This is a genomic window from Kitasatospora sp. NPDC004615, from assembly GCF_042873545.1.
Taxonomy (GTDB): Bacteria; Actinomycetota; Actinomycetes; order Streptomycetales; family Streptomycetaceae; genus Kitasatospora.
The window spans coordinates 1041657-1093108 of the sequence record NZ_JBIALQ010000001.1 but is presented as its reverse complement, the minus strand read 5'-3'; the positions used below and the strand labels follow the sequence as shown (position 1 = coordinate 1093108).

Genomic DNA, 51452 nt, shown 5'->3' with positions numbered 1-51452 from the left:
ACGCTAGACCCTGGCGGGTCGGGGGCGGAACGCCGGACCCGGCGCCGGTCGTCCCGTCGGGCGGCGCAAGCCCGCCTTCGGTACGACGTGACGTCAAACCTCGGTTCCGGCGAATGGGGTGGCGGCGGGTCCCGCGAGGCGCGGCCCGCGCGGTTCGAACGCGGGCCGCGGAATGTCAGTTGGCGGCGGGTTCCTCGCGGCGTGGCCCTGCGCAGGGACGGACGCCGACTGTCGGTCGGCCGGGGCCTGCTTCGCTCGGCCCCCGGCGTGTCGGCAGAGGCTGCTCGCAGCCGCCCGGCCACCGCCGGCCCCGGCCCGAGCGGTTCGAACGTGGGCCGCGGAATGTCAGTTGGCGGCGGGTTCCTCGCGGCGTGGCCCTGCGCAGGGACGGACGCCGATCGTCGGTCGGCCGGGGCCTGCTTCGCTCGGCCCCCGGCGTGTCGGCAGAGGCTGCTCGCAGCCGCCCGGCCACCGCCGGCCCCGGCCCGCGTGACGTCGAACGGCGGGCCCCCGGCGGGTCACGCGGGCGCCGGGCTGCTGGACGTCAGGTGCGCGAACACCACGGTGTTGGAGTCGTAGCCGTTCTTGTGGTCGTAGTGGCCGCCACAGGTGATGATCCGCAGCTCGGCCCGGCCGGTCGCCGCGTAGACCTCGTCGGACGGGAAGGCGGTCTTCGGGTAGGAACGCACCTGGTCGATGGTGAAGGTGACGACCTTCCGGTCCGCCCGGGTGACGGCGACGGCCAGGCCGGGGCGCAGCAGTCCGAGCCGGTAGAGCACGCCCGGGCCGTGCTTGTCGTCCACGTGGCCGACCACCACGGCGGTGCCGTCCTCGCCGGGCGCGGCGCCGTCCCGGTACCAGCCGACCAGGTTCGCCCGCTCGGCGGGCGGGGTCTCCAGCGCGCCCTTGGCGTCCAGGCCGAGGTCGGTGAACGTGGCGTCCACGGAGATCGACGGGATGCGAAGGCGGCGCGGCGCGGACGGGTCCAGCGCGGGGGAGTCCGGTGCGGACGCGCCGTCGTGCGACGGGTCGGCCGCGGCCCCGGCGGGCAGGGGCGGCTGGGCGCCGGACAGGCCGTCGCGCACCAGCATGGTGCCGAACAGCAACGCCACGGCCGTGGCGCCGACCACCAGCGGGTCGGCGCCACGGACCGGGCGGCGGCGGGGAGTCCGCCGACGTGCCGTCAACGGCGGGAGCGGCGCAGCCGGCGGGCCGCCAGCCATCCGGCTCCGAGGAGCAGCGAGCCGCCGACGGCGATCTCCGCCGGGTTCAGGTCCTGCGAGGCGCCGCCGACACCGGCCGCGATCCCGCCCTTGGGCATGTCGCCCTGGTGCTTGGGCATGTCGCCCTGCTGCTTGGGCATGTCGCCCTGCTGCTTGGGCGGCGTGGCCGGGTGCGCACCCGGCTGGTTGCCCTGCTGGCTGTCGGTCTGACCGCCCTGCTGGTTACCCGGCTGGTTGCCCTGCTGACTGCCGGTCTGACCGCCCTGCTGGTTGCCGTGCTGACTGCCAGTCTGACCGCTCTGCTGGTTACCCTGCTGACTGCCGGTCTGACCGCCCTGCTGGTTGCCCTGCTGGTTGCCGGGCTGGCTGGCGGGATCGTTGAGCGGCGGGGAGGACGGTTCGCCGGACGCGCAGTCGACCGTGAACGTCTTCTGCTTGGCCGGCCCGGTCTGGCCGACGAAGCTCCAGGAGAGCTTGTAATTGCCGTCCGGCACCGAGAGGTTGGTGGTGTGGCCGGTGCCGCCGGCCAGCACGATCGTGCCGGACAGCGTCCTGGTGCCGGCCGGCTGCTGCTGGTCGATCTCCCAGGAGATCAGCTGCACGGTGTCGAAGTTGAAGGCGTCCAGGTAGAACTTGCAGACCTTCGACTCGTCCCGGGGATCGTTGAACGGAACGCCGGTACTGTGGATCTTCACGTCGCCGTTGTCGCCGGGCGCGGCGAACGCCGGCACCGCGGGCGCGGCCAGCGGCAGCGCGGCGGCACCGGCGAGGACACCGGCACGCAGGGCGAGCAGGCGCCGCCCGGCCAGGGTTGAGGCCATGGAGCACTCCAGAGGGTGGACGGGGGTTTTGCCGGCACCGCGCCGACACCCCACGAGGGTCACCGGGCCTTCCGCGCCCCGCCGCGACAACACTCCGGTCCGGTACGACGTTTCGCACCAACGGTCGAGCGCCCCCACTCCGACGGACCGTCAGGCCGCCTGCCGGCCCGGCTCGCGGCGGCGGGAGCGGCGGGGGCGCAGGCGTTCGCCGCGGGCCAGGCGGCGGATGCCCGCGAAGCGGGTGAAGCGCGCACGGGTCGCGACCGAGGCCCGGTCGAGCTCCTCCATCAGGCGGCGGGAGCGGTGCTCCAGGTCCAGCTCGTCCAGGATCCGGTCCACCTCGGCGAGCAGGGAGCCGTGCAACTGCCAGGCCTGCGGGTCCTCCTGGACGCGGTGCAGCAGCAGTTGGGCGACGTTCTCCCGGCAGGCCCAGGCGGCGGCCAGTTCGGCGGTCAGCCGCTGCTCGGCCTCCTCCGCGTTCCGGCTGACCTGGGTGGTGACCAGCACCGCGAAGCTCACCAGCGCCCCGCCGATGTGCGCGAACAGCTCCTCCATCGCCACCGCGACGTCCGGCGGGAACAGCCGCTCGCCGGCCGCGCGGCGCTTGGCCAGGTCGGTCAGCGAACGGGCGATCACCCGGATCACCACCACGCAGATCTCCAGCGTGTCCAGGCCGGTGCGCAGCACCAGCCGCGACAGCAGGCCCTCGCTGATCCGCGGGTTCAGCCGCAGACTGTCCTCGGCCTGCCGCAGCGCGCCGTCCACCTCGGCGATCGCCTGGTCCAGCGCCCGCGCCTCGTGCAGCCGCGCGGCGGCCCGCTCCACCGGCACCGGGCGGCCCAGCTCCTCCGCGAGGTCCAGCAGCAGGTGACGGGCCCGGCGGGCCAGGTCCTCGATCTTCTCCCCGGCCGTGTCCACCCACACCGGCGGCGCGAACACCACGTTGAACAGCAGCCCGACGGCCGCGCCGATCAGCGTCTCCAGCACCCGGTCCCACGCCTGCGTGGTGACCTGCGAGACGCCCAGGATCAGCATCGCGCTGATCGCCACCTCCTGGACGAACTCGTCCACCCGCACGAACCGCCCCACCGTCAGCGACGCCAGGATGATCAGCCCCAGGCTCCACCACGACAGGCCCACCACGGTGGAGAAACCGATCGCGATCAGCACCCCGACCACCACCGAATTGACCCGCCGCACACTGGTCTTCAGCGTCGAGTACACCGTCACCTGCACCACCAGCAGCGCCGTCAGCGGCGCCGTCAACGGCACCGGCTCCCGGCTCAGCCAGGTCGCCACCACGTACGCCAGCGTCGCCGCCACCGTGGCCCGCACCGTCTGCACGACGAACGGATCCCTGGCACCGCGACGCACCACCGCCGCCACTGACTCCGGAACAACACGCATGCGGCCCTTCTATCCCATCGGCCGCCGCGCACACGCGAACACTCCGTCAGCGTGTGAGCGGCGGTCACAGGACCAACGCCTGTCTGGTTGCGCATCCGGCCGCTGCCCAGGATGGCCGCATCGGACCTCTCTACCCCCTGCGCGCGGCCGACGGCGTCCGCGGTCCGAGGACGCGCCGCGCGCCGCCGACAAGGTGGTGGTCGCCGTGAGCGACGTGTCCGATCTTCCCCAGACCGCGACGACGGTGGCCGCGCCGGCCTTCCGGCGATGGCGGTACGCCGGCGTGTTCGCGCTGCTGTTCCTGTTCGGGACGGAGACCTTCCTGGTCTCCCCGCTGCTGCCGACCATCGCCGGCTCGATCCACGTCAGCGAGGCCGCCGCCGCGTCCACCGTCACCGCGTACGTCCTGGTCTACGCCGTCTGCGCGCCGTTCCTCGGCCTGGCCAGCGACCGGTTCGGACGACGGCGCACCCTGCTGGCCGGCACCGCGCTGTTCCTCCTCTCCAACGCCGCCGCCGCACTCTCCACCGACCTCACCCTGCTGGTGCTCTCCCGCGCCCTCGCCGGACTCGCCGCCGCGGCCGCCGGACCCGCGATCTGGGCCCACATCGCCGAAACCGCCCCCGACGCGGTGCGCGGCCGCGCCCTCGGCCTCGGCATGGCCCTGTTCTCCACCGGCCAGGTCATCGGCGTCCCCCTCGGCGGACTGCTGGCCGGCGCGGCCGGCTGGCGCGCCGCGTTCTGGGCCCTCGCCGCGGGCACGGCCGCCGCCGTCCCGCTGCTGCTCCGCCAGGTCGCGCCACGAGCGGCTGCTGCGGGCACTGGCACGATCCTCGCGGTGCTGGCGGCCTGGCGCGACCCCGCCCTGCGCCGCGCCCTGCTCGTCAACACCGCCTTCAACGCCGCCAACCTCGGCGCCTACACCTTCCTCGGCGCCGTCCTCGGCGAACGCTTCGACCTCTCCGTCCAGGCCCTCGGCCTGGTCGGCATCCTGGTCGGCGCCGGCAGCGTGGCCGGCTCCCTGCTCGGCGGCCGCCTCGGCGACAAGGCCCGCGCGGCGGGCCGCACCGACCTGCCGCTGCTCCCGCTCTGGGCCCTGCTGCTCGCCGCCGGCATCGCGCTTGCTGTCGCCGGGCCGGGGCTGGTGCTTTCGCTGCTGGGCGTGCTGCTGTGGTTCGTCGCCTCCGGCGGCTTCGTGACGGACCAGCAGACCCTGGCAGGCACCGTCGCCCCGGCCCACCGGGCGACGTCCAGCGCCTGGCTGACCTCCACGATGTACGCGGGCACGGGCGTGGGGGCCTGGGCGATCGGCGCCTTCGGCAGCGTCGCGCACGGGTCGGTGATCGTGGGCGTCGCGCTGGCGCTGCTCGCGGCGGGCGGGGCCTGGCTGGTGACGCGGAGCCTGCGGCCGAGGGGGTGAGCGCGAGGGCTGCTGACCGGGGCTCACTTCGGGAGCACGTCCAGGGCGATCCCGAAGTGGGTGCGGTAGGCGGTGCGGGCCTCGTCGTCGGTGAGGAGCTGTTCGGTGCGTTGCCCGGTGGGGGCGGTGGTGATCAGGCGGTTGCCGCTGAGGGTGGTGCGGCCGTCGTCGGCGGTGATGACCGAGCAGGTCGGTGTGCGGGTGAAGTGGGACTGGGGCGAGGTGCTCTGCCACCAGCACGTCGGACCGAAGTCGGCGAGTTCGTAGGGGCGCGGGTCGAGGCGGTACTGCGGTTTGCCGTCCAGGAGGACGTCCAGGTCGCCGTACGGGCCGTTCGGGGTGAGGAGGAACGTTCCGTAGGCGTCGGGTTGTTCGGTGCGTGCGTCGAGGCGGAGCGGGGCGCGGCTGAAGCGGCCGAAGCCGATGTCGACCAGCCACGGTTCGTCGAGGTCCACGCGCAGTGCGAGGTGGTCGAAGGGCGGGCCGGGCTGTTCGCCGTCGTGGACGCGGCCGGCCAGCAGGCTCACCCGGTAACCGAGGGAGGTGAGCAACTCGGCGAAGGCGCCGTTGAGTTCGTAGCAGAATCCGCCCCGGCGGCGGTCCACGATCTTCGTCAGCAGGGCGCGGGGGTCGAGGGTGACGGGTTCGCCGAGGTGGATGCTCAGGTTTTCGAACGGGACGGTGCGCAGGTGTGCGAGCTGGAGCCGGGCGAGTGCCTCGGGGGAGGGGGCGCCGGGGTCGGGGAGAGCGATGCGGTCGAGGTAGGCGGACCGTTCGGCGGAGGTGAGGCCGGTGTACGGCTGTTCGGGCTGCGGCGCGTGATCCATTCGACCATTCCATCCGGGGGCGGGGACGTGCGGCCATCGGCTCTTGGTCCTACGACCTGCGCCGGTGCCCGTGTTCCCGTGCCCGCCTTGCTACGCGGTTGCCCGGAGCGGACGCTCGATCAGGTCCGTCATCCGCGCAAAGTCGGTCGATGTCCGCGGCGTGAACAGCAGTACCAGCGCCGACGGGTCGTCCACCGGGTGGAAGGAGCTCAGTGTCAGGCGGACGGCGCCGCTCGCGGGGGGTGAGACCACCACCTCGCGGGCGGTGAGTTCGGCGACGGTGTGGCATCCCCACCAGTGGCGCAGGTCGGGGGCGTCGGCTTCGAGGCGGCGGTAGAGCTGGTCGGTGCGGGGGTCGGCGATCGCGGGGCCGGCCTGGGCGCGGAAGTGCTGGAAGACGTTCATGGCGAGGGGTTCCCAGTCGTGCAGGACGCTGCGCAGGTGGCGGTCGGCGGCCATCAGCCACATCAGGTTGCGGCGGTCGGCGTCGACCTTCTCGGGGGAGCCCCACAGGGCCGTCCAGGCCGCGTTCCAGGCGAGCAGGTCGAAGTGCCGGTCGAGCAGCGCGGCGGGGCTGGCGGGCCAGGAGTCGAGGACGGGGCGGACCGCGTCGGCGAGCCGTTCGGCGGCGAGTTCGGTGGGGGCGGGCTCGTGGTAGCCGGCCAGTCGCATCGCGTGGCGCAGGCCCGCCGCGTCCAGGCGCAGCGCGCGGGCCACCGCCTCCAGGACCTGCCGGGAGGCGGTGACGCGGCCCTGTTCGAGCCAGGTGTACCAGGCGAGGCCGACGCCGGACAGCGAGGCGACCTCTTCGCGGCGCAGCCCGGGGGTGCGGCGCCGCGCGGTGGCGGTGAGTCCGACGTCGGCGGGCTGGAGGCGTTCGCGGTGGGCGCGCAGGAAGGCGCCGAGCTCCTGACTGACGGCGGGGGTGGACACGGGTGGCTCCTCGTCGCGGGTGGTTCCGGGGTCGTCGGGGCACCCACATTAGGTGCGTGACGGGCGGTTTCCGGTTCCTGAAACAAACTCCTCATGTGCCGTCAACTCCCAGAGGCGGACCGGCATGTGGCTGACATGCCCGTGTGCGTTCTGGCGGCGCCAGGCGGCGGCCCCGACGGCCCGGTAGAAGTCGGCGCGGCGCTCCGCGGGCAGTACCCGGGCGTAGTAGTCGCCGAAGGTCGCGGCGTGGAAGTGCTCGTACTGCGCGGCGGAGTCGACGGTGACGACGGCGTCGCGTTCGGCGTGGCCGGCGACGCGCAGGTGCGGGGCGAGGACGGTGTGCAGGTCGTCGACGGTGCGGGTGCGGGTGGCGATCGGCAGGATGCCGTGCGCGGCGAGCAGCGCGGGGACGTCGGCGGCGGGGGTGCCGAGTGCGGTGAGTGCTTCGCGGACCAACTCGTCCTCGCCGCCCAGGCCGTGGGCGTCGCGGGCCGGGTGGTAGGTGGTGAGCAGGAAGCGTCCGCCGGGGGCGAGGTGGGCGGCGGCCCAGGCGAAGGTCCGGTCCTCGTCCGGGTACAGCCAGTGCAGCACCGAGGTCTGGGTGATCACCTGGGCGCGGTACGGGAGTTGCTCGGGTGCGGTGAGGTCGGCGGTGTGCAGGACGGCCCGACTTCCGTACGGGGCGAGGCGTTCGGTGGCTTCGGCGATCCGGTGTTCGGAGCGTTCCAGGCCGACGGCGAGGCGGAGCGAGGGGAAGCGTTCCAGGGCGGTGGCGAGCAGTTGGCCGATGCCGCTGCCCAGGTCGATCAGTGTCTCGGGGGTGCCGGTGACGCGGTCCAACACCCAGTCGCGGTCCTGGACTTGGCGCAGTCGGCTGGCGTCGGCGTACCCGGCGAGGGTGCGGGCCTGGATCTCGACGGCGGACGGGCTCACGCGCGGGCCTCCTGGGCATCGGTGGTGGGGTCGCTGAGCAGGGCGAGCAGCCGGGCCCTGGTCGCGGACTGGTCGTAGCGGTGGAAGACGGTGATGCGGTTGCGGGCGAGGTCGCCGCGGTGGACGTACTCGTACAGGTCCTGGCGCTGGCCGAAGCCGTCCCCGGTGAGCTCCCAAGCCAGCCTGAACAGGCGGGACTTGTCCTCGACGCCGATGTCCCGTCCGCGCATGTAGCGGTCCAGGTGCGGGCGCAGCCGCGGGTTGGCCAGGTCGCCGGGGGAGGGCTGCATGAGCAGGCCGGAGGCGCCGATCTTGCGGACGATCTCGACGGCGTGGCCCGCGACTTCGGCGGACCAGACCCGGGAGGCGAAGGTGTCGCCGGGGGCGAACAGGCCGGCGTCGGTGAGCGCGCTGCGGTTCTCGGCGGCGTCGAGGAAGTACTCGGTGAGTTCGGCGTACCCGGCGAGGCGGCCCAAGTCCTCCTGGATGTTGCGGAATTGGCTGACGCCGATCGACTCGGCGAGCAGCGTGGCGGTGGCGAGCAGGGTGCGCAGGCGCTCCCGGTAGCGGATGTGGCCGACGTACGCGCTCCAGGCGTTGATCCGGGCCAGGCCGCGGCGGGCCAGGTCGGCGTCGCGGAGCAGGAACACCCGGTCCCACGGCACCAGGACGTCGTCGAAGAACAGCATCGCGTCCTGCTCGTCGTAGCGGGCGCCGAGCGGGTGGCCGTGCCCCCACGGGGCGGTGCCGAGCGGTTCGCGGGCCAGGGTGATCAGGCCGGGGGTGTTCAGCGGCAGCGCGAACCACACCACGAACTGCTCGGCGCGGCCCTGGGTGAAGGACGCCGACAGGTACACCAGCACCTCGTGCGCGAGCGGTGCGAGCGTGGTGAGCTGCTTTGCTCCGCGCACCACGATGCCCTGCTCGTTCTCCGACAGGACGCGCAGCGCCAGGTCGGGATCGTCCAGCGGGCTGGCCGACCGGTCGATCTGCGGGTCGCCGAGCGCGTGCGAGAGCACCAGGTCGTTCTGTGCGCAATGCCGGTACCAGGCCTCGGCGTTGGCCCCGAACCGGGGGTCGGCGGCGGCCAGTTGGTGGCGGAAGTCGTGCACGCCGACGGCGATCGAGGCCATGAAGGCGGGGGAGCGGCCCTGCTGGCCGAGCGCCTCGGCGTGCCAGAACTCGGCGCTGCGGCGCTGGACGCGCAACTCCTCGAGACTGGTGGGCGGTTGGTAGGCGCGGGCCAGCCGCAGGCCGGTGTCCGGGTCCTTGAAGGTGAGCAACTCGCGGTGCTCGGGCCGGTGTTGCAGGTCGAGCAGGCGGGCCAGTTCTTCGGCGGCCGGTCGGAACGCCGGGTGGGTGGCCGGATTGGCGACGCGCTGCCCGTCCAGGTACAGTTCGCGGCCGTCGTCGAGTTCGGCCAGGTAGCGGGCGCCGGTGAGCAGGCCGCGCGGCTCCGGGGGTGACTGGGTCATGCGTCAACTCCTTGCGCTGGAAGGTCATTTCGGGGAAGTTCTGGGCCGAGCTGCCGGTAGCGGGCGGCGTGGTGCAGCAGCGGGCGGTCGGTGCCTTCGCCGACCGCGAGGGCCTCGCCGATCAGCAACAGGTGGTCACCGACCGGGAGTTCGGCGTGCAGCCGGGCGTCGAACCAGGCGGGCGCGCCGGCCGGGACGGGGGCGTCGACCGGGTCGGCGAGGACGGTCAGGTCGGTGAAGTGCCCGACCGCCCGGCCCGCGCCCGGGGTGGCGAACCGGCGTGCCAGCGCGGCCTGTTGCTCGCCCAGCACGGTGACGGCGAAGCGCCCGGCCGCGCGCACCGCGGCCGTCAGCGGGCTGCGGTGGGAGACGGCGACGCCGATCAGCGGCGGGTCGAGCGAGAGGGTGCTGAAGGAGGAGACGGTCTTCGCGTACTCGACGCCCGCCCAGCGGACGGTGAGCACGGCGACGCCGGTCGGCCAGTGCCGGGCGGCCGAACGGAACGCGGCCTCCGTGAGCGCCGCGCGGGCCGGCGCGCTCACCGCAGGCCGACCCGGTAGGCGCGCAGCCATTCGTCGACCTGCACCAGGTGGTCCAGGCCGCCGACCGGGTTCGGCGCGGTCCGCGGGCTCGGCAGCGGCCGGCTCTCGGCGAGGTGGCGGCGCACCAGCGCGCGGTCCACCAGGTCGAACACCGGCGCGCCCGGGTCGGCCAGCAGTTCGTGGGCGCGGGCGGTCAGCACCTCGGTGTAGCGCACCGCCGGGGTGGACGGGTAGCCGGACTTCGGACGGTCCGCCACCTGCGGCGGCAGCAGGTCGCGCACCGCGTCCCGCAGCAGGCCCTTGGGGTGGCCGCCGGGAGACTTCAACTCCCATGGCACGTTCCACAGATACTCCACCAGCCGGTGGTCGCAGAACGGCACCCGCACCTCCAGGCCGACCGACATCGACACCCGGTCCACCCGGTCCAGCAGCGGCGGCAGCCAGCGGGTCAGCGCCAGGTGGAAGGTCTCCCGCACCTTCGCCGCCGCCGGGTCCTCCCCGTCCAGCCGGGGCACCGAGGCGAGGCTGCCCCGGTACGCGGCCTCGGTGTACTCGGCCGGCCGGACCTCGGCGCGCACCTCCGGGCGCAGCAGCGCGGCCGGGGTGGTGCGGCCGTGCAGCCACGGGAAGGTGCCGGAGGCGAGCGCCAGGGCGTCGTGGAAGTACGGGTAGCCGCCGAAGACTTCGTCCGCGGCCTCGCCGGACAGTGCGACCGTGGAGCGGCGGCGCACCTCGCGGAACAGCAGGTGCAGCGAGGCGTCCATCTCGCCCCAGCCGGGCCGGTCGCGGGCCCGCAGTACCGCGTCGCGGGCGTCCAGCAGGTCGTCGTCGGGGATCAGCACGCTGGTGTGCACGGTGCCGATGTGCGCGGCGGCGGCCTGCACGAACGGGGCGTCCTGGCCGGTGCGCCAGGCGTCGGGGGCGCGGTCGGCGCTGCCGGGGAAGTCCACCGAGAAGCTGGTGATCTTGTCGTGCCCGTCGCGCTCCCGGGCGGCCGCCGCGAGTGCGGTGATCGCCGAGGAGTCGACGCCGCCGGACAGCAGCGTGCACAGCGGGACGTCGCTGACCAGTTGCCGCTCCACCGCGTCCGCGAGCAGCGCCCGCACGGTGGCCCGGGTGGTCCGCTCGTCGTCCCCGTGCGGGGCCGACTCCAGATGCCAGTAAGGGAGTTCGCTGACTCGCTGGCGGTTGGCCAGCACCAGGTGTCCGGGCCGGACCTCCTGCAACCCCCGGAACAGCCCGTGCCCCGGGCTGGGTGCGGCCGGCAGCGCGAACAGCTCCGCGATGCCGGACGCGTCCAACTCGGCGGGCAGCAAAGGGTTCGCGAGCACCGCCTTCGGCTCGGAGCCGAACAGTACGCCGTTCGCGTGCCGGTGCCAGTACAGTGGCTTGATGCCCAAGTGGTCGCGCACCAGTAGGAGTTCCTCGCGCAGGGCGTCCCACAGCGCGTACCCGAAGATCCCGTTGAACCGGGCTGGCGCCCGGTGCCCCCACTGGAGGTGCGCGCGGAGCACCACTTCGGTGTCGGAGCGGGTCCGGAACACGTGCCCGTGCGCCTCCAACTCGGCGCGCAACTCACGGTGGTTGTACAGCTCGCCGTTGTACGCCAGCACCGCGCGGACCGGCTCGCCGTCCGCGAACGGCTGCAGCCCGCCCGCCAGGTCGATCACCGCCAGCCGGGTGTGGCCCAGCGCCGCGTGCCGCGACAGCCACACCCCGTCCGCGTCCGGACCCCGGCAGGCCAGGGTCTCCGTCATCCGGCGGACCGTCCCGGCGCGCAGCCGCAGATCCTCCGCCCAGTCCAGCCAGCCCGTCACTCCGCACATCAGGACGCCCCCGTCGTCTCGTCGGCCTCTTCTTCGGCGCGCGCCTCCCAGTGGCAACCGTGGCCGGTCGGCCCCGAGAGCAGGCGGTGCGCCGGGCGGAAGCCCTTGGCGCGGACGTTCGCCGACAGCGCGTGCGTGCAGTACGTGCACGGCGAGGCGAGCGTGATCGTCACCCCGCTGCGGCGGGCCTGCTCGCGGTAGTCCCAGATCGCGCAGTGCGTGATGGTCAGCGCGGCCTGCCGCGGTCCGGGCGGCGCGGCGTCGTCGAACTCGTAGTCGGAGCCGTACAGTTCGGCCTGCCGGGCGATCCGGTGGATCGGATCCGCCGCGCCCCGGCCGTGGTCCGGCTCGACGGTGCGGTGCACCTCCGCGTTGGACGCCGCCCACGCCGCGAGCACCTGCTCGCCGTAGTGCCGCACCAGGAAACGCTCCATCAGCGCCTGCCCGCGGAAGAACAACCGCTGCCACTGCGCGGACGGCGCGTCCCCGTCCGGCAGATCGGCGAAGATCTCGCCCTGCAACGCGAACCACTCCGCGAGCTGCGGCTGATCGCCGAGACTCACCAGGTACCTGGTCAGCCCCGCCTCCGCCTCGTGCAGCCTGCGCCGCCAGAGCGCGGAGCGCTCGGCATCCGGCATCGACCGGTACGGCGAGCGCCAACTCTCCGCCCTCGCCTGCTCCTTGTCCTTGTCCGTGCCCGGCAGGAGTGCGACCCTGTCCGGCCCCGTTCTGCGCTCGGGTACGACGCCCATCGGTGCTCTCCCTCCGACCTCGCGAGGCTCTGTCCTGCGAGCCACGCTAGGCAGCACCGACCGGGCCCCAGAAGCCCCGAACGGATCCCCCGGGGGCGACCTTCGTCGCCCTCCGCGCGGTGCTCAGCCGGGCAGCAGCGGGACGATCCTGGCTGCCGCGGCGTACGGTCGGGCGCCCCGGGGGCGGTGCTTGCGGTCGGCGTAGTTCGCGAGCAACTTCCGTACGGCGTGCTGGAGTTCGTCGGCCTCGGCGGGCGTCAGGTGCAGGACGGCGGTGAACGGTTCGGCGGCTTCCTCCGGCGTGTGGACGGGGTGCGGTGCGGGGGTGGCGTCGGTCTCCCAGCGCAGGCGCCACGGCCGGGCGCGGCCACCCTGCGGGACTTCCTCGACCAGGCCGTAGCGGGCCAACTGCCGCAGGTGGAACGAGCACAGCCCCGAGCTGAGCCCGAGCCGCGCTGCTGCCTCGGTGGAGGTCACGGTGCCGGCCTCGGCCAGCAGGTCCAGCAGGGCGATTCGGACGGGGTGGTCGGGCAGGGGCCTGCGGACGCCGGGCGGCAAGGGGCTGGAGGTTTCGCTGATCTCATCGGTCACTTTGCAAAGCGTGCTACTTTGCAAAGCGAATGACAAGCCGTCAGGTAGTGAGTGACAGAGAGGCTTTCCACACATGGCCGACACCCCACAGGACCGCCGGGTCCGCGTCCAGGGCGAACCCGTCGACACCTACCCGTCGCTCGCCCCCGAGACCGAACGCGGCGCGGTCCGCCGGATCACCGTGGTCGGCGAGCCCGTTCTGCACCGCCGTTGCCGCCCCGTCACCGACTTCGGCACCCCTGAACTCGCCCGCCTCGTCGACGACATGTTCGCCACCAACCACATCGCCGAGGGCGCCGGCCCGGCCGCGAACCAGGTCGACGTCGACCTCCAGCTGTTCGTCTGGGACATCACCGACGACTGGGGCGTGCGCCACGTCGGCCACCTCGCCAATCCCGTCCTGGAGGACCCCCCCGCCACCCACCGCCGCCTGCTCGAAGAACCCGAGGGCTGCCTCTCCGTTCCCGGCCCCCACCGCGAACTCGCCCGCCCCGACCACACCATCGCCCACGGCTTCGACCTCCACGGCCGCCCTCTCACCATCGAAGGCCACGGCTACTTCGCTCGCTGCCTCCAGCACGAGACCGACCACCTCCACGGCCGCCTCTACCTTGACCGCCTTCCAGCCCGCGCCCGCAAGTCCGCCCTCCGGGAGATGGCCGACCGCCAGGCGGAGGTCTTTTCACGGCGTGAGGCGAACGCGGCCCGGCTTGGAAAATAGGTGTCCATGGGGGAGTTGGGGCCGTGGCTCGGCCGGATGTCGAGTCGTGGGAGCGTGCCGGTGCGGCCACGGCCGCGAGTTGAGCTACCCACGGTCCCTGCACCGCCTCGCGGCCAGGGGCGGATTTCCGATGGTGTGCGCCCGCGCAGGCTTCATGGTCCCGGACGCCCGGCGCTCGACCCTGGACGCGGTCCTCGCCTTCTCGGCCGCCGGTCGGTTCAGTCCGCGCCGATGACGCTGTCGCGGACCTCGCGCCAGCGCAGCGAGTCCCGGATGCCATCCGCGAGGGTGAACCGCGGGCTCCAGCCGAGGAGTTCGCGCGCCCGGCTGCTGCGCGTGTAGGCGCCGGCGGCGTCCCCCGGTCGGGGGCCGGTCTCCTGGACGGGTACTGTTTCGCCGGTGACCTGCTCATAGGCGGCAATGAGTTCGCGGACGGTGGTGCCCGTGCCGGTTCCCAGGTTGATGACCTGGTACGGGAGTTCGGCGGTCACGGTGTCGAAGCGGTCGAGGGCGGAGCAGTGCGCCTCGGCGAGATCGCGGACGTGGACGTAGTCCCGGATGCCGGAGCCGTCACGGGTGGGCCAGTCGGTGCCGGTGAGGGGGAACTTCTCGCCCGCCGCCTGGACGTCGAGCAACTTGCCCAGCGCGTGGGTGGGCCGGCGGATCTGCAGGCCGGTGCGGAGCTCGGGGTCCGCGCCGATCGGGTTGAAGTACCGCAGCGAGACGACACGGAGGGGCCCGGCAGCGGCGATGTCCGCGAGGAAGGTCTCGACCAGTTGCTTGGTACGGGCGTACGGGCTGAGCGTCTCCAGCGGCGAATCCTCGTCCACCGCCCAGTCGTTGGCCGGGTCGGCCCGGTAGAGGGAGGCGGAGGACGAGAACAGCAGCCGTTCGCAACCGTTGCGGGTGAGGTGCTCGGCGAACGCGATGGTCTTGGCGACGTTCTCGCGGTAGTAGCCGAGCGGATCGGCGACCGAGTCCGGAACCACGATCAGCGCGGCGCAGTGGACGACGGCCCGGATGTCGGGGTGCTCGGCGAAGACCCGGTCGAGCAGGGCGCCGTCGGCGATGTCGCCCTCGTAGAACGGGAATTCGGCGGCGAACTCGCGGCGCCCGGTGACGAGATTGTCGAGGACGACCGGGGTGTGGCCGCCGTCTGCGAGGGCGTTGGCGACGGTGGAGCCGATGAAGCCGGCACCGCCGGCGATCAGGTACTTCACGGGTCCTCGCTGAGGTTCGGGGCCGCCGGCCGTGGCCGGAGGGCGTCGACTGTAGCCCTTCAGCCGTAGGACGCACACTCACCGTCCTACGGTTGCGGCACCCCGTGTTCCAGGTAGGCCGTTGCGCCCTGTGCCCGGGCGGCGACGGCGGCGTGCACGCGGCGGGCGAGCCGGGGGATCAGCAGCGCGTCGAGGTGGGCCGGGGGGTGGAACTCGTAGGTGCTGACCTCGAGTTGGTCCACCCTGATGGCGTCGCGCTCGGCGTCGGGGAGGATCCCGCCGTCGAAGACGAACAGCAACTTGTCGCCCTCGGCCGGGTGCGGCGCCCAGTCGGCGACCAGCAGCCGGCCGATCGGCGGGGCGATCCCCAGCTCCTCCGCCACCTCCCGGGCCGCGCCCGCGCTCGGCGTCTCGCCGGCCCGCAGGTAGCCGCCCGGGATCTCCCAGCCGTCCTTGTACGTGGGCTTCACCAGCAGGAGTTGGCCGACGGGATCGAAGAACAGCACCCCGGCGGCGGTGCGCGGCCGGGCAACGACCTCTTGGGGCTCGGAGTCGGTCATGGTGACGACCGTAGTCGTCCGGGCGGGGTGACGCGGTTCGCACGGCCAGGGGCGGCCGACGGGGCACGCGCCGGTGGGCGTCTTCAGCCGAAGTTCCGGATCGCCACGCTGCAGGCCAGGCCACACATCACGCTCACGGCGGATGCGAGGAAGCGCCAGGGCGCCCAGCGCATCCGGGGTGGCAGAGCACACGCCGGACCAGCACGAACAGGCTGTCCCGATGTCCGGCCCGTCACGAGCGGGTACCGGAACGCCCCCGGGCCCGGAAGCCTCCGCAACGGCTTCCGGGCCCGGCGTTCCCCGGGCGGGGCGGTGGCTCAGGCAGCCGCCGCCGTCCGTCGCCTGCGGCCCACCACGGCCGACGCCACCAGCACGATCGCTGCGGCGACCAGCGAGAAGTACATCTGCTTCCGCCCGTCGGCGTCCGTGAACATGTACACCACCACGAACCCGATCATGCCGATGGCGGCCCAGGTCAGGTACGGGTACAGCCACATCCGCACGGTCAGGCGCTCGGGGGTCTCGCGCTCGATGATCCGCCGCATCCGCAGCTGCGAGAAACAGATCACCAGCCAGACGAAGAGCGCCACCGCACCGGAGGAGTTCAGCAGGAAGGCGAAGACGGTGTTGGGGGAGGTGTAGTTGAAGAAGACGGCGACGAAGCCGAAGACCACCGAGGAGAGGATCGCGACCCGCGGCACCCCGCGCTTGGTCACCGAGGCGAACGCCCGGGGTGCGTCCCCGCGCCGGCCGAGCGAGAAGGCCATCCGGGAGGCGGTGTACATCCCGGAGTTGAGGCAGGACAGCACGGCGGTCAGCACGATCACGTCCATCACCTGGGCGGCGCCCGGGATCCCTATGTGCTCCAGCACGGCCACGTACGGGCTGCCCTTGATCGAGGCGGAGTCCCACGGAAGCAGGGTCACCACCAGCAGGATCGAGCCCAGGTAGAAGATCCCGATCCGCCAGATCACGCTGTTGGTCGCCTTGCGGACCGCCTTCTGCGGGTCCTCCGACTCGCCGGCCGCCAGGGTGACGATCTCGCTGCCCATGAAGGCGAAGACGACTGTGAGCATGCCGGTGAACACCGCCCCCACGCCGTGCGGCAGGAAGCCGCCGTGGCCGGTCAGGTTCGTCATCCCGACCGCGTGGGTGCCGGGCAGCAGCCCGAACGCGGCCAGCGTGCCGATCACCAGGAAGGCGGCGATCGCCACCACCTTGATCCCGGCGAACCAGAACTCGAACTCGCCGTAGGAGGCGACCGAGAACAGGTTGGTCGCGGTCAGTACCACCATCACGATCAGTGCGAACGCCCACTGCGGCACACCTGGCATCCAGTTGTTGAGGATCTTCGCGCCGGCGGTGGCCTCCACGGCGAGCACCACGACCCAGAAGAACCAGTACAGCCAGCCGATGCTGAACCCGGCCCACCGGCCGAGCGCCCGGTCCGCGTAGGCCGAGAACGAGCCGCTCTGCGGGTCGGCCGCCGCCATCTCGCCGAGCATCCGCATCACCAGGACGACCAGCGCGCCGGCGAGCGTGTACGAGAGCAGGATGCCGGGGCCGGTGGTCGCGATGCCCGCGCCGGAGCCGACGAACAGGCCGGCGCCGATCACGCCGCCGATCGCGATCATCGACAGGTGGCGGTTCTTGAGTCCCGCCTTCAGGTGACCGTCGGCCGGGGGTGGGGTGGAGCCGCCGCCGGGGGGCGAGACAGCGGGGGTGGTGGTTTCCACATTCATCAAGGGCGCCTGTGCCTTTCCAGCGCGGCCTGCCCCTCGGCACGTACGCCGGAGGGTGGGGGGGGACGGATCCGCGCATTGCGGTGCAACCTAACTTCTCCCTCCGCAAATATGAACAACGTTCCGGTAAATGTTTGATTGCCGGACATAAAGGACAAGGTCAGCGTGGGTGGAATGGGGTCCGGAAAAGCTCAGATCTGACGCAGCGAAAGACGCCCGGGAGATGTCGGAGCCCGGCGCGGGGAGTCGTCAACGGGCCGTACATGCCGGCGGCGCGATGATCGCCTCCGTGGTGCTCGGCCTCATCGCCGCCCTCGCCCTGCCGGCCCTGGCACACTGGTACCTGTGGCGGCGCCCGGTGTGCGACGTCTCCGCACCGGACGGCTGGTGTCGCCGGGCCGGTACGGTGCTCGCCGTCCTGCTGCCCCTGCTCGCGGTCGGCGCCCTGGTCGGCGGGTGCGTGCTGCCGCTGGCCGTCGAGCGGTGGCTGGCCTGGCCCGGCTACCTCTGGCGCGCGGTGCTGGGGCCGCCGGCCGTGGTCGGAGGTGTAGCGACGGTAGTGCGTACGCGCGTGGTGCCGGATCGTCGTGCCCGGGCGGGGAGCCCGCGGCGTTCGGAGGAGGTGTCGTCGTAGCTCCTGGGGGTGTAGGCGGGCAGGTCCACCGCGCGGGCGTTCTGGCACGAGCCGTTCGTGTCGAACAGGGAGGCGGTGTACCCGGTCATGTTGTAGACGCTCCGCGCGGGGATGCCGCTGCTGGTGCAGAATCCGAGATTCCAGTCGGAGTTCTGTACGACGTCACCGGTGAAGTCCGCGCCCGAGTAGAAGCACACCCCCCCTTCTCGCAGACCGGGGACACCCGGAACGACTTCACGTCGGATCCGATGCTCGCCGCCGAGAAGCCGGGCGGGTGGATGGCGACGGGGGCTCCGGAGCAGTCCTCGTTCCCGTAGGTTTCGAACAGGAACCTGGTGTTGTCGTAGAGCGACTCGACCCTCGACCTGGTCTCGTCGGGCCAGGTGACTTTTCCGCCCTTGGCGCACCCGCCCGGCTTGGGATCGGCCGCCCGGAACGTGCCCGAGTAGTCCGGCTCGGACCAGAAGCAGAACTTGTCCTTGGGGCAGTCCTCCTCGGCGGCGTGGGCCGGCGCGGTGAGCCCCGGCAGGACGGAAATTTAGAGTGCGGCGGCCACCGCCGCCAGGCGTCCGGCAACTGACATGCTCATGAGCATCCTTGGGGTGAGCAAAGGGATGGTGGACGAACGAGCAGACGGTAACGGCCGTCCCGGGCCTGCGGCGCGGACGACGGACCGGAACGACCCGATCGAATGAAGCCCTGCGTTCCGTCGCAGGTCGGGGGCAGATCAGGGTCGGGATCAGGGGGGTTCCCGGAGGTGCTGGGGGTGGACGGGGGTCTAGCGTCTGGGCGGTGGAGAACGACATGGTGGCGGGGGAGCAAGTGGTGCGGCTGGCCGGGGTGCGGCGGGCGTACCGGCGGGGGGAGGGGGTGGTGCGGGCGCTGGATGGGGTGGATGCCGGGTTCGCGGCGGGGAGTTTTACGGCGGTGATGGGGCCGTCGGGGTCGGGGAAGTCGACGCTGCTGCTGTGTGCGGCCGGGCTGGAGCCGGTGGACGCGGGGGAGGTGCTGCTGGACGGCGCGCCCGTGCATCGGATGTCGGAGCGGGCGCTGACCGAACTGCGGCGGGAGCAACTCGGGTTCGTGTTTCAGTCGTTCAACTTGGTACCTGTTCTGACGGCCCGTCAGAATGTGGAGCTGCCACCGCGGTTGGCCGGGCGGCCCATTGATTCGGCGGAGATCGACCGGCGGCTGGCGGAGGTCGGGCTCGCGGAGCGGGGCGACCATCGTCCCGCCGAGTTGTCGGGCGGTCAGCAGCAACGGGTGGCGATCGCACGGGCTTTGGCCGCCGGGCCGAAGGTGATCTTCGCGGACGAGCCGACCGGCGCCCTGGACTCGCGTTCGGCGCGGGCGGTGCTGGCGTTGCTGCGCGAGGTGGTGGAGCGGCACCGTCGGACGGTGGTCATGGTGACGCACGACCCGGTGGCCGCCTCGTACGCCCAGCGGGTGCTGTTTCTCGCGGACGGCCGGGTGGTCGGCGAGCTGCACGAGCCGACGGCGGAGGCCGTCGCGCTGCGGATGGCCGCGCTGGAGCCGGAGGAGCAGGCGTGTTGAGGCTCGCGGCAGCCACGTTGAAGGGGCGCTGGACGAGCTTCCTCGGCGCGTTCGTCGCGCTCGCGCTCGGTACGACGATGATCGGGACCATGGCGCTGGTCCTCACCGCGACCTTCGGCACCCCGCACCCCGGGCCGCAGCGTTTCCGGGACGCGGGGACGGTCGTCGCCCCCGCCGGGTTCGCGGGGCGTCCGATGAAGGCTCCGGCGGTCCTTCCGCCTGAGCTGGTCGGGCAGTTGGCCGGTGCCGTCGCCGACCGCAGCTTCCCGGTCCGATTCGACGGCGACGCCACCGGACACCCCTGGTCCTCGGCCGCGTACGCCGACTACCACCTGCGCGCCGGACGCCCGCCGCAGGCGGCCGACGAGGCGGTGCTGACCGGCGCGGACGCACAACTGATCGGCCGGAAGGTGGAGTTGGGAGTCGGACGCTACCGGGTGGTGGGCGTCACCGAGGGGCGCTGGTTCGAGCGGGCCGCGTTCTTCACCGACGCCGAGGCGCAACGACTGTCGCCGGGCATCAACGCGCTGGTCTCGGACATGACGCCCGATCAACTGCGGGCCACGGTCGGCGAACGGGCCGTCGTGCTGGCCGGCCAGGACCGGACCGGGCTCGACCCCGACGACACCGGGGGCGCGCAGGCGCTGGCCAACGCGCAGGCGATGGCGGGCAGCACCACCGGACTGGCCGTCTGCGTGGCCGTGTTCGTGGTCGTCGCGACCTTCGCGTTCGCCACGGAGCAGCGCCGCCGCGAACTCGCCCTGCTGCGCCTGGTCGGCGCCGCGCCCCGGCAGGTGCGGCGGCTGGTGCTCGGCGAGGCCGCCCTGATCGGCACGGCCGCCGCGCTGCTCGGCTGCGCGCTCGCGCCGCTCGCCGTCGGCCCGTTGCGCGGATGGATGCTGCGGCACGAGGTCGCCCCGTCCTGGTTCACCGTGCCCGTGCACCCGCTGCCGCTGCTGGTCGCGTTCGTACTGGGAGTGGTTGCCGCGCTGGCCGGTTCGGCGGCGACGCTGCTGCGGGTGTCGGTGATCCGCCCCGCCGAGGCGCTGCGGGAGAGCGCGGTGGAGCGGCGCGGCCGGGTCCCGGTGCGGCTGCTGCTGGGCGGTGCGCTGCTGGTCGGGGCGGTGGTTGCGGGCGCGGCCGTCGCCCGTTCCGAGCCGTACCTGGCGGCCAGCGTCCGCAAGTACCAGGCCGTCCCGGTGCTGTACGTCGGTGCGTTCGCACTGCTCGCGCCGGTGCTTCTGCCGCCGCTGGTGCGGCTGTTGACCTGGCCGATGCGGCGTTCCACGAAGGCGGGCCCGATGCTGGTGCGCGAGAACGTGCTGACCGAACGGCGGCGCACCGCCGCGACGGTGGGGCCGATCGTGATCGCGGTCGGGCTGGTCGGCACCCTGCTGACGGTGCAGCAGTCCGCGGACGCCGCAGTCCTGGCCCGCCAGCGCCAGGAGGTGCGGGCGACGGACGTGGTGCTGGCGCCGCCCGGCGCGACGGGTCTGGCCGACCGGCTGGCCGCCGTGCCCGGTGTCCGGGTCACGCCCGTGACCTCGCTGAACGTCAAGATAGGGACGCCGACGGGCGAGCAGCTCGACTCGTTGCGGGTGCAGGCCGTCCCGGCGGCGGCGTTCGGCCGGACGTTCACGCCGCCGGTGCGGGACGGGTCGGTGGCGGCGCTGCCGGACGACTTCCTGGTGATCGACGAGCACGCGGCCGAGTCCGACGGCATTGCCGTGGGCGACCGCCTGGTTGCCCTGCTGCCGACGGGCGCCCGCGTTCCGGTGGTGGTCGCGGCGGTGGTGGCGCGCGGGCTCGGTGGCGACGACGCATACCTGTCGGCGTCGGTGACCGGGGCAGTGGCGCCCACCCTGCTGTATCTGGACGGGCTGAGCGAGTCCCAACTCCCGGCGGTCGAGCGGGCGTTGGCGGGGACGGGTGCGCGGTTGACCACCCGGCAGGCCGTATTGGCGGCCGCGCACGCGAAGGCCGCCGAACAGGCCGACAACGCGGCCGTGGTGGTCCTCGGCATCGCACTGGCGTACTCGCTGATCTCGGTCGCCGGCACGCTCGCGATGGCCGTGGCCGGACGCCACCGCGAGTTCTCCCTGCTCGGACTCGCGGGGGCGGTGCGCCGCCAGATCGTGGCGGTGGTGGCCGTCGAGGCGGCGATCGCCGTCCTGGCCGGTACCTTGCTTGCGGCGGCCGCCACCGCGCTCACCGCCGTGACCCAACACGCCGCGCTGACCGCCCTGTTGGCCGACCCGTCAATCGCCGTCGCCTGGCCCGAACTGCTGGCCACCGCCGCCCTCTGCGCAGCCGTCACCCTCACCACCGCGGCTGGCTGCACAGTCCGCGCCACCCGCCCGCGGGCAGCGGCGGACACCCGTGTGCAGTAGCCGGGGAGATACGGGGGTGCCAGTCGCGTCGAGGCGGCCCCGTCGCTACACGTCGCCGAGGAAGCCGGGGTCCGGCAGGCCCACCTGCTGCGCGAACTCTCCCGCAACGCCGAGGAGTTCGCGCATCGGGACCGGCTTCCGGCTGGTGGCCGCGAGATCCTCGTGAGCCTGCTCCGACCACAGGAACGGGTAGACCGCGATCCCCTCGTCGGCCGCGAGCGCTGCTGTCTCCTCGCGCCAACCCGGCCACCGCAGGCCGTCGTAGAACGTCTCCCACTGCCCGGACAGCAACCAGCCGAGCCAGGCCGAGTGGCCCACGTCCAGGGACTCCCATTCCAGCGAGTCGGGCGCGAAGTACGTCACTTGGCCGGGTGTGCCGGGGCGGCCCTCGGCGGCCGGGTCGTGGCCGTTCAGGGCGAAGACGCCGCCGAGGACGTCGTGGGCGAGGACCAGGCCGGTCCCCGGGTGCCAGGCGGGATCGAACGTGGCGGGGAACCGGTTGACCCGGCCCAGGCTCGCGGGCCCGCCGCCTCCGAAGACGCGGAGCCAGCCGTCGTCCAGCAGCAGGCCGCCGGTGTGCAGGGTCAGTGCGCCGAGGGTGGAGCGTGCGGTGACCTGGAGTTGCAGCAGACAGCGGCGGGCCTCCTGCTCATCGGCGGGCAGGACCCGGACGGAAGGGGCGTCGTCGAGGGCCTTCCGCAGCTCGGGCCAGGCGGGGTCGTCCACATCGATCAGTTCGTCGAGTTCGCGCATCCGTGGATAATCTCAGCCCCGGCCGGAGCAACCCGGCCGGGGCCTCGTAGGTCGGGCCGACCGGTTCGACGAGTGGAGAGGTGCCGAGTGAGGCGTGAGGAGTGGCACCTCGACTGGGCGGACGCCTCGACGTTGTGGGGGATCGAGTGGCCCGAGGACGTCGATGCCGGGTTCGAGCGGCCGTGACCGACGGCGGTACTGAGGCGGTGCCGCCAGAGGTCAACTCGGTTGCCCAGGCGCGCTGTTGGGCTCAGCCGGTGAGGCCGTGCCGGACGGCGTAGAGCGCGGCGCGGAGGCGGTCGGACTGGCCGGTTTTTCGCATGGCGTGGGTGAGGTGTTTCTTGACGGTGGCTTCGGCGAGGGTGAGGCGGCGGGCGATCTCGGCGTTGCTGAGGCCGAGGGCGAGTTGGGTGAGGACCTGGCGTTCGCGGTCGGTCAGGCCGGCCTGGTCGAGGGGGCGTTCGGCGGGGGCGGGGTGCGGGCGCAGGGGAGTGGGGGCGGGGAGGAAGAGGGTCGCGCCCGCGGCGGCGAGGTGGACGGCGTCGATGATCCGGTCGGGCGGCAGGTCGAGGGGGAAGCAGCCGCTGCCGCCGGCCATCAGGATGCGGCTGGCCTCGGTGGTGGTCGCGGCGCGGCGCAGCAGCAGGACGCGGGCGTCGGGTGCGCCCTCGGGCCGGCGCAGTGCGGCGACGGCGGCGAGGTCGGCGTCCAGGCCGGGCCCTCGTCCGAGCAGGATCAGGTCGGGCCGGGCCCGGTGGACGGCGGCGACCGCGTGCGCGGCGTCGGTCGCGGTGCCGATCACGGCGAGTTCCGGGTCGGGCGCGAGGAGGCTGCGCAGTCCGGCGCTGACCACCGGGTGGCGTTCGATCAGGAAGATCCGGGTGGCGGCCGGCCGGTGGGCGCCGCCGGACGGGCAGAGCGGGTGGCCGCAGGCGCAGGCGGGAGCCGCGTCGGTGAGTAGTTGATGGCCCGCCAGCAGGTCGAGCGGGTTCTCGATCTCGGTGTGCAGGGCGTCCAGCGACCGGGTGCCGCGCCGGGTGGGCGGGCGCAGGGTGCGGGTGGAGCCGCGGGTCAGCGCGGGCACGGCACCTCCCGGCGGCGGGAGGGCGTGACGGGGTACGGGTGCATGGCGGATCGGTCCCCTCGAAGGTGGCGGGCCGGGGCGCGGGGCCCCGGCACGGGACGTGGGGATCGGCGACGGCGGCCGGACGACGGCGTACGGCGCGGATCCCGGCGGAGGACGGGCGGCGCCCAGGGCCCGGTCAGGGCCCGGTCAGGCCAGGGGGCGGCGCGCCGTGCCGGGGCGACACGTCTCGTCGAAGCACCTGCGGTGCCACGAGCCGCCGATCCCCCAGAGGGTGAAGTCGGTCCGCCGATATGCCATGCCGGAAATCGTATGTACGCCGCGAACGGGCGGTCAAGGACGATCCGCAGCCCCAGGGGCGACCCCAGCGCGATACCCCGTCCCGCCGGTCCTATGACCACCGGTACCGGCATGAACGCCTGGCTGGCTGCCCACGCGCACTGTTCGCAACCCTCGTGGACAACCCGACGGGCCGCGCCGCAAGCACCAGGACAGCCTCTGGTGCCTCGCGCCCCGTCGCCGAACCGGAGGAACCGCAGCCCGATGCCCGCCACCGTCGCCTTTGACCCGAGCACCCCGTGAGCGGATTCCTGCTGCGCCGGCTGCTGCTCGCCGTGCCCACCCTGCTGGGGGTGAGCGCCGTCGTGTTCGCCACCGTCGCTCTCGTCCCCGGCGACCCCGTCACCGCGTTCCTCGGCCCCGGCGCACCCGCCGAGGCCCGGCAGGCGCTGGCGGAGCGGATCGGACTCGACCGGCCCCTGCCCGTCCGCTACCTCGACTGGCTCGGCCACGCCCTCACCGGCGACCTCGGCACCTCGACGTCCACCCAACGCCCCGTCACCGCACTGCTGTTGCCCGCCCTCGGCCAGACCCTCACCCTCACCGCCGCCGCCTTCGCCCTCGTCCTCGCCGGCGGCGTCCTGCTCGGCACCCTTGGCGCGCTGCGCCCGCGCGGCCCGTGGGGACGCCTGTGCAGCGCCGCCTCCACGCTCGCCGTCTCCGCCCCCCAGTACTCGGTGGCGCTGCTGCTGATCGCGGTGTTCGCCGTCCACTGGCAACTGCTCCCGGCCGGCGGCACCCACGACGCATTCGGCTCCGGCGGCGGGCCCGGCGACCTGCTCCGCCACCTGCTGCTGCCCGCGACCGCCGCCGCCCTCGTCCCGCTCGGCCTCACCGCACGCGTCCACCGCGCCGCGCTCTCCGCCGTCCTCGACGGCGACCTCGCCGACGGCCTGCGCGCCCGCGGCCTCGGCCGCGCCGCCGTACTGCGCCACTGCGCGCACAACGCCTCGCCCGCGCTGCTGACCATCGGCGGCCTGCAACTGGCCTACCTGCTGGAGGGAGTGGTCTTCGTGGAGACCCTGTTCACCTGGCCCGGCCTCGGCCGCCTGCTCTACGACGCGCTCACGGCCCGCGACCTGCCGCTGATCCAGGGCGGGGTGCTGATCGTCGGCGCGGCCTTCGTCGGCATCAACCTGCTGGTGGACGCCGCGCACGCCGCGATCGATCCCCGGGTGCGGGGCTGATGACATGACGACAAATCGACTTCCTGTTGTTGCGTTGGGCGTAGGCGTGCTGCTGCCTGTCCTGCTGGCCGTCGCCGCGCCGCTGCTCGCGCCCGCCGATCCCGCCGCCGGGCAGCTCGCCGACCGGCTGCTCGACCCCGGCAGCGCAGGGCACCTGTTGGGTACGGACGCGCAAGGGCGGGACCTGCTGAGCCGGCTGCTGTGGGCGGCTCGGCCCTCGCTGACGGCCGGACTGCTGCCCGTCGCGGTGGCCGGGGTGGCCGGTGCGCTGCTCGGCATCGCCGCCGGGCTCGGCGGGCGGGTGACCGAGCAGGCCCTGTTGCGCACGCTGGACGTGCTGTACGCGTTCCCCGGCGTGCTGCTGGCGATCGCCGTCGCGTCGCTGCTCACACCCGGCTTGAGCGCGACGGTGCTGGCGCTGTCGGTGGTGCTGACACCGGCTGTCGCGCGGGTCGCGTTCACCGAGACGCGGCGGATCCGGGCCGCGGAGTACCTGGAGGCGGCGAGGGTCAGTGGTGCGACCTGGACCGCGCTGGTCCTGCGCCAAGTGCTGCCGGTGGTCGCGCCCGTGGTGCTCGTCTATGCGACCTCGCTGGTCGGCCTCGCGATCGTCTACGCCGCCGGCCTGTCGTTCCTCGGCCTGGGGGTCGCGCCGCCGACCCCCGAGTGGGGCGCGATGCTTGACGAGCTGCGCCCTGCGATCTTCACCCACGCCTGGCTCGCGGCCATTCCCGCGCTGGTGATCCTGGCGGTCTCGGTGCTGTTCAACACCCTCGGCGAGACGCTCAGAGCGCGCGCGGGGGAGGGTGCGAAACCGGGGGCGCGGGGAACTGCGCGACAAGCGCAGGCCCGTCCGCAAGGTCGCGATCAAGTGCAACTGACTGTCCCGCGTCGCGATCTGGCTGGTGGACGCGTTCCTCTTCGCGCAGTTCCGCCCCCTCGCTTCGCTGGGGGTACCCCCAGCGCCCCTGGTGGTGCTCTCCCTGGTCGTGCACCGTCTGGCGTGCTGACGATCGAGGACCTGACGGTCGAGTACCCCGGTGGGGTGCGGGCCGTGGACGGGGTGAGTCTCACGCTCCCGGCCGGGCGGGCACTGGTGTTGCTCGGGGAGTCCGGGAGCGGGAAGACCACGGTGGCGCGGACCGTTCTGGGGCTGCCCGGTCGCGGTGCGGCCGTGCGGGGGTCGGTGCGGCTCGGCGATGCCGAGCTTCTCGGGCTGCCGGAACGGGAGTTGTCGCGAATCCGGGGGCGGCGGATCGGCTACGTCCCGCAGGATCCGTCCGCGACTCTCGACCCGCTGCGCCGGATCGGCGCGCAGCTCGTGGAGGTGCTGCGCCGGCACGGCCTGGCGGACGGGCGGAAGGCGGCCTGCGCGGCCGCTCTTCCGGTGCTCGCCGCCGCCGGGTTGCCGGACCCGGAGCGGGCCGCCGCCGCGTACCCGCACGAGCTGTCCGGCGGGTTGCGGCAGCGTGCGGCGATCGCTCTCGCGGTGGCGTGCGGGCCCGAGTTGCTGATCGCGGACGAGCCGACCACCGCCCTGGACGCCCTGGTCCGGGCCCACATCCTCGACCTCTTCACCGCTCTGCGCACCGAGCGGGGCCTCGCCCTGCTGCTGGTCACCCACGACCTCTCCGCTGCTGCCCGGATCGGCGGCACCGTCGCTGTTCTCCACCACGGCCGCCTGACCGCCACCGGCCCCGCCGGGACGCTCCTCGTCCCGGCCGACTCGGAAGGATCGCTTCGATGACCGTCGTGGGGTCGAGCAGCGCGGACGCACCCCTGCTCCGGCTGGATGCCGTCTCCAAGAGCTGGGCGGGCCGGGCTGCCGTCAGCGGGGTGAGTCTGGAGGTGCGGGCGGGGGAGGCCGTCGGGCTGGTGGGGGAGTCGGGGTCGGGGAAGTCGACGGTGGCACGGCTCGCGTTGGGGCTGCTGCGGCCGGACGGTGGGGCGGTGGCGTTCGAGGGGCGGGATCCGTCGCGGTTGCGGGCGCGGGCGGATCGGGCGGTGCGGGGGAGGCTGCAGTTCGTGCCGCAGCATCCGCGCGGGTCGCTGAATCCGGCGTTGCGGGCCGGTGAGGCGGTCGGGTTCGCGTTGCGGGCGCACGGGGTGCCCCGGCGTCAACGGGCCGAGCGGGTCAGGGAGTTGTTCCGGCAGGTGGGTCTCGCTCCGGAGCTGGCCCGGCGGTTCCCGCGTGAACTGTCCGGCGGACAGCTGCAACGCGTCGCGGTGGCAAGGGCGTTGGCGACCGGGCCGGCCCTGGTGGTGTGCGACGAGCCGACCTCCGCGCTCGATCCGGCCACCCAGCGGCGGCTGTTGGAGCTGCTGACCGAGCTGCGCGAACGCACCGGCACCGCCTACCTGTTCGTCTCGCACGACCTCTCGGCCGTCGCCCGGTTCGCGCACCGCACCCTGGTGCTGCGGGCCGGCCGGGTGGTCGAGCAGGGACCCACCGACACGCTCTGGACCGACCCCCAACACCCGTACACCCAAGCCCTGTTGGCCGCCTCAGGCCCGCACGTGGAGCTGGTCGGCTCGCACGTGGAGCTGGCCGGCCCGCGCGTGGAGCTGGCCGGCCCGCGCCGCGCCGACGACCGAAGCACCCGTACCACCGAACCCAGCGAAGGACCGTCATGAGCAAGTACGTCCGCATCCGTTCCAGAGCCGCCGCGCTGGCGGCCGCCACCGTCCTGCTGGCGACGGCCGGTTGCGCCGGTGCGGAGGCCGGGGCCGGGGGAGAGGCCGGCGGGGGCACGCTGGTGATCGGGGCGACCGGGAAGCTGCCGAACCTGGACACCGTGATCGGTGGCGCCGGATTCGAGGGCAAGCGACTGCTGAGCTTCCAGATCTACGAAGGGCTCACCCGCTACGAGCTGTTGAAGGACACCGACCGGCCGCCGCAGGTGACGGGCGCGCTCGCCGAGTCCTGGCAGGTCGCGCCGGACGGGCTGACCTGGACGTTCACCCTGCGCAAGGGTGTCACGTTCCAGGACGGCACGCCGTTCGACGCCGACGCGGTGCTGTTCAACCTGCACCGCTACCTGGACAAGTCCAGCCCGGAGTACACCGATGCGCTCGGCGCCGCCGCCAAGGAGTACGCGGGCGACATCGCCTCCTACCGCAAGACCGACGACGCGCACATCGAGCTGGTCACCACCGCACCCAACGGGCACTTCCCCGAGGACCTGGCGCACGTACTGATCGCCAGCCCCACCGCCGTCCGCAAGAGCGGCAGCACCGACTTCGCCCAACACCCGGTCGGCACCGGCCCGTTCGGGTTCGTCTCGCAGACCGAGGGACAGCAGGTCGAGCTCGCCGCCAACCGGACGTACTGGCGCGGCGCCCCGAAGCTCGACCGGCTGATCATCAAGGCGCTGCCCGACGCGGCGGCCCGAACTGCCGCGCTGCGCTCGGGCGGTGTCAACTGGATCGAGTACCCGAACCCCGACGACCTGGACAGCCTGAAGTCCGCCGGCGCGCAGATCCTCACCAACAGCTATGACCACCTCTGGTACTGGATCCTCGACACCACCAAGGGGCCGTGGGCGGACGTGCGGGTCCGGCAGGCGGCGAACTACTCCATCGACCGACAGGCCGTCGCGGACAAGCTGCTGCACGGCACCGCCGACCCGGCCTACCAGGCCGCGCCCCGGGCCACCGCCGCCTACGACCCGGCCGGCGACCGGTACTCCCACGACCCGGCCAAGGCGCGGCAGTTGCTCGCCGAGGCGGGCTATCCGAACGGGTTCAGCACCTCCGTGACGGTGCCCACCGGCGGCTCCGGCAACCTGCTGCCCGTGCCGATCACCGAGGCGCTTCAGCGCGACCTCGCCGCCGTCGGCATCAAGGTGGAGATCCGCACCACCGACTGGACCACCCTGATCGGCACCGAGGCCAAGGGGCAGGTCGCGCTCGGCTCCGACGCCATCGCCCAGTCCACCACACTGTTCCAGTCCGAGGCGCTGCTGCCACTGTTCGTCGGCTCCAACAGCCCCTTCTGGACCGGGCATTACACCAACCCGAAGGTCGACAGCCTGCTCGCGAGCGCCGCCGCCAACCCCGAGCAGTCCGCCCGCCAGGCCGACTACCGCAGCGCGCTGCGGCAGGTCACCGAGGACGCGCCATGGCTGTTCGTGGTCAACGACCGCAACCCGCGCGCCCTCGCCCCCACCGTCCACGGACTCGTCCAGCCGCAGTCCTGGTTCCTCGACCTCACCACCGTCCGGGTCGGCAAGTGACGTCCCGTCAGTTTAGCTATGAGAAAGGCAAGTTCGTGACGAACGCCCTCCCGCGCCACCGGGTGGCGCCCGCCTGGGGCATCACCCTGCCGCTGCCCGGGCTCACCATCGACCGCCACCGCTTCCTGGTCGAGCGGCTGCCGGAGCTCGGCTACGGCGACGTGTGGAGCGCGGAGGGCGGCGGCACCGACGCGTTCACCCCGCTCGCCGCCACCGCCGCCTGGTCGCCGCACCTGCGGATCGCCACCGGCATCGTCCCCGTCCACACCCGCGGGCCGGCCGTGCTCGCCCAGACCGCCGCCACGCTCGCCCAACTCGCGCCAGGGCGAGTCCTGTTGGGCATCGGGGCGTCCGTGCCCGCGCACGTCACCGACATCAACGGCATCCCGTTCGACGAGCCCTTCAAGCGCACCCGCGACGTGCTGCGATTCCTGACCGCCGCGCTGCGCGGAGAACACGTCGCCGGAGAGTTCGACACCTTCTCCATCACCGGCTACCGCCTGCCCCACCCGCCCACCGAACCGGTCAAGGTCATCCTCGGCGCGCTGCGGCCCGGCATGCTGCGGCTCGGCTTCACCGAAGGCGACGGTGCGATCACCAACCTGCTCGGCGCCCACGACCTGCCGAAGGTGCTCGACACCGTCGGGCCGCAGCCACCCGGCAAGGAACTCGTCGTCAAGGTGTTCGTCTGCCCCACCGAGGACACCGCGTACGCGCACCGCGCCAGCCGGCCGTTCCTCGCCTGGATCCTCAACCGCGAGCCCTACCGCAAGTTCCACCAGTGGCTCGGCAACGGGGAGTTGCTCGCCGAGACGCACAAGCGCTGGGCCCACGGCGACCACGAGGGCGCGCAGCGCGCCCTGCCCGACGAGGTCGTCGACGCGCTGTTCATCAGCGGCTCGCCCGAGGAGTGCCGCGAACAGATCCTGCGCTACCAGCAGCCCGGCGTCACCGCCATCCAGCTGTACGTCTCGCTGCCGCCCGAGGTGTTCGCCAGCCGCACCCGGCTGCTCGACACCCTCGCCCGGCTCGGGCCCGCCGCAAGGTGACCGCCAACTGTCCCGGGGCGGGCCGCAGTTGGGCGGCCCGCCCGCCACCCCTCGTGGAGGAACCCCATGGAACTCGAACTGCGCGGAGGCGTCCGCGCCGCCCCCGTCCTCGGCGACACCCCCGCCGAACGGCAGGCCCTGCGCTGGGCACCCGATCCGCGCGAACGCACCGCCGACCCCGCCCACATCAGCCGCACCGCACGGGAGTTGGAGGAGGACGGGCTGGACAGCGCACTCGTCGTCCAGTCCTCCTCCTGGCCCGACCCCTGGCTGGTGGCCGGCTGGGCGCTTGCCGCCACCAGCCGCCTGCGGATCGCCGCCGCGCACCGCATCGGCACCAACTCGCCGACCGTGGCCGCCCGTTCACTCGCCACGCTCGATCGGCTCTCCGGCGGACGGATCAGCGCCCACGTGATCATCGGCTCCAGCGACGCGGACGTCGCCCGGGACGGCGACACCCTTCCCAAGGCCGAACGGTACCGGCGCGCCGAGGAGTACCTGTCGGTCTTCACCCGCTACCTCGCCACCGAGACCGACCTCGACCACCACGGGGAGTACTACACCCTGCGCGCCGCCAGGCCCGGCCTGCGGCCCGCCCCCGGCAGCGAGTTGATCTCCTTCGGCGGCTCCTCGCCGCAGGGCGTCGAACTCGCCGCGAAATACGCGCAGGTGTACGCCGTCCCCCCGCTCCCGCTGCCCGACACCCGACTGCGGATCGCCGAAGCCCGCGCCGCCGCCGCCCGCCACGGTCGCACCCTGCGCATCTGGCGGCACGTCACCGTCGTCCTCGCCGAGACCGACACCGCCGCACAGCAGCACCTCCGCCGACTCCGCCGCGACGCGATACGGCTCACCGCCGGCCCCGACGCCGCCCGGCACCTCGACGCCGTCGCGCTCGACCGCGACCGCGAACGCGGCCGCGAAGGTGCCGGTGCGGACCAGGTCGCCTCCTACATCCGCCGCAACCTCACCAACGCCTACACCGGCTCCCCCGCGACCGTCGCCACCCGCATCCACCTCCTCCGCGCCGCCGGCGTCGACATCGTCCAACTCGACCTCCCCACCGAGACGGCGCGCGACCGCGCCCTCCGCCGCGAGCTGGTCACCCACCTGCGGAACCCGCTGTCGGTGCGGCGGGCGTGGTGAGACGCGGCCTGCGGCCGGCGAGGTGGGGGTGGGGGTTTGCGGCCTGCGGGCCGGTGGGGGTGGGGACGAGTGGTGGCCTGCGGCCGGCGGAGTGGTGGGTTGGGGGGAAGGCTTGACCGCCCCTTCGCCGCTGGCGTTTGGTCGCTGGTCCTCGCGGCCTGCTGTCGGTGGGGCGGGCGTGGTGAGACGCGGCCTGCGGCCGGCGGCGGGGTGGGGGTTTGCGGCCTGCGGCTGGCGGAGTGGTGGGTTGGGGGAGAGGGCTTGACCGCGCCCTTCGCCGCCGGCGTTTGGTCGCTGGTCCTCGCGGCCCGCTGTCGGTGGGGCGGTCGTGGTGAGACGCGGCCAGCGGCCGGCGGCGGGGTGGGGCAGTGGCCTGCGGCCGGTGGGGGTGGGGGTTTGCGGCCTGCGGCTGGCGGAGTGGTGGGTTGGGGGAGCAGGCTTGACCGCCCCTTCGCCGCTGGCGTTTGGTCGCCGGTCCTCGCGGCCTGCTGTCGGTGCGGCGGGCGTGGTGAGACGCGGCTTGCGGTCGGGGAGGTGGGGGTGGGGGTTTGCGGCCTGCGGCCGGTGGGGGTGGGGACGGGTGGTGGCCTGCGGCTGGCGGAGTGGTGGGTTGGGGGAGCAGGCTTGACCGCCCCTTCGCCGCTGGCGTTTGGTCGCCGGTTCTCGCGGCCCGCTGTCGGTGCGGCGGGCGTGGTGAGACGCGGCCTGCGGCCGGCGGCGGGGTGGGGCAGTGGCCTGCGGCCGGCGGTAGGGGCGAGGGACTTCGTCGCCAGTTGGCCGCCCACCGCTGCGACGCGTTTCGGCGGCCTGCGGAGGCGGGGCGGGCGTTGGGCCGTGGGGTTGTCGTGCTGGCGGTTCGGTCAGTTGATCAGGCGGAGGACCGCGTCGGGGGCCCGGAGGGGTGGGAGGTGGTCGACGTCGGGGAGGCGGATGAGGGCGCAGGTGAGGCGGGAGGCGGCCTGTTCGGCGCAGTCGATGGCGGCGGGGCGGTCGAGGTCGCCGATGAGGACGGTGGCGGGTATTGCGGTCAGTTCGGTGAGGCGGTCGAAGACCGGGGGGTCGGGCTGTTGGTGGATGTCCTCGCCGGGCCAGGCCCGGGCCGCGGAGCGGAGCTGGGAGCTTGCGGCCTCGTCGGCGCCGGACGCCGCCCACTCGCGCAGGCCGTAGGCGGTCAGGCCGTCCAGGTCGTTCGCGGCCACCAGCCGGTCGTATTCGGCGTCGAGCTCGGGTTCGTCCGGCCACGGGTAGCCGGGCACGCCGGGGCAGAGCAGTACCAACGACTCGACCCGCTCGGGCTGTTGGAGGGCGAACCCGAGTGCCGTTCCGCCGCCCATGCTGCAGCCGACCAGGCGGAGCCGGACCCCGTCGAGCCCGAAGTGGTCCAGGACGGCGTGCAGGTCCGCCAGCGGCGAGTACGCGGTGGTGGGCTGCGGCGAGCGCCCGTAGCCGCGCACGTCGTAGCGGATCACCCGGTGGCGCGCGGTGAGTTCGGGCAGCAGCCCGTCCCAGATCCGCGAGTCGCCGACCCCGGGGTGCAGTAGTACCAGGGGCGGCCCGTCACCCCCGCTGTCCGCCGCCCATACGTCCCCGTCGCCGAGTTGGATCAGTCCGTCCCATGTCATGGCGGTCATTGTGCGGAGCAAGTCGCCTGCCGCGCATCGGAATTCCCGGGGGCCTCACGCCGCGGTGGTGCGGTCGCGGGGCAGGGTGCAGGTGATCTGCTTGCCGAGCGGGGTGGGGGTGACCGTCCAGCCGGGGGCGAGCGCGTCGAGGATCCACAGGCCGCGGCCGGTGCCCGTGCGCGAGTTGTCGGGCGGCTCGGCGGAACGGGTCGGCAGGACGGCGGGTTCGGGGTCGTGGACCTGGACGACGAACTCGTGGCCGGCGTCGGCCAGTCGGACGATCACCGGCGCGTGCGGGCCGCACAGCCGTACCGCGTTGCCGACGAGTTCGCTGGCCACCAGGCGGGCGGCCTCGGCGACTTCCTCGGCGGCGCCGGCCGAGGCGACCGTCTTGAAGACCCGGGCCCGCATCTCGACCAGGTGTTCGGCGCTGGCGTTCATGTGCAGGACGAACCCGTCGGGGCGCGGCGAGAGGTAGAAGCCGCGGGTGGCGGAGTCGGGTTCGGGCGGTGCTGGGGCGCGGTGTTCGCGCATGGCGGGCTCCCGTGCGGCTGAGCAAACCGCCGACCGTGAGGGCGAGTTGAGGCGCCCCTCGGTCGGCGCAAGGAAGGCAGCGGCGTGTGCCACGAGGCGTGACCGGGCGGTCGCGCCGTGCTACCGGGAGTCAGCATGCCTGCCAGGTTGCCCGATGGGCAATATGCCCAGCCGGTTTTCCCTCGATCGGTTGCTGTGTGCTTGCGGAGCAGTGGAGACTGGCGCCCATGGCGAAGAGGAACCCCGCCCCCAAGTCCGTGTACCGACGTCAGCTCGCCTCCCGGCTCAAGGAGTTGAGAGACGTCCGGGAGCTGACGCTCACTCAGGTGGTTGAGGTGGTGGAGGTCAACCAGAGCTCGCTGAGCCGGATCGAGAACGGCGACCGTGGCACAACTCCGTTGTTGGTCAAGGCATTGCTGGACTGTTACCAGGTCATTGACCCGGTCGAGCGGGAGGACATCCTCGACCTGGTCCGCGCGGATCAGGCCCAGCGGCAGCAGTGGTGGAAGAAGTACTCGGCCGTCATCAACACCACGCAGTACGGCGGATACCTGGCGCTCGAGTCCAGCGCCACCAGCCTCCGCTCCTACGAACCGCAGCTGATGCCGGGCCTGCTGCAGACCGCCGACTACGCGCGGCGGGTCATCACCGAGATGCGAGTGGATCTGACGGCCAAACAGATTGACGCATTGGTGACGGTGCGGATGGAGCGGCAGGACAAGCTGCTGGGACGCGAGGACGCCCCCAAGCTCTGGGCGGTGATCGACGAAGCAGCAATACGAAGGATCGGTAGCAACCGTACTGTTCTGAAAGGGCAGTTGGAACATCTTCTGGAGGTCTCGCCGCGACCTGGCATCACGCTTCAGCTGCTGCCGTTCTCGGCCGGTTTTCACCCAGGACTCTACGGATCGTTCATGCTCATGGGCTTCCCGGATTCGAATCCGGACGTCGTGTGGGTGGAGAATCTGACCAACTCGGTGTACTTCGAGGGATCCGAGGATGTGGAGCGCTACACCGAGGTCTTCGACCATCTGCGGGCCCGTGCCCTCGGCCCACCCGAGACCCGCAGCCAGATCAACAAGATTCTCAAGGAGCTGTAAGAGTTGAGCACCACCAAGCCCGTCCCCGCCGAGCTGGACTTCTCGGATGTCGTCTGGGAGAAGTCCCCGTTCAGCGGGGGCAACGACAACTGTGTGGAGTTCGGCGTGGTCGGCACGTTCATCGCGGTCCGTGACTCCAAGCGGCCGCAGCAGACGCCTCTCGTCTACACCCGCGACGAGATCCGGGCCATGGTCCAGGGCGCGAAGGCCGGCGCCTTCGACCACCTGGTCTGACGGCAGTTGGCCCACTGACGTCAACGGCCCCGTTCGACGCACCACACCCTGGGTGCGGCCGAGCGGGGCCGTTTTGGACGGCTCGTCAGATCGCCCGAAATGGTGAACTTTTCAGCGGGTTGGAGGGTGACCGGGAGGTGTCCGGCATCGTTCTCCAGGCGAACGGACGCTGTCCGGGGTATCAGGGCGTCACCGTGACCGCAGGGATCGTGCGGGACGAGGAGGAGGACCGTGCTTCTTCCGCATCAGCGGCAGTACGCGCAGGCCAGGTGGCGCGCGATGCTGGAGGCGAGTTCGGGGAGTGAGTTCGAGAAGCTGTTCCATCGGCTGATGGAGCTCTGCGACGACGGCTACGTGCCGGTGGCGACCTACGGGAACCTCGGCGACCTGGGCGCGGACGGCCTTGGGCTCGGCGGGCGGAGGCTGTACGCGTGTTACGCGCCTGAGACGGTGGATGCGGCCCATATCCGCTCGAAGTTCCGCAAGGATCTCGCGGGTGCGCTCGCCAAACGCTTCGGTCAGTTCGACACCTTCGTGTTTGTGCACAACATGAGGCGCGGAGTCGACCCCGTGATCTCCGGCCTACTGGCCGAGGCGAAGCGGGACCACCTGGATCTCGGCTTCGAGCAACTCGGGCCGAGCAAGCTGTGGCACAAGGCGATGTACCTGGACGTGCCCCGGCTGGAGACGCTGTTGGGCGAGAGCATTCCGGTCCACGAGGTCGCCTACGGAGTCGGAATGGCCGAAATCGAGCCGCTGCTGCGGCACTTGGCGGAGAACCTTTCGCACGGTACCGCCGGACCGGGGCCGATCCCACTGCCGAGCGCCCGTAAGGCCGCCAGACCCGGGCGACCTGGGAGCGTTCGGATGCGGCGGACGTGGTGCTGACCTACTTCTTCGAGGAGTGCGACATCTTCGATGTCCCGCCCGCGGGCTGGGAGTCGGGGGCGCTGCCGATCCAGCGGGAAGCCCAGTGATCACGCCGACCAAGGGAATTGCGCCGGATCGTGCGCTGCTGGCCGTAGGGGCTCAGATTGCCCTGCAGCTGGACCGTCCGCTGACGGTCAGTCAAACCTGGTCGCGGCTGCGGGAGTGGCGGCTCGGCCACGGGCTTGCGTCGCCGGTGTCGTTCGGCTGGTTCGTCCTTGCCCTGGATGTTCTGCATGCGCTGGGAGCGCTCGAACTGACCGACGACCTGCTGACCTTGAGGAGGGCCGATGCTGAGGCGATTGAGCGCTGACGACCGGCGGTTCAGGACGATCGAGTTCCGGCCGGGCCTCAACCTGCTGGTCGCGGGCAGCGTGTCCGACGCGAGGGCCACGGACAGCCGCAACGGTGCGGGCAAGTCCGGTGTGATCGAGTTGCTGCACTTCCTGCTCGGCGCGCGGGCGGACCGGGGCCAGCTGGCCATGCACGCCGAGCTGGCTCTTCTGCTTCGACCTGACACTCGCCGTCCTGGCGCACCGCGACGGCCGGGCCCCCGACTTCCTGGTGCACGACAGTCACCTGTTCGACGGCGTCGACGAGCGGCAGCTGACCCGGGCGCTGGAGCCGGCCGCGGAGGTGATGGACCGCGAGCGCATGCAGTACCTGGTGACGATCAACGAGGACGAACTCGCCAAGGCCGAGTCGTGCGGGTTCGATGCGGGCCCGTACGTGATCGAGCCCAGGCTGACGGACCGCTACGACGAAGGCCGGCTGTTCGGGTTCCGCTTCGACCGGCGTACCTGAGCCCCCGGAGACCGGCCGGCGCGGATGGCGGTGCATCGTGACGCCGGCCGGTGGCGGGGGTTCAGGGATGGCGGGTGGGCCACCAGAGGCGGGGGCCGGTGTCGAGGGTGAGGGCGGTGACGAGGACGGAGCGGACGAGGAGGGTGTCGAGGAGGACGCCGAAGGCGACGGTGAAGCCGAGTTCGGCGGCGAAGACCAGGGGGAGGGAGGCCATGGCGGCGAAGGTGCCGGCGAGGACGAGGCCGGCGGAGGTGATGACGCCGCCGGTGGCGGTGAGGGCGGTGCGGGCCGCGCGGCGGGTGCCGAGGGTGCGGGCGTCCTCGCGGACGCGGGTGACCAGGAAGATGTTGTAGTCGACGCCGAGGGCGACCAGGAAGACGAAGGCGAGGAGCGGGAACGAGGCGTCCGTCCCGGCGAAGTGGAACAGGTGGCGGAAGACCAGGGCGGAGACGCCGAGCGCCGCGCCGAACGAGAGCACCACGGTGCCGATCAGCAGCAGCGGGGCGAGGGCCGAGCGGAGCAGGACGGCGAGGATCAGCAGCACCGTCAGCAGGACGACCGGGATGATCAGGGCGTCGTCGCGGGAGGCCGCGTCCCGGGTGTCGAGGGCGATCGCGGTGGTGCCGCCGACGAGTGCGTCCGCGTCCGGTACGGCGTGCACCGCGGTGCGGGCGAGGGAGACGGTGCGCATCGCGTCCCGGCTGGACGGGTCGGCGGAGAGTTCGGCGGTCAACAGCACCTGATGGCCGGTCAGGAGGGGTTGCTGGACGGCCTGGACGCCCGGCACACCGGCCAGTGCATCGCGGACGGTGGAGGCGGCGTCGGAGCGGGCCACCACGTACAGCGGGTCGCCCGCGCCCGCCGGGAAGTGCGCCGCCTGGACCTGCTTGCCGGCGGCGGTCTGCGGGCGGCCGGTGAACTGTTCGGTGTCGGCGAGGCCGTCCGCGCGCAGCGCGAAGCAGCCGAGGGCGAGTGCGCCGAGGGCGAGTGCGGTGCCGATCCAGACGGTGCGGGGGCGGCGGGCGATGGCGTCGCCCAGGCGGGTCCAGGCCCGGCCGCCGTCGGGCGCGGCGGCGCCGTACTCGGGGCGGCGCGGCCAGAACGCCCGCCGCCCGCAGGCCACCAGCAGTGCGGGCATCAGCGTCAGCATGGCGAGCCAGCCGACCAGGACGCCGATCGCGCAGGCCGGCCCCATGCCGCAGGTGGAGTTGAGCTCGGCCAGGACGAGCAGCAGGAGCCCGGCCGCGACGGTCGCCGCCGAGGCGGTGATGGCGGGTGCGCAGCGGCGCAGGGCGCGGGCCATCGCCTCGTGCGGGTCCTGGTGGTGCGCGAGTTCCTCGCGGTAGCGGGCGATCAGCAGCAGCGCGTAGTCGGTGGCCGCGCCGAACACCAGCACCACCAGGATGAACCCGGTCTGCTTGTTGACGACCAGCCCGGCGTACCGGGCGAGCACGAACACCAGCGCCTGGGCGACCGCCAGCGCCCCGCCGACGGTGAGCAGCGACAGCAGCGGCAGCCACGGACTGCGGTAGGTGAGCAGCAGGATCAGCACCACCACGACCGCCGTGATCGTGGTCAGGCTGCCGCCCGCGCCGAACGCCTTGATGGAGTCGGACGCGTACCCGGCGGGCCCGGTGACGTGGAATCCCGGGCCGTCGGCGTGCGCGGTGCCGATCGCGGTCAGCGCGTCCACGGTGCGCCCGAGGCCCTCCCAGCCGTCCTGCCCCTTGTGCAGCTGGACGACGGTCTGCAGCGCCTGCCCGTCCGGCGAGGCCACCGGCCCCTGCACGGCGCCGACCACCGACTCGACGGCGGCGAAGGCCTTCGCATCGGCCTGGGCGTTGATCAGATCAGCGGATGTGATGCCGGTCTGGCGGTCGTACAGGACGATCGCCGGGACGGTGTCCGCCGCCCCGAGCGCGGCGGCCCGCTGCACCACGGCGGTGGACTCCGCCCCACCCGGCAGCCACGCCGCGTTGTCGTTCTGCTCCACCTCACCGAGCCGCCCCGCCAGCAGCAGGGCCGGTATCAGCAGCACCGCCCAGGCCGCCAGCACCACCCACTTGCCGCGCCGACCGGCGGGCACCGTCAGCCATCCGGCAAGGCCCTTCACGCCAGACCCCCCAGCTTGTCGGGGTTGGACACCGCGTAGATGCCGGAGATCCGGTCGCCGTCCGGCACCAGGTCCAGCACCAGCACCGCGAACGCCCGGCCGAACGCCGAAACCACCACCGCGGGCGCGCCATTGACGCTCCGCCAGTCCATCACCAGCGCACGACCGCCGAACTTCGGTGCCAGGGCCGCCAGCAGCCGCGCCACCTTGGCCCGGCCGGTGAGCGGACGAAGCCCCCCGGGCGCCTTCCCGCCGCCGTCGCCCCACAGCGTCACGTCCGGCGACAGCAACTCCAGCAGCGCCGCCAGATCCCCGCCGAGCGCCGCCGCAAGGAAACGTTCCGTCACCTGCCGCCGCACCGCCGGCTCCGGCTCGTACCGGGGCCGCCTGGCCTGCACGTGCTCCCGCGCCCGCTTCGTCAACTGCCGCACCGCCGCCGGGCTGCGCCCCAGGATCCCGGCGATCTCCGCGCCGCTGTACCCGAACACCTCGTGCAGCACGAACGCGCTGCGCTCCAGCGGCGACAGCGTCTCCAGCACCACCAGCAGCGCCAGCGACACCGCCTCGGCGCGCTCCACCGCCGCCTGCCCGTCCCCGACCGGCGCCCCCGGCCCCGCCAACGGACCCACCAGCGGCTCCGGCAGCCACGGCCCCACGTACGTCTCGCGCCGCCGGCTCACCGCCGCCTGCTGCGCCAGCGCCCGGTTCACCGCCACCCGCACCAGGTACGCCTTCGGGTGCTCCACCGGCCCCGCCGCCCCGTCCGCGCGCCGCGCCGCCCAGGCCAGCCAGGTGTCCTGCAGCACGTCCTCGGTGTCGGCGACGCTGCCGAGCAGGTTGTAGACGAGGGCGAACAGCAGCTCGCGATGCTCGGCGTACTCCCGCGTGGCTTCCTCGGAGGCTGTTCCTTCCGCGCGCTCCGCCTGCCCCGTCCGGTGCCCGGTCATCCTGGGTGTCCTCTCTGCCGATCGCGTTGATCGTGTTGATCGTGTTGGGGATGAGAGCGCTGCCGGGCCGCGAAAGTGACATGGCGGTGGACGGTGTGAGCCAGTTCACAGGGAGGGCCCGGCGGTTCGAACGGACGTACCCGCACCTCCAGTAGGCTGACCGGCGCCGGAGATGTACGGGGGACGGGCCACGCCGGGCGCAGCAGCCGCGCCGTGCACGCCACCCCGTGGAGGGGGCCGGCGCACGGGGACGGACACGAAGGACAGCGCGGAACAGTGAACGGCACAGCGGTGGACGACGGCACGCAGGAGCAGGGCGTCAACATCTGGCGGTACGCCTTCGACGAGGGCGCGGACCCCGCCGGGCGGGTCCCCGTCCATGCGGTGCAGGGCAGTTGGCCGCCCGGCCCGGACGCCGCGTACCGGCCGCACCCGCGCCACCGCCGCCCGCTGACCGACCCCGTCCCCGCCGACGCGCCGCCGCCCGGCCTGCCCCCGCTCGGCGCCGGACGCCGGCCCGCCGGGCGTGCCCTGCTGTCCTGGCTGGAGGACACCCGGGGCCCGCGCCTGTGCCGGGTGGCCGGCTCGTCCGGCAGCGGCCGCACCCACTTGCTGACCTGGCTCGCCGCCGCCTGCCCGGCCGACCACCCGCGGCCCGGGCGCCGCGTCCACGCGCTGCTGGACGTCGAGGGGCTGACGGTCCGTTCGGCCACCACCCGGCTCGCCGACCTGCTCGGCCTCACCGCCGGCACCCCCGCCGACCTGCTCGAAGCACTCCAGGACGGCACCCCGCGCACCGTCGTCGTCACCGACCTCGACCGGGCCGGCGGGCCGGACCTGCCCGGCACCCCCGAGCGGATCGCCGCCGAACTGCTCGTCCCGCTGCTGTCCGTCCCCTGGCTGCTGCTGGTCGTCGAGGCCGCCCACGGGCCCGCCGCCGACGAGTTGACCGCCGCCGCCCCCGGCGCCGCCGTCCTCGACCTCGACCAGCCCCAGTGGACCGACCCCGCGAAGTACGCCGACTGGTGCGCCCGCCTGACCGGCCACCAGATCGACCCCGCCACCACCCACCCCAGCCCCGGACTCGCCCAGCTCGCCGCCCGCACCCCCGGCGCCGTCCTCGACCCCGCCCGGACGCCCACCGAACGCGCCACCGCCCTCGCCGACACCTGGTGGGCGGCTCTCCCCGACGCCGAACGCGGCGCCCTGACCGCCCTGTCCACCGCCGACGGGCCGCTCAGCACCGAACTGTGGGCCACCCTCCCCGGCGCGGGCGGCGAACAGGTCGTCAAATCCGCCGCCGACCTGCTGCCCCCGCCGCCGATGGCCGACCGCTGGCGGCTGCGCCCCGACGAGGTCGCCCACCGGGTCGCCGCCGACCGTCCGCCCGTCGACCACGGCGCCATGATGTGGGAGGTCGCCGGCGGCATCCCCGTCCGCGACGACGGCGGACCCGACCTCGCCGCCAGCGACCCCGAACGCCTCGCACTGCTGCTGCGGCACGCCTCCGCCGCCGACCCGGCCACGCCGATGCTCGACGAACTCGACCTGCTGCTGTACGCCGAACCCGCCACCGTCACCGCCGCGTTCCAGCGCGCCGAGGACGCCGGCACCCCCGCCACCCCGCTCGCCGAGGCCTGGCGGCTCGCCGCGCCCGACCGGGCCGCACTCGCCCGCCCCGCCGACCGGGCCGCCGTCCTGCACGCCTGGCTGACCGGCCGCGACGACGCCTCCGCCGCGCACTGCGCCGAACTCGCCGCCGCCCGCTGGCACACCGTCTGGAACCGCCCCGCGCCCGGCCCCTGCATGACCGCGCTCGGCATCGGCCCGCGGACCGGCTCCCTGCTGGTGTTCGACGGCGCCGCACTGCACCTCGCCGACCCCGCGACCGGCGAACTCACCTCGTCCGGCGAGCCGTTGACCGAACGCCACCCGCGCGCCCTCACCGCCACCGCGTTCGGCGGCGCGCTACTGCTCGACGCCTCCGGCACGCTGAGCTCTCTCGTGCTGGACGGCGCGGTCGGCGCACCGCCCGGCACCCTCGAAACGCTCGGCCCGTGCACCGCCGTCGCCGGCCACCACGATGCCCTCGTCCTCGGCCACCCCGACGGCTGCACCAGCCACACCACCCTCTCCACCGGCCTCACCCACCGCCCCGAGACCCCGCTGCACGACGGGCCCGTCACCGCGCTCGGCGTCACCGACGCGGACGGCGGCACCCTGGTGGTCAGCGGCGGCGAGGACGGCCGCGTCTGGACCTGGATGCCCGGCCGCCCACCCCTCCCCGCCCCCGTCGACCAGCGCCCCCACCCCGTCACCGCCACCGCCCTCGGCGCCACCCCCGCCGGCCTCCTGCTCGCCGCCGCCTGGTCCGACGGCCTGCTCCGCCTGCGCCGCTGGGGCGAACGCCACCGCGGCGCCGACATCCGCCTCGGCGCCCCCATCCACTCCCTCGCCGTCACCCCCGACGGCCTGGTCATCGCCGCCCTCCCGGAGGTCGTCCTCGCCCTCACACTGGTCGGCTGACGGGACTGCTCCGGGCGCGGACCCGGGGGCGGGGCCTCAGAGGGCGGGGACTCGGGGGGTATGAAGCCGGGGTCGATGCCGAGGGTGCGCACCCCGCCCCGCGCCGTTTTCGACGAACGCGGCGAGATCCCGGGCGAGGTCCGCCCAACTCGCCGGGGCGCCCCAGGCGTCCGGGGCGAACACGGAGCCGACCCGCCAGCCCCCGCCGGTCGCCACGATCCGGACCGCGTCGGGCACGTCGTACGACATCGAGTCGAACGCGAAGTCCCAGCGCTCGCCGTCCGGGAGGTGGAGCCAGAGCGAGAGGTCCCGAGCCAGCTCGGCCACCGGGAAACTTCGCTCGGGCCATATTCAGATTGACGTGATGCCGGCCAGTCGTGAGCCGATGTCTTCGAGGACGAACCCGGAGATCCCCACCCGGAGCGCAAGGTCGTAGACGTGCTGGCGGGCATAGAGATAGATTTCTTGAATGGCGATAGGGCCGAACTCGTGATACGCGATCTCGGGGATGTCCGATTCGCCGGAAACCCCATATTGGCCAACGACCGTTGCGCCCACATTGGCGATCGGTGAACCATCTTCGGAGAGGATTTGGCACGTCAGTGAGACTCTGTAGTTGACGAAGTCTTCGCCAACGGCGAGTCCCGGCTCGATCGACACTTTGAACTGGCTGGGCTGCCCGCTGCCCACTCGATTTGCAGTCAGCTCGTGCGCCTCGACCAGGCGGAGGCTGGCGCGCTCGATGAGATCGCGCAGTTCTGGCGAGTACTTCTCCGTGGTCCTAGGCATTGTTCCGGCTCACTAGTGGTTTGAACTCGACAGAGGCGTCGATCGACGTCGTCCGAGCTGCGTGGGGGACAAGGTGGGCGCTTCCCTCGAAGCGGACAGTGCTGCTCTCGCCCACCTCCTGCCAGGCGGTCATGTCGACCAGCATGTGCGCTCCTGGCTCCGCGGTGGGGACAACTGCGTACGAGGTGAGCGCATGCGGGCGCTCGGGCGCGGCTTCCTGGGCCCGGGGGAAGGCGGGCAGCGCATCCCGCTGCTCGGTCATGGCCTTTCGGGGTTCGCCCTCTTCGACAACGCGCAGGTCCATTTCGTATCCGAGTGCAAAGAGGTATTCGGCCAGGGTTCGGATCTGGATGTTTCCGTCTCCGTTGAGTACCTGGCTCACTGCTGATTTGCGGATGCCGATTCGCCTCGCGAGTTCAGCTTGCGTAATTCCGGACTCCTGAAGCGCGATATGGATCGCCCTGAGGGCCTCCCGCTTGAGGCGAGAAACTGCGAGCCGCCTTCGACCATCCTCTGTCGAGGCGATTCGGTCATACAAGGTGGTCACAGTTCTCCATCCTCTCGTCGCACCCAGCGCGCCTTGTCCAGCTCGGGGCGCGGCGTCTTGACAGTGCCCTTCTTGAACCCATGTGTCAGACGTACGGCGTTTGTCGGACTTCCTTCGAGGTCGAAGAAGGGGAAGCGCTGGTCCTGGATCTTGAGCTCGCGAAGGCCGTCCACCAGCGTGTTCAGCTCTCGAGGGATTTCGAGTGTGCCGCGATGGGCGAAGCTTTCGAACACGATCGCAATGTCTGCCAGAAGGTCCTTGGCGCGTCGACTCTTGGACTGCTCGAGCTGCTGGATCCACTCGTCGGCCAGCACGCCGTCGGGGCATCGTGCTGCTTCGATCATGTGGAAGGCCCCCTGCTCGTAACAAACACGTCCACAGTCCGGGCAATCGTCGCGCGATAGTTCAGTTATGACTGTACCCCCATCGTGCGGCCGTCAGGCAGGGATGAGCCTCGACGGGTCTTAAACTCGTCCGACCGTGTGATGCCCACCACTCTAGCGGCGGGCAGCCCCCGCCGGGTCGCGGTCGGGAATGATGAAGCGGCGAGCCAGGTCGCTGGGCCGGGTAGGTGTCGTGTCGGTCTGACGAGTTCGGGTCCTCGACCGTTCCGGCGATGGCTTGTTCGTCGGGGTTGGCCGCCTCGCGCATTCGATGGGGCGGAGCTCCGTTTCGGCGTTCCGGAGGTGACTCGGGGGCCAGGTGCAGGCCCGGGCTCAGGAGCGAGGCGTGAGGCGCGGCGGCTCGGGTGGGTGTCGAAAGTGGTTGCCGGTGCGGCAGTTGGTCGGATAGGAAGCTTGGATGCTTCGAGGCGAGAAGATCGGGCTGCGGGCCCAGCATGACGAAGACCGGCCGATCCTGCGGCGCGAGCTCTACAACGACGTGCTGCTCTCGGCGCGCTCCGAGGGGCGGCCGTGGCGGCCCGTCCCGGTGGACGGCAAGCCCCCGGAGATGCCGGACGACCCGAGCGTGGTGCACTTCTCCGCGGTCGAGCTGGAGACCGGCGCGCTGATCGGGGTGGCGGACCTGTGGGGCATCGACACCCACAACCGGTCCGCGCACCTGGGGCTCGGACTGCTCCCGGCCGCCCGCGGCAAGGGCTACGGGACGGACGTGGTCGCCGCGCTGTGCCAGTACGGCTTCACGGTGCGCGGGCTGCAGCGGCTCCAGGTCGACACCCTGGCGGACAACCACGCGATGATCCGGGCCGCCGAGCGCAACGGCTTCGTCCGGGAGGGCACGCTGCGCGCCTCGGCCTGGGTGATGGGCGAGTTCCTGGACCAGGCCGTGCTCGGCCTGCTCGCCCGCGACTGGAAGCCGGCCCCGCGCGCCTGATGGCAGGACGTTTCACCTGATCATGTGATCACCCTATTGTCGCGTGTTTTGGATCATTCCCGGGTGTCGATCACGCCCTCTGGGTTGGTGTACGTACGGTTCGGGAGGTTGGCCACCGCTGAAACAGGGTCTGGTGGAGGGCTGTGTTGAAAGAGTCCGGGAACGCAGCGATCTTCAACCAAACACAGGGAGCCCCACCATGTCCGGCTGCGGGGGGACCGAGTTTGATCACCGGAAGGACCTTGGCGTCAACGGATCCGCCTGTCCTTCCCCTCGGCGGATGAGGCCCTACACACATCAAGTCCGACAGGAAATGAGGAACCGATGACTGAGTACCGTGGCGGGGTCGATCAGGTGGAGAAGGTGTGCGCGGCCCTCGCGGGCCTGCCCGCATCCCAGCGACTCACCGAACTCGAACACCTCTGCCGGCGGACGGAGAAGATTCTCGGCCTCGCCGTCCTGGACACCGCGAGCGAGGTCTACGAACAGGGCGACGACGCCGCGCTGCACCGCTCCCCTTACGCCTACGGCTACCTGCGCCGCACTCTCGGCTTCGGGACCGACCACCGGATGGACGGCTGACCGTTGTACACCTACCTGTGCCGGACCCGCTGGGGCGACATGGACGCCTTCGGACACATCAACAACCTGAAGGTGCTGCAGTACGTACAGGAGGCCGTCTACTGCCTGCTGTACGACGAGAGCGAGGGCCAGGAACTGTTCGAGGACGGCTTCATGATCGCCCGCCATGAGATCGACTACCGCTCGCCGCTCTACCACTGCCCGACCCCGCTGCCCGTGCAGATCTGGGTGGAACGTCTCGGCACGGCGTCCATCGCCACCACCTGCGAGGCGCGCCGCGACGGCGAGCTGGCCTTCGAGGCCCGGACGGTCACCGTGCCGACCGACGCCGGAACCGGCCGCAGCCGGCCACTGCGCGACGCGGAACGCCGGCACCTGAACCGCTACCGGATCCGCCCCATCGGACCGCTCTCCACCGTCGCCCCGGTCGGTCGGGTGCCCGTCCCGGCCACCGCCCGCCTCCGGGTGCCCGCGATGGGCGGACGGGCCTCCTGAGAACGTCCCGGGGAGAACCCTTTCTGCCCCGGATCACGACGAAGTCGCGACGAAGCGGGCCGGCCCCGGCCCCGGGCAAGCCGCCCGACCCGGGGCCGGCCCGGAGCAGGTGCGGGGCCGGTCCGGGGCCGGTCCGGAGCAGGTTCGGGGCCGGTCCGGAGCCGGTCCGGTCTCAGCGGGACGCCGCCACCGGCGCGGAGTCCTCGGCCGGCGGAGCGTCGGTGCGTTCGTCGGGCGGGGGTGCCTCGGCGGGAGAAGGCGGCGGGCGGAGCAGCGGGTAGTACGAGGGATCGTTCATGCCCCCATTGATCACCCCACCGGTGCGCGGCGGTTCCCGCGGCCCGCGCTAACCACCCAGGCGGGCGAACCGGCCCTCCAGGCGGGAGAGTTGCAGTGCGGTGGCCGGTGAGCGCAGCGCGTCGTGCCGCTCGCGGAAGCTCGTGTACGCCCGCCGGGCCTGGTGGATGTTCCCGGCGTCCAGCTCCAGGTGGGCCAGCTGCAGCAGCGACACCCCGATGGTGCGGTGCTCGCCCGCCGGCCGGGCCCGCAGCGAGGCCCGCAGGTACGACAGCGACAACTCGGTGGCCCGCAACGACCGGTGGACCTGCGCCGCCTGGTACAGCAGGGCCGGCTCCGGGTACTGGTGCGGGCCGCCCTCCGCCACCGACCGGGACGCCCACTGCTGGGCCGCGTCCAGCACCCGCAGCGCCTCGTCGGACTGCCGCAGCCTGGCCGCCGCCACCGCCTGCTGCGCCAGCACGAACGCCCGCACCCCCGGCGCCGCGTCCGACGGCAGGTGCTCGACGGCCGCCTCCGCCAGCCGGGACGCGTACGCCTGGTGGCCCAGCGCCCCCGCCTGGGTGCTCTGGTCGCGCAGCGCCATCGCCTGCGCCTGGCCGTCCTGCGCCTCCGCCGCCAGCCGGTACGCGAACCGGTAGTGCCGCTGCGCCTCCCCGTGCCGGTTGTCGTCGGTGTACGTCCGTCCGATCAGGCGCACCAACTGGGAGGCGGCGACCATTAGTTCACGGTGCCGCAGGTCGCCCGCGGAACTGGTCAGCCAGGGCAGCACGTGGTCGCGCAGGTACCCGAGCAGCGGGCTGCGGGCGATCGCGCCGCCGTACCCGTCGTAGTGCCGCGACCCGAATGCCGTCATCTCCCGCACCGCCTCGACCTGCCGGGCCCCCACCCGCTCCGGGCCCGAGCGGCGCAGCACCGGCACGAATCGGGTCAGCGGCGCGGTAGGAACGGGCGGGGCGGGCGCGGTGGGCGCGGCGGGGGGAGAGGTGCGGGGCGAGGGCAGCAGGCGGATTCGGAACAGCGGAGGCTGAAACGTTTCGTCCGCGGACTCCCCGAACTGCGGCCTGGCGTGCAGTCGCCGCAGCCCCGTCAGCGCGTCCACCGGTTCCGGATCGCCGTCCTCACCGGCTGCCGCTCCGACCGGCCGGAGCCCCAGCTCCGCCCGGGACACCGGCCGGCCGAGCCGCCGGGTGAACGCCTCCTCCAGCAACTGCGGCCCCGGATGCCGGGGTTGGGTGCCCGACAGCCAGTGCGCCACCGTCGTCCGGTCGTAGCCGACACCGAACCCGCTCTCCCGGGCCACCTTCTGCAGGGCCGCCGCGAGGGCCGGCCCGTTCCAGCCCGCTTCCGCCATGCGGGCGCGCAGCGCGAGATTGGGTCCACGGACGTGCGGCATCGACAACTCCCAGGGGCGGACCGCCGAGAGGCCGGCCCCCGGATCAACGGTCGGCGTCGGCGTCGGCGGCGAGAACCGGCATGCGGAAACGCCCCCTGTTCAACGCGCGGAACCGGAAATCGGTGCGGCGGGAACGCGGTTCGGTGTCGGCGCCCCGCGCGCCGGGCTCAGGCCGGGCCCAGGCCGGGCTCAGGCCGGGCCCAAGTCGGGCTCAGGCCGGGCTCATTCCGGGCGGGTCGGGTGGTCGGGGAGGAGGTGGCGGAGGAGGGCGGTGATGTCCAGGTGGTGGTGTTCGGTTCCCGGCGGGACGACGCGGTGGGAGCGGCGGAGGAAGGCGCGGATCGGGGCGGCGGGGGTGTGCAGGACGGCGGTGTGGCCGGGGGTGGTGAGGGCGATGGCGAGGCGGCCGGGGTCGGCGGGGGAGCGGCGGACCGTGACGTCGCCGAGGCCGGCCCGGCCGTTCAGGCCCTCGGTGAGGAGTTCTCGGCCGAACAGCCAGGTGATGGGCTCGTCGAGGTCGGCGTGGCAGTCCAGGTGCACCGCGTACGGGTCGGTCCGGTAGTAGCGCAGGCGGGCCGGGACGGAGACCCGCAGTCCGGGGCATGGGCGCACGGTGACGTCCAGGAGTTGGACGCAGTCCGGGTCGTCGGCGCGGCGGAGCCAGGTGCTCGGCGTGTTCTGGTGGGTCACCGGGTCTCCCTCGGGTGGTCGGACTCGGGCGGGGTGATGCTCTTGGGGGTCGCGAAGCGGGGCGGGGTGGTCAGGCGGGACCACTCCTGGTCGGTGCGGCCGGGCACGGTACGGCCGGACCGGTGCCAGAGGGTCACCAGCCCGGCATAGATCGGGGCGTGCTGAATCGTTTCGTCACGAACGCCCGTCGGGGCCAAGGGGTCGGCACTCACGTTCGGGCATAACGATCGAACCCGGGGGCGGTAACGGTGCCCGTCGGTCGAGTGTTCAGGCTGCGGGAGTGTGGGGCGCGGCGACGGCGCGGGCGCGCGGCAAGGGTGCCCGTCGGTCGAGTGTTCAGGCCGCGGGGGCGTGGGTCGCGGCGACGGCGCGGGCGTGGTCGAAGGCGCGGACGGGGTGCGAGGTGGAGGTCCAGGGGTGGGCGCCGCACCAGGGGCCGAGCAGGCGGAACTGCTCCAGGGCGAGCGCGGGTTGCCGGGCGACCAGCGCGAAGTGCGCCAACAGGTGCCGCAGCAGCGGGAGTTGATCGTGCGGCGTCGGAACGGCGTCCAGCGCCGACGCCACGGCGGGCAGCAGCTCGCCCAGCCGGCCCGCGTCCGGGAGACCGTACAGGCCGTGCCGCTGCTCCAGTTCGGTCAGCGCCTGGAGGTACAGCCCGGGCAGCACCGAACCGGCCGGGGCGGTGCGGACCGCCTGTTCGGCGAAGCGCAGCATCTGCGCGTCGCTGCCGTGCCACTTGGCGCACCAGTACTGCATGGCCTGCCAGTGCCCGCCCACGTGGTGCGGGGCGCGTGCCGTCAACTCCTGCCACAGAGCGCGGAATCGGCGGTTGCTGAGCGGAACGCCGCGGGCCGTGGTGACCAGCACCGCCCACGGGCCGGGGTCGCGCGGGTCCAGGACGGCGGCCTCCCGGGCGGCCGTGTTCGCCTCGGCCAGCAGCGACTTGAAGGCGGTCAGATGTTCGGCCGGCACCTGGTGCGCGAGCGCGCTGCCGCGCGCCTCCCAGGCCCGCTGCACCAGCAGCCGGGCGTACACGGTGGTGGCCGCGCACGCCTCGGTGCCGGACTCGCGCCACGCGGTGAGCCACTCGTCGCGCTCGGCGGCCACCCGGGTCAGGAAGTCCAGCCGGGACCACCGTTCGTCCCAGTCCTCCCCGGCCGCCACCACGTACGCCGCGGCCGCCCGCCAGCCGCCGGCCAGGCAGGAGTCGGCCAGCGCCTCCAGCTCCTTGCGCCGCAGCAGCGCCAGCGGCGGGCCCGCGCGCCCCGGGTCCAGCTCCGCGCTCGGCACCAGCCCGTACTGCCTTGGATCGAACCCGTCGGGCGTGAGCACAACCGGGGGTTGCGCCGGAGCCGGCACCGGTGCCGGTACGGTGCCGCCGCTCCAGCGCCGACGGATCAGCAGCGAGAGCAGCAGGACGGTACCGAACACCAGAGCGGGGGTCATACCGAGAATGATCTCCCACCGGCCGCGGCGCCCGTGCACCGGCCGGACGGGTTCGGTGGCCCGCTGTGTGTGGGGCCAGCGGGTTGTCGAACGTCTTGGCGGGCATGCGGGCGGCGGCCAGGTCTTCCGGCAGGGCAGAAGAGCCGGCCGTCCGGGCCGTTTCAGGACCGGGTGGGCGGGCGCTACCGTGGGGGCCGCGCGCGGGTGGTGTTCGTCCGATGATCTCTCCGGAACTCCCGTTCGCCTTCCGGTCCCTGAGCGACGAGTGCGACGAGAGCGAGCCCCCTGATGCCCCTTGCGGCCCCCGATGTGGCGCGACTGTTCACTCCGGGCAGCCAGTACGACTGCGGGCACGACCGCACCGCCACCGTGGTCGCGCTGCCCGAAGCGGTGCTGGCGCTGCCCACCGGCCGGCTGGTGGCGTGCGATCCGGTGATCGGACTGGTGGACGAGAACGAGCCGTTCCTCGCCGTCGCGCCGCCGGGCAGCTACCCCGTCACGCTCGCCGTGGTCGAGGTGCGCAACGCGTACGGCCCCGGCTCCTCGGACACCCGGATCGCCGCCGCCCTGCTGCGGGTCGGCGACCGGCCGGCGGTGCGGTGGGAGCTGGCGCTGAGCGAGGGCCAGGACGAACACCGGCTCGGCCCGGGCGACTTCTTCGGGTACGGCGTGGACGCGGGCAGCGGCTGCTTCCTGGACGCGTCCGCCGTCGCCCCGATCGGCGAACTGGTCGAGCAGGACGCCGACCCGGTCGTCGACGCCATCCACGACGCCGGCCCCCGCCCGGCCACCGTCACCGATCCGGCGAGCGGCCACACCATGGTGGCGTTCACCACCGGCTGGGGCGACGGCCACTACCCGACCTGGGTGGGCCGTGACGCCGACGGTCAAGTCACCGGATTCGTCAGCGAGTTCTTCGTCGTCCCGCAGCCCGGGCGCGGCCCCGCCGAAGGGTGACCGGGCCGCGGGGGCCGATCAGCCGGTCGCGCCGAACCGGGCGCGCAGGGCGTCGACCACGGCCGGCGGGGCGGTCCTGGGCGAGCCGGCGGTGTACGGCGGCTGCGGGTCGTACTCGGTCAGCAACTGGATGCCCTGCGCGGTCGCGTCGTCGTGGATCCGGCCGGCCAGGTGCAGGCCCAGGTCGATGCCGGACGAGACGCCCGCGGCGGTCGCGTACTTGCCGTCGAACACCACCCGCTCCTCGACCGGCTCGGCACCGAACGCGGCCAGCGCCTGCGGCAGGAACCAGTGGGTGGTGGCGCGGCGGCCGGTGAGCAGCCCGGCGGCGGCCAGCAGGAGCGAGCCGGTGCAGACCGAGGTGGTCCAGGTGGTGGTGGCGTCGACGGCCCGCAGCCACTCCAGCACCTCGGGCTTCGCCTGCTGCGCCGTCGAGCCCGGCCCGCCGGGGACGAGCAGCAGGTCGGCGGAGGTGACTTCGTCCAGGGCGGCGTCGGCGGTGAGCGCGAGGCTGCCCAGGTCGGCGCGGACCGGGCCGCGCCGGTCGGCGGCGAACACCACCTCGGCGCCGGGCATCCGGGCCAGGATCTCGTACGGGCCGACGGCGTCCAGCGCGGTGAAGCGGTCGTAGAGCAGGATGGCGATCTTCATCGGGTGCCTCTCTGTGGTGGGCTGACGTTCCGTGAAGGTGCGGCGCGAAAGCGGCGGCGGTAGTCGAGCGGGCTGACGGCCAGCGTGCGGGCGAAG

At 73.0% G+C, this 51452-nt stretch carries 53 protein-coding genes (1 of these 53 only partly in view); 21 read left to right on the top strand and 32 right to left on the bottom strand.

Going from position 1 to position 51452, the window contains the following annotated elements; genetic code table 11:
* Window positions 1-518 precede the first annotated feature (518 nt).
* The 3 genes from ACFYS8_RS04955 to ACFYS8_RS04945 all read right to left on the bottom strand — a co-directional run bounded on the left by ACFYS8_RS04955 (window position 519) and on the right by ACFYS8_RS04945 (window position 3451).
* Window positions 519-1187, bottom strand: a complete 669-nt coding sequence (locus tag ACFYS8_RS04955) for a class F sortase (RefSeq protein WP_387635821.1) — start codon at window positions 1185-1187, stop codon at window positions 519-521.
* Window positions 1184-2044 carry a hypothetical protein gene (locus tag ACFYS8_RS04950; protein ID WP_387635819.1) on the bottom strand — a complete coding sequence of 287 codons (861 nt, stop codon included), beginning with the start codon at window positions 2042-2044 and terminating at the stop codon, window positions 1184-1186. The genes ACFYS8_RS04955 and ACFYS8_RS04950 overlap by 4 nt, the downstream gene beginning before the upstream one ends.
* Window positions 2045-2194: 150 nt before the next feature.
* Window positions 2195-3451: an aromatic acid exporter family protein gene (locus ACFYS8_RS04945; protein WP_387635816.1), complete on the bottom strand. Its 1257-nt coding sequence runs from the start codon at window positions 3449-3451 to the stop codon at window positions 2195-2197.
* Between the two features lie 205 nt (window positions 3452-3656).
* On the opposite strand from ACFYS8_RS04945, the gene ACFYS8_RS04940 reads away from it, so the two are divergent.
* On the top strand, window positions 3657-4871 hold the full coding sequence (locus ACFYS8_RS04940) for an MFS transporter (RefSeq protein WP_387635813.1): 1215 nt from the start codon (window positions 3657-3659) through the stop codon (window positions 4869-4871).
* A 23-nt stretch (window positions 4872-4894) separates the two neighbouring features.
* Here the strand turns inward: ACFYS8_RS04940 and ACFYS8_RS04935 are convergent, their stop codons facing one another.
* The 8 genes from ACFYS8_RS04935 to ACFYS8_RS04900 form a co-directional block, all read right to left on the bottom strand.
* The gene (locus ACFYS8_RS04935; protein ID WP_387635810.1) at window positions 4895-5698 is read right to left on the bottom strand and encodes an arylamine N-acetyltransferase; all 804 of its coding nucleotides are present in this window, start codon (window positions 5696-5698) and stop codon (window positions 4895-4897) included.
* Between the two features lie 90 nt (window positions 5699-5788).
* Entirely contained in the window at window positions 5789-6631 is an 843-nt protein-coding gene (locus ACFYS8_RS04930) for a helix-turn-helix domain-containing protein (RefSeq protein ID WP_387635808.1), read from the bottom strand.
* 48 nt (window positions 6632-6679) lie between these two features.
* A complete protein-coding gene (locus ACFYS8_RS04925) occupies window positions 6680-7564 on the bottom strand; it encodes a class I SAM-dependent methyltransferase (protein ID WP_387635806.1) in 885 nt (294 codons plus the stop codon).
* Window positions 7561-9039 (bottom strand): 4-hydroxyphenylacetate 3-hydroxylase family protein, encoded by a 1479-nt coding sequence (locus ACFYS8_RS04920; protein WP_387635804.1) that lies wholly within the window; start codon window positions 9037-9039, stop codon window positions 7561-7563. Before ACFYS8_RS04920 ends, ACFYS8_RS04925 begins: the two co-directional genes overlap by 4 nt.
* Window positions 9036-9581: a flavin reductase family protein gene (locus tag ACFYS8_RS04915; RefSeq protein WP_387635801.1), complete on the bottom strand. Its 546-nt coding sequence runs from the start codon at window positions 9579-9581 to the stop codon at window positions 9036-9038. The genes ACFYS8_RS04920 and ACFYS8_RS04915 overlap by 4 nt, the downstream gene beginning before the upstream one ends.
* On the bottom strand, window positions 9578-11407 hold the full coding sequence (asnB, locus tag ACFYS8_RS04910; RefSeq protein WP_387635799.1) for an asparagine synthase (glutamine-hydrolyzing): 1830 nt from the start codon (window positions 11405-11407) through the stop codon (window positions 9578-9580). Before asnB ends, ACFYS8_RS04915 begins: the two co-directional genes overlap by 4 nt.
* On the bottom strand, window positions 11407-12159 hold the full coding sequence (locus ACFYS8_RS04905) for a hypothetical protein (protein ID WP_387635797.1): 753 nt from the start codon (window positions 12157-12159) through the stop codon (window positions 11407-11409). The genes asnB and ACFYS8_RS04905 overlap by 1 nt, the downstream gene beginning before the upstream one ends.
* A 123-nt stretch (window positions 12160-12282) precedes the next feature.
* Window positions 12283-12750 carry a helix-turn-helix domain-containing protein gene (locus ACFYS8_RS04900; RefSeq protein ID WP_387635795.1) on the bottom strand — a complete coding sequence of 156 codons (468 nt, stop codon included), beginning with the start codon at window positions 12748-12750 and terminating at the stop codon, window positions 12283-12285.
* A gap of 73 nt (window positions 12751-12823) precedes the next feature.
* Here ACFYS8_RS04900 and ACFYS8_RS04895 point away from each other — a divergent pair, with 73 nt between their 5' ends.
* The gene (locus ACFYS8_RS04895) at window positions 12824-13471 is read left to right on the top strand and encodes a peptide deformylase (RefSeq protein WP_387635793.1); all 648 of its coding nucleotides are present in this window, start codon (window positions 12824-12826) and stop codon (window positions 13469-13471) included.
* Window positions 13472-13689: 218 nt separating this feature from the next.
* Here the strand turns inward: ACFYS8_RS04895 and galE are convergent, their stop codons facing one another.
* The 3 genes from galE to ACFYS8_RS04880 form a co-directional block, all read right to left on the bottom strand.
* The gene (galE, locus tag ACFYS8_RS04890; protein WP_387635791.1) at window positions 13690-14691 is read right to left on the bottom strand and encodes a UDP-glucose 4-epimerase GalE; all 1002 of its coding nucleotides are present in this window, start codon (window positions 14689-14691) and stop codon (window positions 13690-13692) included.
* An 86-nt stretch (window positions 14692-14777) separates the two neighbouring features.
* Entirely contained in the window at window positions 14778-15251 is a 474-nt protein-coding gene (locus ACFYS8_RS04885; protein ID WP_387635789.1) for an NUDIX domain-containing protein, read from the bottom strand.
* A 317-nt stretch (window positions 15252-15568) separates the two neighbouring features.
* Window positions 15569-16993: an amino acid permease gene (locus ACFYS8_RS04880; RefSeq protein ID WP_387635787.1), complete on the bottom strand. Its 1425-nt coding sequence runs from the start codon at window positions 16991-16993 to the stop codon at window positions 15569-15571.
* 223 nt (window positions 16994-17216) lie between these two features.
* Between ACFYS8_RS04880 and ACFYS8_RS04875 the strand changes: the two genes are divergently transcribed.
* Window positions 17217-17627, top strand: coding sequence for a hypothetical protein (locus ACFYS8_RS04875; protein ID WP_387635785.1), 411 nt, complete (start codon window positions 17217-17219; stop codon window positions 17625-17627).
* 85 nt (window positions 17628-17712) lie between these two features.
* Here ACFYS8_RS04875 and ACFYS8_RS04870 read toward each other — a convergent pair whose 3' ends face one another.
* Window positions 17713-18156: a peptidase inhibitor family I36 protein gene (locus ACFYS8_RS04870; protein WP_387636851.1), complete on the bottom strand. Its 444-nt coding sequence runs from the start codon at window positions 18154-18156 to the stop codon at window positions 17713-17715.
* A gap of 275 nt (window positions 18157-18431) precedes the next feature.
* Here ACFYS8_RS04870 and ACFYS8_RS04865 point away from each other — a divergent pair, with 275 nt between their 5' ends.
* Together ACFYS8_RS04865 and ACFYS8_RS04860 are read left to right on the top strand one after the other, a co-directional pair.
* On the top strand, window positions 18432-19181 hold the full coding sequence (locus ACFYS8_RS04865; protein ID WP_387636849.1) for an ABC transporter ATP-binding protein: 750 nt from the start codon (window positions 18432-18434) through the stop codon (window positions 19179-19181).
* Window positions 19178-21571 (top strand): FtsX-like permease family protein, encoded by a 2394-nt coding sequence (locus ACFYS8_RS04860; protein WP_387635783.1) that lies wholly within the window; start codon window positions 19178-19180, stop codon window positions 21569-21571. The genes ACFYS8_RS04865 and ACFYS8_RS04860 overlap by 4 nt, the downstream gene beginning before the upstream one ends.
* Before the next feature lie 45 nt (window positions 21572-21616).
* Here the strand turns inward: ACFYS8_RS04860 and ACFYS8_RS04855 are convergent, their stop codons facing one another.
* Together ACFYS8_RS04855 and ACFYS8_RS04850 are read right to left on the bottom strand one after the other, a co-directional pair.
* Complete coding sequence (locus tag ACFYS8_RS04855; RefSeq protein ID WP_387635781.1) at window positions 21617-22324, bottom strand: DUF2625 family protein; 708 nt, start codon at window positions 22322-22324, stop codon at window positions 21617-21619.
* 250 nt (window positions 22325-22574) lie between these two features.
* Window positions 22575-23408 (bottom strand): LuxR C-terminal-related transcriptional regulator, encoded by an 834-nt coding sequence (locus ACFYS8_RS04850; RefSeq protein ID WP_387635779.1) that lies wholly within the window; start codon window positions 23406-23408, stop codon window positions 22575-22577.
* Between the two features lie 578 nt (window positions 23409-23986).
* On the opposite strand from ACFYS8_RS04850, the gene ACFYS8_RS04845 reads away from it, so the two are divergent.
* From ACFYS8_RS04845 to ACFYS8_RS04820, 6 genes are all read left to right on the top strand, one after another.
* Window positions 23987-24934: an ABC transporter permease gene (locus tag ACFYS8_RS04845; protein ID WP_387635776.1), complete on the top strand. Its 948-nt coding sequence runs from the start codon at window positions 23987-23989 to the stop codon at window positions 24932-24934.
* A gap of 46 nt (window positions 24935-24980) precedes the next feature.
* Window positions 24981-26681 carry an ATP-binding cassette domain-containing protein gene (locus ACFYS8_RS04840; RefSeq protein ID WP_387635774.1) on the top strand — a complete coding sequence of 567 codons (1701 nt, stop codon included), beginning with the start codon at window positions 24981-24983 and terminating at the stop codon, window positions 26679-26681.
* The gene (locus ACFYS8_RS04835) at window positions 26678-27568 is read left to right on the top strand and encodes an ABC transporter ATP-binding protein (RefSeq protein ID WP_387635772.1); all 891 of its coding nucleotides are present in this window, start codon (window positions 26678-26680) and stop codon (window positions 27566-27568) included. Before ACFYS8_RS04840 ends, ACFYS8_RS04835 begins: the two co-directional genes overlap by 4 nt.
* Entirely contained in the window at window positions 27565-29169 is a 1605-nt protein-coding gene (locus ACFYS8_RS04830; protein WP_387635770.1) for an ABC transporter substrate-binding protein, read from the top strand. Before ACFYS8_RS04835 ends, ACFYS8_RS04830 begins: the two co-directional genes overlap by 4 nt.
* Before the next feature lie 35 nt (window positions 29170-29204).
* Complete coding sequence (locus tag ACFYS8_RS04825) at window positions 29205-30218, top strand: LLM class F420-dependent oxidoreductase (RefSeq protein ID WP_387635767.1); 1014 nt, start codon at window positions 29205-29207, stop codon at window positions 30216-30218.
* A gap of 66 nt (window positions 30219-30284) precedes the next feature.
* Window positions 30285-31364, top strand: coding sequence for an LLM class flavin-dependent oxidoreductase (locus ACFYS8_RS04820; RefSeq protein WP_387635764.1), 1080 nt, complete (start codon window positions 30285-30287; stop codon window positions 31362-31364).
* 860 nt (window positions 31365-32224) lie between these two features.
* Here the strand turns inward: ACFYS8_RS04820 and ACFYS8_RS04815 are convergent.
* Both ACFYS8_RS04815 and ACFYS8_RS04810 read right to left on the bottom strand, forming a co-directional pair.
* Complete coding sequence (locus ACFYS8_RS04815) at window positions 32225-32986, bottom strand: alpha/beta fold hydrolase (RefSeq protein WP_387635761.1); 762 nt, start codon at window positions 32984-32986, stop codon at window positions 32225-32227.
* A gap of 54 nt (window positions 32987-33040) precedes the next feature.
* The gene (locus ACFYS8_RS04810; protein ID WP_387635759.1) at window positions 33041-33520 is read right to left on the bottom strand and encodes an ATP-binding protein; all 480 of its coding nucleotides are present in this window, start codon (window positions 33518-33520) and stop codon (window positions 33041-33043) included.
* A 227-nt stretch (window positions 33521-33747) separates the two neighbouring features.
* Here ACFYS8_RS04810 and ACFYS8_RS04805 point away from each other — a divergent pair, with 227 nt between their 5' ends.
* The 5 genes from ACFYS8_RS04805 (at window position 33748) to ACFYS8_RS04785 (ending at window position 36585) form a co-directional block, all read left to right on the top strand.
* Entirely contained in the window at window positions 33748-34620 is an 873-nt protein-coding gene (locus ACFYS8_RS04805) for a helix-turn-helix transcriptional regulator (RefSeq protein ID WP_387635756.1), read from the top strand.
* Window positions 34621-34623: 3 nt separating this feature from the next.
* The gene (locus tag ACFYS8_RS04800) at window positions 34624-34854 is read left to right on the top strand and encodes a DUF397 domain-containing protein (protein ID WP_387635753.1); all 231 of its coding nucleotides are present in this window, start codon (window positions 34624-34626) and stop codon (window positions 34852-34854) included.
* Between the two features lie 279 nt (window positions 34855-35133).
* The gene (locus tag ACFYS8_RS04795; protein ID WP_387635751.1) at window positions 35134-35742 is read left to right on the top strand and encodes a hypothetical protein; all 609 of its coding nucleotides are present in this window, start codon (window positions 35134-35136) and stop codon (window positions 35740-35742) included.
* Between the two features lie 85 nt (window positions 35743-35827).
* The gene (locus tag ACFYS8_RS04790; protein ID WP_387635748.1) at window positions 35828-36094 is read left to right on the top strand and encodes an ABC-three component system middle component 6; all 267 of its coding nucleotides are present in this window, start codon (window positions 35828-35830) and stop codon (window positions 36092-36094) included.
* A gap of 200 nt (window positions 36095-36294) precedes the next feature.
* The gene (locus ACFYS8_RS04785) at window positions 36295-36585 is read left to right on the top strand and encodes a DUF2326 domain-containing protein (RefSeq protein WP_387636846.1); all 291 of its coding nucleotides are present in this window, start codon (window positions 36295-36297) and stop codon (window positions 36583-36585) included.
* A 61-nt stretch (window positions 36586-36646) separates the two neighbouring features.
* Here the strand turns inward: ACFYS8_RS04785 and ACFYS8_RS04780 are convergent, their stop codons facing one another.
* Together ACFYS8_RS04780 and sigJ are read right to left on the bottom strand one after the other, a co-directional pair.
* Complete coding sequence (locus ACFYS8_RS04780) at window positions 36647-38698, bottom strand: MMPL family transporter (protein WP_387635745.1); 2052 nt, start codon at window positions 38696-38698, stop codon at window positions 36647-36649.
* Window positions 38695-39645, bottom strand: coding sequence for an RNA polymerase sigma factor SigJ (sigJ, locus tag ACFYS8_RS04775; RefSeq protein ID WP_387635743.1), 951 nt, complete (start codon window positions 39643-39645; stop codon window positions 38695-38697). The genes ACFYS8_RS04780 and sigJ overlap by 4 nt, the downstream gene beginning before the upstream one ends.
* A gap of 276 nt (window positions 39646-39921) precedes the next feature.
* Between sigJ and ACFYS8_RS04770 the strand changes: the two genes are divergently transcribed.
* A complete protein-coding gene (locus ACFYS8_RS04770) occupies window positions 39922-42171 on the top strand; it encodes a hypothetical protein (protein WP_387635740.1) in 2250 nt (749 codons plus the stop codon).
* 36 nt (window positions 42172-42207) lie between these two features.
* Here ACFYS8_RS04770 and ACFYS8_RS04765 read toward each other — a convergent pair whose 3' ends face one another.
* Genes ACFYS8_RS04765 through ACFYS8_RS04750 form a run of 4 tightly spaced genes read right to left on the bottom strand, consistent with a single transcriptional unit; the run spans window position 42208 to window position 43851 of the window.
* The gene (locus tag ACFYS8_RS04765; RefSeq protein ID WP_387635738.1) at window positions 42208-42498 is read right to left on the bottom strand and encodes a hypothetical protein; all 291 of its coding nucleotides are present in this window, start codon (window positions 42496-42498) and stop codon (window positions 42208-42210) included.
* 24 nt (window positions 42499-42522) lie between these two features.
* Window positions 42523-42960, bottom strand: a complete 438-nt coding sequence (locus ACFYS8_RS04760) for a hypothetical protein (protein ID WP_387635735.1) — start codon at window positions 42958-42960, stop codon at window positions 42523-42525.
* Window positions 42953-43507, bottom strand: a complete 555-nt coding sequence (locus tag ACFYS8_RS04755) for a helix-turn-helix domain-containing protein (RefSeq protein WP_387635733.1) — start codon at window positions 43505-43507, stop codon at window positions 42953-42955. Before ACFYS8_RS04755 ends, ACFYS8_RS04760 begins: the two co-directional genes overlap by 8 nt.
* Window positions 43504-43851: a hypothetical protein gene (locus tag ACFYS8_RS04750; protein WP_387635730.1), complete on the bottom strand. Its 348-nt coding sequence runs from the start codon at window positions 43849-43851 to the stop codon at window positions 43504-43506. The genes ACFYS8_RS04755 and ACFYS8_RS04750 overlap by 4 nt, the downstream gene beginning before the upstream one ends.
* A 457-nt stretch (window positions 43852-44308) precedes the next feature.
* On the opposite strand from ACFYS8_RS04750, the gene ACFYS8_RS04745 reads away from it, so the two are divergent.
* From ACFYS8_RS04745 to ACFYS8_RS04735, 3 genes are all read left to right on the top strand, one after another.
* A complete protein-coding gene (locus tag ACFYS8_RS04745) occupies window positions 44309-44842 on the top strand; it encodes a GNAT family N-acetyltransferase (protein WP_387635728.1) in 534 nt (177 codons plus the stop codon).
* Between the two features lie 324 nt (window positions 44843-45166).
* On the top strand, window positions 45167-45424 hold the full coding sequence (locus ACFYS8_RS04740; RefSeq protein ID WP_387635726.1) for a hypothetical protein: 258 nt from the start codon (window positions 45167-45169) through the stop codon (window positions 45422-45424).
* 3 nt (window positions 45425-45427) lie between these two features.
* Window positions 45428-45919 (top strand): acyl-CoA thioesterase, encoded by a 492-nt coding sequence (locus ACFYS8_RS04735; protein WP_387635723.1) that lies wholly within the window; start codon window positions 45428-45430, stop codon window positions 45917-45919.
* A 172-nt stretch (window positions 45920-46091) separates the two neighbouring features.
* Here the strand turns inward: ACFYS8_RS04735 and ACFYS8_RS04730 are convergent, their stop codons facing one another.
* The 5 genes from ACFYS8_RS04730 to ACFYS8_RS04710 form a co-directional block, all read right to left on the bottom strand.
* Window positions 46092-46217: a hypothetical protein gene (locus tag ACFYS8_RS04730; RefSeq protein ID WP_387635721.1), complete on the bottom strand. Its 126-nt coding sequence runs from the start codon at window positions 46215-46217 to the stop codon at window positions 46092-46094.
* Between the two features lie 48 nt (window positions 46218-46265).
* Window positions 46266-47612 carry a hypothetical protein gene (locus ACFYS8_RS04725; RefSeq protein WP_387635719.1) on the bottom strand — a complete coding sequence of 449 codons (1347 nt, stop codon included), beginning with the start codon at window positions 47610-47612 and terminating at the stop codon, window positions 46266-46268.
* A 222-nt stretch (window positions 47613-47834) separates the two neighbouring features.
* Window positions 47835-48302: an SsgA family sporulation/cell division regulator gene (locus tag ACFYS8_RS04720; protein ID WP_387635716.1), complete on the bottom strand. Its 468-nt coding sequence runs from the start codon at window positions 48300-48302 to the stop codon at window positions 47835-47837.
* Complete coding sequence (locus ACFYS8_RS04715; RefSeq protein WP_387635714.1) at window positions 48299-48439, bottom strand: hypothetical protein; 141 nt, start codon at window positions 48437-48439, stop codon at window positions 48299-48301. The genes ACFYS8_RS04720 and ACFYS8_RS04715 overlap by 4 nt, the downstream gene beginning before the upstream one ends.
* A gap of 199 nt (window positions 48440-48638) precedes the next feature.
* The gene (locus ACFYS8_RS04710) at window positions 48639-49748 is read right to left on the bottom strand and encodes a hypothetical protein (RefSeq protein WP_387635711.1); all 1110 of its coding nucleotides are present in this window, start codon (window positions 49746-49748) and stop codon (window positions 48639-48641) included.
* A gap of 288 nt (window positions 49749-50036) precedes the next feature.
* On the opposite strand from ACFYS8_RS04710, the gene ACFYS8_RS04705 reads away from it, so the two are divergent.
* Window positions 50037-50705: a DUF4241 domain-containing protein gene (locus ACFYS8_RS04705; protein ID WP_387635708.1), complete on the top strand. Its 669-nt coding sequence runs from the start codon at window positions 50037-50039 to the stop codon at window positions 50703-50705.
* 18 nt (window positions 50706-50723) lie between these two features.
* Here the strand turns inward: ACFYS8_RS04705 and ACFYS8_RS04700 are convergent, their stop codons facing one another.
* A complete protein-coding gene (locus ACFYS8_RS04700) occupies window positions 50724-51356 on the bottom strand; it encodes a DJ-1/PfpI family protein (RefSeq protein ID WP_387635705.1) in 633 nt (210 codons plus the stop codon).
* On the bottom strand, window positions 51353-51452 hold the 3' portion of the coding sequence (locus tag ACFYS8_RS04695; protein WP_387635702.1) for a GlxA family transcriptional regulator. The gene runs 872 nt beyond the window's last position; 100 of the gene's 972 nt are visible here — the last part of the coding sequence; its start codon lies beyond the right edge, outside the window — the gene reads right to left on this strand; its stop codon occupies window positions 51353-51355. The genes ACFYS8_RS04700 and ACFYS8_RS04695 overlap by 4 nt, the downstream gene beginning before the upstream one ends.

Bases quoted from the DNA above. Each gene is read 5' to 3' on its own strand.
- ACFYS8_RS04705 (WP_387635708.1), top strand. From the start codon at position 50,037: ATGCCCCTTGCGGCCCCCGATGTGGCGCGACTGTTCACTCCGGGCAGC.
- ACFYS8_RS04795 (WP_387635751.1), top strand. From the start codon at position 35,134: ATGCTGGAGGCGAGTTCGGGGAGTGAGTTCGAGAAGCTGTTCCATCGG.
- ACFYS8_RS04880 (WP_387635787.1), bottom strand. From the start codon at position 16,993: ATGAATGTGGAAACCACCACCCCCGCTGTCTCGCCCCCCGGCGGCGGC.
- ACFYS8_RS04740 (WP_387635726.1), top strand. From the start codon at position 45,167: ATGACTGAGTACCGTGGCGGGGTCGATCAGGTGGAGAAGGTGTGCGCG.
- ACFYS8_RS04815 (WP_387635761.1), bottom strand. From the start codon at position 32,986: ATGACATGGGACGGACTGATCCAACTCGGCGACGGGGACGTATGGGCG.
- ACFYS8_RS04710 (WP_387635711.1), bottom strand. From the start codon at position 49,748: ATGACCCCCGCTCTGGTGTTCGGTACCGTCCTGCTGCTCTCGCTGCTG.
- ACFYS8_RS04855 (WP_387635781.1), bottom strand. From the start codon at position 22,324: ATGCGCGAACTCGACGAACTGATCGATGTGGACGACCCCGCCTGGCCC.
- ACFYS8_RS04750 (WP_387635730.1), bottom strand. From the start codon at position 43,851: ATGATCGAAGCAGCACGATGCCCCGACGGCGTGCTGGCCGACGAGTGG.
- ACFYS8_RS04745 (WP_387635728.1), top strand. From the start codon at position 44,309: ATGCTTCGAGGCGAGAAGATCGGGCTGCGGGCCCAGCATGACGAAGAC.
- ACFYS8_RS04905 (WP_387635797.1), bottom strand. From the start codon at position 12,159: ATGGGCGTCGTACCCGAGCGCAGAACGGGGCCGGACAGGGTCGCACTC.
- ACFYS8_RS04950 (WP_387635819.1), bottom strand. From the start codon at position 2,044: ATGGCCTCAACCCTGGCCGGGCGGCGCCTGCTCGCCCTGCGTGCCGGT.
- ACFYS8_RS04810 (WP_387635759.1), bottom strand. From the start codon at position 33,520: ATGCGCGAACACCGCGCCCCAGCACCGCCCGAACCCGACTCCGCCACC.
- ACFYS8_RS04920 (WP_387635804.1), bottom strand. From the start codon at position 9,039: ATGACCCAGTCACCCCCGGAGCCGCGCGGCCTGCTCACCGGCGCCCGC.
- ACFYS8_RS04820 (WP_387635764.1), top strand. From the start codon at position 30,285: ATGGAACTCGAACTGCGCGGAGGCGTCCGCGCCGCCCCCGTCCTCGGC.
- ACFYS8_RS04700 (WP_387635705.1), bottom strand. From the start codon at position 51,356: ATGAAGATCGCCATCCTGCTCTACGACCGCTTCACCGCGCTGGACGCC.
- ACFYS8_RS04830 (WP_387635770.1), top strand. From the start codon at position 27,565: ATGAGCAAGTACGTCCGCATCCGTTCCAGAGCCGCCGCGCTGGCGGCC.
- ACFYS8_RS04730 (WP_387635721.1), bottom strand. From the start codon at position 46,217: ATGAACGATCCCTCGTACTACCCGCTGCTCCGCCCGCCGCCTTCTCCC.
- ACFYS8_RS04875 (WP_387635785.1), top strand. From the start codon at position 17,217: ATGTCGGAGCCCGGCGCGGGGAGTCGTCAACGGGCCGTACATGCCGGC.
- ACFYS8_RS04835 (WP_387635772.1), top strand. From the start codon at position 26,678: ATGACCGTCGTGGGGTCGAGCAGCGCGGACGCACCCCTGCTCCGGCTG.
- ACFYS8_RS04725 (WP_387635719.1), bottom strand. From the start codon at position 47,612: ATGCCGCACGTCCGTGGACCCAATCTCGCGCTGCGCGCCCGCATGGCG.
- ACFYS8_RS04945 (WP_387635816.1), bottom strand. From the start codon at position 3,451: ATGCGTGTTGTTCCGGAGTCAGTGGCGGCGGTGGTGCGTCGCGGTGCC.
- ACFYS8_RS04760 (WP_387635735.1), bottom strand. From the start codon at position 42,960: ATGCCTAGGACCACGGAGAAGTACTCGCCAGAACTGCGCGATCTCATC.
- asnB (WP_387635799.1), bottom strand. From the start codon at position 11,407: ATGTGCGGAGTGACGGGCTGGCTGGACTGGGCGGAGGATCTGCGGCTG.
- sigJ (WP_387635743.1), bottom strand. From the start codon at position 39,645: ATGACCGGGCACCGGACGGGGCAGGCGGAGCGCGCGGAAGGAACAGCC.
- ACFYS8_RS04805 (WP_387635756.1), top strand. From the start codon at position 33,748: ATGGCGAAGAGGAACCCCGCCCCCAAGTCCGTGTACCGACGTCAGCTC.
- ACFYS8_RS04865 (WP_387636849.1), top strand. From the start codon at position 18,432: ATGGTGGCGGGGGAGCAAGTGGTGCGGCTGGCCGGGGTGCGGCGGGCG.
- ACFYS8_RS04935 (WP_387635810.1), bottom strand. From the start codon at position 5,698: ATGGATCACGCGCCGCAGCCCGAACAGCCGTACACCGGCCTCACCTCC.
- ACFYS8_RS04895 (WP_387635793.1), top strand. From the start codon at position 12,824: ATGGCCGACACCCCACAGGACCGCCGGGTCCGCGTCCAGGGCGAACCC.
- ACFYS8_RS04885 (WP_387635789.1), bottom strand. From the start codon at position 15,251: ATGACCGACTCCGAGCCCCAAGAGGTCGTTGCCCGGCCGCGCACCGCC.